This is a genomic window from Stenotrophomonas sp. YJH_SMC_138 (genome assembly GCF_059369855.1).
Genome location: NZ_JCAFTB010000003.1, coordinates 1 through 56,271, shown reverse-complemented (window position 1 = coordinate 56,271; position 56,271 = coordinate 1). Strand labels below are relative to the sequence as shown.

51 protein-coding genes, 1 rRNA gene and 1 pseudogene (1 of these 53 only partly in view) are annotated in these 56,271 nt (G+C 67.0%); 21 read left to right on the top strand and 32 right to left on the bottom strand.

Annotated features, from left to right (window positions below; genetic code table 11):
• Positions 1-1,461 carry the 3' portion of a succinyl-CoA:acetate CoA-transferase ScpC gene (gene scpC, locus AC5P7I_RS08400; RefSeq protein WP_197602883.1) on the top strand. It extends 54 nt beyond the left edge of the window, so only the last 1,461 of its 1,515 coding nucleotides appear in the window; its start codon lies off the left edge, out of view; it ends in the stop codon at positions 1,459-1,461.
• A 110-nt stretch (positions 1,462-1,571) separates the two neighbouring features.
• Here scpC and hglS read toward each other — a convergent pair whose 3' ends face one another.
• The 9 genes from hglS to AC5P7I_RS08355 all read right to left on the bottom strand — a co-directional run bounded on the left by hglS (position 1,572) and on the right by AC5P7I_RS08355 (position 12,432).
• A complete protein-coding gene (hglS, locus tag AC5P7I_RS08395) occupies positions 1,572-2,936 on the bottom strand; it encodes a 2-oxoadipate dioxygenase/decarboxylase HglS (RefSeq protein WP_197621500.1) in 1,365 nt (454 codons plus the stop codon).
• A gap of 160 nt (positions 2,937-3,096) precedes the next feature.
• The gene (locus tag AC5P7I_RS08390) at positions 3,097-3,585 is read right to left on the bottom strand and encodes a hypothetical protein (protein WP_053495789.1); all 489 of its coding nucleotides are present in this window, start codon (positions 3,583-3,585) and stop codon (positions 3,097-3,099) included.
• Between the two features lie 31 nt (positions 3,586-3,616).
• Positions 3,617-4,369, bottom strand: a complete 753-nt coding sequence (locus AC5P7I_RS08385) for an HAD family hydrolase (RefSeq protein ID WP_049397778.1) — start codon at positions 4,367-4,369, stop codon at positions 3,617-3,619.
• A 95-nt stretch (positions 4,370-4,464) separates the two neighbouring features.
• Positions 4,465-4,875 carry an EF-hand domain-containing protein gene (locus AC5P7I_RS08380; RefSeq protein WP_014035758.1) on the bottom strand — a complete coding sequence of 137 codons (411 nt, stop codon included), beginning with the start codon at positions 4,873-4,875 and terminating at the stop codon, positions 4,465-4,467.
• 232 nt (positions 4,876-5,107) lie between these two features.
• Entirely contained in the window at positions 5,108-5,479 is a 372-nt protein-coding gene (locus tag AC5P7I_RS08375) for a hypothetical protein (RefSeq protein WP_046428249.1), read from the bottom strand.
• Between the two features lie 209 nt (positions 5,480-5,688).
• Entirely contained in the window at positions 5,689-6,402 is a 714-nt protein-coding gene (locus tag AC5P7I_RS08370) for a M15 family metallopeptidase (protein ID WP_049441432.1), read from the bottom strand.
• Complete coding sequence (locus tag AC5P7I_RS08365) at positions 6,335-7,921, bottom strand: serine hydrolase (protein WP_049441430.1); 1,587 nt, start codon at positions 7,919-7,921, stop codon at positions 6,335-6,337. Before AC5P7I_RS08365 ends, AC5P7I_RS08370 begins: the two co-directional genes overlap by 68 nt.
• Positions 7,909-10,908, bottom strand: coding sequence for a TonB-dependent receptor (locus tag AC5P7I_RS08360; RefSeq protein WP_262088302.1), 3,000 nt, complete (start codon positions 10,906-10,908; stop codon positions 7,909-7,911). Before AC5P7I_RS08360 ends, AC5P7I_RS08365 begins: the two co-directional genes overlap by 13 nt.
• Positions 10,909-10,959: 51 nt before the next feature.
• Complete coding sequence (locus AC5P7I_RS08355; protein ID WP_111206363.1) at positions 10,960-12,432, bottom strand: transglutaminase-like domain-containing protein; 1,473 nt, start codon at positions 12,430-12,432, stop codon at positions 10,960-10,962.
• Positions 12,433-12,564: 132 nt separating this feature from the next.
• Between AC5P7I_RS08355 and AC5P7I_RS08350 the strand changes: the two genes are divergently transcribed.
• The 6 genes from AC5P7I_RS08350 (at position 12,565) to AC5P7I_RS08325 (ending at position 18,967) form a co-directional block, all read left to right on the top strand.
• A complete protein-coding gene (locus tag AC5P7I_RS08350; RefSeq protein ID WP_126411641.1) occupies positions 12,565-14,004 on the top strand; it encodes a C40 family peptidase in 1,440 nt (479 codons plus the stop codon).
• Positions 14,001-15,095, top strand: a complete 1,095-nt coding sequence (locus AC5P7I_RS08345; protein ID WP_014645715.1) for a dipeptide epimerase — start codon at positions 14,001-14,003, stop codon at positions 15,093-15,095. Before AC5P7I_RS08350 ends, AC5P7I_RS08345 begins: the two co-directional genes overlap by 4 nt.
• Before the next feature lie 514 nt (positions 15,096-15,609).
• Entirely contained in the window at positions 15,610-16,458 is an 849-nt protein-coding gene (locus AC5P7I_RS08340; protein ID WP_032957791.1) for a MurR/RpiR family transcriptional regulator, read from the top strand.
• A gap of 15 nt (positions 16,459-16,473) precedes the next feature.
• Positions 16,474-17,235: a L,D-transpeptidase family protein gene (locus AC5P7I_RS08335; protein WP_053495444.1), complete on the top strand. Its 762-nt coding sequence runs from the start codon at positions 16,474-16,476 to the stop codon at positions 17,233-17,235.
• A complete protein-coding gene (locus tag AC5P7I_RS08330; protein ID WP_262088303.1) occupies positions 17,232-18,533 on the top strand; it encodes an APC family permease in 1,302 nt (433 codons plus the stop codon). Before AC5P7I_RS08335 ends, AC5P7I_RS08330 begins: the two co-directional genes overlap by 4 nt.
• Positions 18,534-18,643: 110 nt before the next feature.
• Complete coding sequence (locus AC5P7I_RS08325) at positions 18,644-18,967, top strand: hypothetical protein (protein ID WP_053495439.1); 324 nt, start codon at positions 18,644-18,646, stop codon at positions 18,965-18,967.
• Between the two features lie 107 nt (positions 18,968-19,074).
• On the opposite strand, the gene yiaA is transcribed toward AC5P7I_RS08325, so the two are convergent.
• Positions 19,075-19,527 carry an inner membrane protein YiaA gene (gene yiaA / locus AC5P7I_RS08320; protein WP_014645710.1) on the bottom strand — a complete coding sequence of 151 codons (453 nt, stop codon included), beginning with the start codon at positions 19,525-19,527 and terminating at the stop codon, positions 19,075-19,077.
• A 168-nt stretch (positions 19,528-19,695) separates the two neighbouring features.
• Between yiaA and AC5P7I_RS08315 the strand changes: the two genes are divergently transcribed.
• On the top strand, positions 19,696-20,862 hold the full coding sequence (locus AC5P7I_RS08315) for a PQQ-dependent sugar dehydrogenase (protein WP_262088304.1): 1,167 nt from the start codon (positions 19,696-19,698) through the stop codon (positions 20,860-20,862).
• A 110-nt stretch (positions 20,863-20,972) separates the two neighbouring features.
• Here AC5P7I_RS08315 and AC5P7I_RS08310 read toward each other — a convergent pair whose 3' ends face one another.
• From AC5P7I_RS08310 to folB, 4 genes are all read right to left on the bottom strand, one after another.
• Positions 20,973-21,524 (bottom strand): hypothetical protein, encoded by a 552-nt coding sequence (locus AC5P7I_RS08310; RefSeq protein ID WP_197606679.1) that lies wholly within the window; start codon positions 21,522-21,524, stop codon positions 20,973-20,975.
• Positions 21,525-21,652: 128 nt separating this feature from the next.
• Positions 21,653-23,827: a glycoside hydrolase family 3 N-terminal domain-containing protein gene (locus AC5P7I_RS08305; RefSeq protein WP_014645707.1), complete on the bottom strand. Its 2,175-nt coding sequence runs from the start codon at positions 23,825-23,827 to the stop codon at positions 21,653-21,655.
• Positions 23,828-23,955: 128 nt separating this feature from the next.
• Positions 23,956-25,227: a mechanosensitive ion channel family protein gene (locus AC5P7I_RS08300; protein ID WP_262088305.1), complete on the bottom strand. Its 1,272-nt coding sequence runs from the start codon at positions 25,225-25,227 to the stop codon at positions 23,956-23,958.
• A gap of 91 nt (positions 25,228-25,318) precedes the next feature.
• The gene (gene folB, locus AC5P7I_RS08295; protein ID WP_005407807.1) at positions 25,319-25,672 is read right to left on the bottom strand and encodes a dihydroneopterin aldolase; all 354 of its coding nucleotides are present in this window, start codon (positions 25,670-25,672) and stop codon (positions 25,319-25,321) included.
• Positions 25,673-26,029: 357 nt separating this feature from the next.
• Between folB and AC5P7I_RS08290 the strand changes: the two genes are divergently transcribed.
• Entirely contained in the window at positions 26,030-26,695 is a 666-nt protein-coding gene (locus AC5P7I_RS08290; RefSeq protein ID WP_164077712.1) for a hypothetical protein, read from the top strand.
• Between the two features lie 33 nt (positions 26,696-26,728).
• Here the strand turns inward: AC5P7I_RS08290 and tsaD are convergent, their stop codons facing one another.
• Positions 26,729-27,754 (bottom strand): tRNA (adenosine(37)-N6)-threonylcarbamoyltransferase complex transferase subunit TsaD, encoded by a 1,026-nt coding sequence (tsaD, locus tag AC5P7I_RS08285; RefSeq protein WP_032957776.1) that lies wholly within the window; start codon positions 27,752-27,754, stop codon positions 26,729-26,731.
• Positions 27,755-27,920: 166 nt separating this feature from the next.
• Here tsaD and rpsU point away from each other — a divergent pair, with 166 nt between their 5' ends.
• From rpsU to AC5P7I_RS08255, 6 genes are all read left to right on the top strand, one after another.
• On the top strand, positions 27,921-28,136 hold the full coding sequence (rpsU, locus tag AC5P7I_RS08280; protein WP_002808376.1) for a 30S ribosomal protein S21: 216 nt from the start codon (positions 27,921-27,923) through the stop codon (positions 28,134-28,136).
• Positions 28,137-28,269: 133 nt separating this feature from the next.
• Entirely contained in the window at positions 28,270-28,713 is a 444-nt protein-coding gene (locus AC5P7I_RS08275) for a GatB/YqeY domain-containing protein (RefSeq protein ID WP_014645703.1), read from the top strand.
• 105 nt (positions 28,714-28,818) lie between these two features.
• Positions 28,819-29,739, top strand: coding sequence for a YihY/virulence factor BrkB family protein (locus AC5P7I_RS08270; RefSeq protein WP_032957774.1), 921 nt, complete (start codon positions 28,819-28,821; stop codon positions 29,737-29,739).
• A 61-nt stretch (positions 29,740-29,800) separates the two neighbouring features.
• A complete protein-coding gene (gene dnaG / locus AC5P7I_RS08265; RefSeq protein ID WP_032957772.1) occupies positions 29,801-31,540 on the top strand; it encodes a DNA primase in 1,740 nt (579 codons plus the stop codon).
• Between the two features lie 27 nt (positions 31,541-31,567).
• Positions 31,568-32,068 (top strand): protein tyrosine phosphatase family protein, encoded by a 501-nt coding sequence (locus AC5P7I_RS08260; RefSeq protein WP_032957770.1) that lies wholly within the window; start codon positions 31,568-31,570, stop codon positions 32,066-32,068.
• 28 nt (positions 32,069-32,096) lie between these two features.
• Complete coding sequence (locus tag AC5P7I_RS08255; protein ID WP_032957769.1) at positions 32,097-33,068, top strand: bile acid:sodium symporter family protein; 972 nt, start codon at positions 32,097-32,099, stop codon at positions 33,066-33,068.
• Positions 33,069-33,126: 58 nt separating this feature from the next.
• Here the strand turns inward: AC5P7I_RS08255 and AC5P7I_RS08250 are convergent, their stop codons facing one another.
• Complete coding sequence (locus AC5P7I_RS08250; protein WP_401735332.1) at positions 33,127-33,822, bottom strand: TraB/GumN family protein; 696 nt, start codon at positions 33,820-33,822, stop codon at positions 33,127-33,129.
• Here AC5P7I_RS08250 and AC5P7I_RS08245 point away from each other — a divergent pair.
• Positions 33,742-34,086 (top strand): annotated as a pseudogene (locus tag AC5P7I_RS08245) (hypothetical protein); the annotation flags it as partial. The gene AC5P7I_RS08250 and the pseudogene AC5P7I_RS08245 sit on opposite strands and share 81 nt — an antisense overlap.
• Here AC5P7I_RS08245 and cyoE read toward each other — a convergent pair.
• The 4 genes from cyoE to AC5P7I_RS08225 form a co-directional block, all read right to left on the bottom strand.
• Complete coding sequence (cyoE, locus tag AC5P7I_RS08240) at positions 34,073-34,966, bottom strand: heme o synthase (RefSeq protein ID WP_049408383.1); 894 nt, start codon at positions 34,964-34,966, stop codon at positions 34,073-34,075. The pseudogene AC5P7I_RS08245 and the gene cyoE overlap by 14 nt on opposite strands.
• A 4-nt stretch (positions 34,967-34,970) precedes the next feature.
• Positions 34,971-36,134 (bottom strand): COX15/CtaA family protein, encoded by a 1,164-nt coding sequence (locus AC5P7I_RS08235; protein ID WP_041863006.1) that lies wholly within the window; start codon positions 36,132-36,134, stop codon positions 34,971-34,973.
• 10 nt (positions 36,135-36,144) lie between these two features.
• Entirely contained in the window at positions 36,145-36,714 is a 570-nt protein-coding gene (locus AC5P7I_RS08230) for a redox-active disulfide-containing membrane protein (RefSeq protein WP_046428212.1), read from the bottom strand.
• A 95-nt stretch (positions 36,715-36,809) separates the two neighbouring features.
• Positions 36,810-37,526, bottom strand: coding sequence for an SURF1 family protein (locus AC5P7I_RS08225; protein ID WP_262088306.1), 717 nt, complete (start codon positions 37,524-37,526; stop codon positions 36,810-36,812).
• A gap of 57 nt (positions 37,527-37,583) precedes the next feature.
• Here AC5P7I_RS08225 and AC5P7I_RS08220 point away from each other — a divergent pair, with 57 nt between their 5' ends.
• Positions 37,584-37,802, top strand: a complete 219-nt coding sequence (locus AC5P7I_RS08220; protein WP_005412025.1) for a twin transmembrane helix small protein — start codon at positions 37,584-37,586, stop codon at positions 37,800-37,802.
• A gap of 20 nt (positions 37,803-37,822) precedes the next feature.
• On the opposite strand, the gene AC5P7I_RS08215 is transcribed toward AC5P7I_RS08220, so the two are convergent.
• From AC5P7I_RS08215 to AC5P7I_RS08190, 6 genes are read right to left on the bottom strand one after another with little or no spacing between them, the layout of a single operon-like run.
• The gene (locus AC5P7I_RS08215; protein WP_005407793.1) at positions 37,823-38,698 is read right to left on the bottom strand and encodes a cytochrome c oxidase subunit 3; all 876 of its coding nucleotides are present in this window, start codon (positions 38,696-38,698) and stop codon (positions 37,823-37,825) included.
• 13 nt (positions 38,699-38,711) lie between these two features.
• Complete coding sequence (locus AC5P7I_RS08210) at positions 38,712-39,302, bottom strand: cytochrome c oxidase assembly protein (RefSeq protein WP_014645692.1); 591 nt, start codon at positions 39,300-39,302, stop codon at positions 38,712-38,714.
• Positions 39,299-39,499: a hypothetical protein gene (locus tag AC5P7I_RS08205; protein WP_032957755.1), complete on the bottom strand. Its 201-nt coding sequence runs from the start codon at positions 39,497-39,499 to the stop codon at positions 39,299-39,301. The genes AC5P7I_RS08210 and AC5P7I_RS08205 overlap by 4 nt, the downstream gene beginning before the upstream one ends.
• An 8-nt stretch (positions 39,500-39,507) precedes the next feature.
• A complete protein-coding gene (gene ctaD, locus AC5P7I_RS08200) occupies positions 39,508-41,115 on the bottom strand; it encodes a cytochrome c oxidase subunit I (protein ID WP_004153896.1) in 1,608 nt (535 codons plus the stop codon).
• A 59-nt stretch (positions 41,116-41,174) separates the two neighbouring features.
• Positions 41,175-42,128, bottom strand: a complete 954-nt coding sequence (coxB, locus tag AC5P7I_RS08195) for a cytochrome c oxidase subunit II (RefSeq protein WP_041863004.1) — start codon at positions 42,126-42,128, stop codon at positions 41,175-41,177.
• An 11-nt stretch (positions 42,129-42,139) separates the two neighbouring features.
• Complete coding sequence (locus AC5P7I_RS08190) at positions 42,140-42,616, bottom strand: DUF2244 domain-containing protein (protein ID WP_014645689.1); 477 nt, start codon at positions 42,614-42,616, stop codon at positions 42,140-42,142.
• A 274-nt stretch (positions 42,617-42,890) separates the two neighbouring features.
• Between AC5P7I_RS08190 and putA the strand changes: the two genes are divergently transcribed.
• On the top strand, positions 42,891-46,109 hold the full coding sequence (putA, locus tag AC5P7I_RS08185) for a bifunctional proline dehydrogenase/L-glutamate gamma-semialdehyde dehydrogenase PutA (RefSeq protein ID WP_014645688.1): 3,219 nt from the start codon (positions 42,891-42,893) through the stop codon (positions 46,107-46,109).
• A 151-nt stretch (positions 46,110-46,260) separates the two neighbouring features.
• Here the strand turns inward: putA and AC5P7I_RS08180 are convergent, their stop codons facing one another.
• The 3 genes from AC5P7I_RS08180 to AC5P7I_RS08170 all read right to left on the bottom strand — a co-directional run bounded on the left by AC5P7I_RS08180 (position 46,261) and on the right by AC5P7I_RS08170 (position 49,461).
• A complete protein-coding gene (locus AC5P7I_RS08180) occupies positions 46,261-47,334 on the bottom strand; it encodes an AAA family ATPase (RefSeq protein ID WP_262088307.1) in 1,074 nt (357 codons plus the stop codon).
• On the bottom strand, positions 47,321-47,920 hold the full coding sequence (gene pnuC / locus AC5P7I_RS08175; protein ID WP_262088308.1) for a nicotinamide riboside transporter PnuC: 600 nt from the start codon (positions 47,918-47,920) through the stop codon (positions 47,321-47,323). Before pnuC ends, AC5P7I_RS08180 begins: the two co-directional genes overlap by 14 nt.
• A gap of 113 nt (positions 47,921-48,033) precedes the next feature.
• Positions 48,034-49,461, bottom strand: a complete 1,428-nt coding sequence (locus AC5P7I_RS08170; protein ID WP_014645685.1) for an outer membrane protein transport protein — start codon at positions 49,459-49,461, stop codon at positions 48,034-48,036.
• Between the two features lie 225 nt (positions 49,462-49,686).
• On the opposite strand from AC5P7I_RS08170, the gene AC5P7I_RS08165 reads away from it, so the two are divergent.
• Entirely contained in the window at positions 49,687-50,379 is a 693-nt protein-coding gene (locus AC5P7I_RS08165; RefSeq protein ID WP_005414994.1) for a rhomboid family intramembrane serine protease, read from the top strand.
• 83 nt (positions 50,380-50,462) lie between these two features.
• Here AC5P7I_RS08165 and AC5P7I_RS08160 read toward each other — a convergent pair whose 3' ends face one another.
• Both AC5P7I_RS08160 and AC5P7I_RS08155 read right to left on the bottom strand, forming a co-directional pair.
• Positions 50,463-51,875: a S41 family peptidase gene (locus AC5P7I_RS08160; protein WP_262088309.1), complete on the bottom strand. Its 1,413-nt coding sequence runs from the start codon at positions 51,873-51,875 to the stop codon at positions 50,463-50,465.
• Between the two features lie 108 nt (positions 51,876-51,983).
• Positions 51,984-53,285: a murein hydrolase activator EnvC family protein gene (locus tag AC5P7I_RS08155; RefSeq protein ID WP_049441387.1), complete on the bottom strand. Its 1,302-nt coding sequence runs from the start codon at positions 53,283-53,285 to the stop codon at positions 51,984-51,986.
• Between the two features lie 95 nt (positions 53,286-53,380).
• On the opposite strand from AC5P7I_RS08155, the gene AC5P7I_RS08150 reads away from it, so the two are divergent.
• Both AC5P7I_RS08150 and AC5P7I_RS08145 read left to right on the top strand, forming a co-directional pair.
• On the top strand, positions 53,381-54,043 hold the full coding sequence (locus tag AC5P7I_RS08150) for a DUF4097 family beta strand repeat-containing protein (RefSeq protein ID WP_197575132.1): 663 nt from the start codon (positions 53,381-53,383) through the stop codon (positions 54,041-54,043).
• 86 nt (positions 54,044-54,129) lie between these two features.
• On the top strand, positions 54,130-55,839 hold the full coding sequence (locus AC5P7I_RS08145; RefSeq protein WP_049408406.1) for a M28 family metallopeptidase: 1,710 nt from the start codon (positions 54,130-54,132) through the stop codon (positions 55,837-55,839).
• Positions 55,840-56,153: 314 nt separating this feature from the next.
• Here the strand turns inward: AC5P7I_RS08145 and rrf are convergent.
• Positions 56,154-56,268: ribosomal RNA gene (gene rrf / locus AC5P7I_RS08140) — 5S ribosomal RNA — on the bottom strand.
• Positions 56,269-56,271 lie beyond the last annotated feature (3 nt).

The window sequence follows — 56,271 nt, the reverse complement described above, 5'->3', positions numbered from 1 at the left end:
GAGGCCGCAGCCGCGCTGATCCAGCCCGGTGAAACCGTGGCCATGAGCGGCTTCACCGGCTCCGGGTATCCCAAGGCCGTTCCCGTCGAACTGGCCCGCCGCATCGAAGCGGTGCACGCCCAGGGCCAGCCCTTCCAGATCAAGCTGATGACCGGTGCCTCCACCGCGCCGGAACTCGATGGCGCGCTGGCCAAGGCCGATGGCATCGCCATGCGCATGCCGTTCCAGAGCGATCCGGATGCGCGCAACCGCATCAACGAGGGCAAGCTGGATTACATCGATATCCACCTCAGCCACGTCGCCCAGCACGTGTGGTTCGGCTTCTACGGCGAGATCGATACCGCCGTGATCGAAGTCTCGGCCATCCGCGAAGATGGCTCGCTGGTGCCCTCCACCTCGGTCGGCAATAACAAGACCTGGCTGGACCTGGCCAAGAAGGTGATCGTCGAGGTCAACGAATGGCAGCCGGCCGGCGTCGACGGCATGCACGACATCTACTACGGCACCGCGCTGCCACCGCACCGCAAGCCGATTCCGCTGGTGAACGCCAACGACCGCATCGGCGACACCGCGCTGCGCTGCGACCTGGACAAGATCGTGGCCGTGGTGCGCACCAACGGCCCGGACCGCAACAGCCCGTTCAGTCCGATCGATGCGACCAGCGAACAGATCGCCTCGCACCTGATCGAGTTCCTCAAGCACGAGGTGAAGAAGGGCCGCCTGCCGCCGAACCTGCTGCCGCTGCAGTCGGGCGTGGGCAACATCCCCAACGCCGTGCTGGCCGGCCTGGCCAGGAGCGGTTTCCGCGACCTGGCCGCGTTCACCGAAGTGATCCAGGACGGCATGCTCGACCTGCTGCGCGATGGCGTGCTGAGCTACGCCTCGTGTACCGGCTTCGCGCTGAGCCCGCAGGCCAACGAGACGTTCAAGGAGAACATCGATTTCTACCGCGAGCGCATCATCATGCGCACGCAGGAGATCTCCAACCATCCGGAACTGGTGCGCCGCCTGGGCTGCATCGGCATGAACGGCATGATCGAGGTGGACATCTACGGCAACGTCAACTCGACGCACGTGATGGGCACGCGGATCATGAACGGCATTGGCGGTTCGGGTGACTTCGCCCGCAACGGTTTCCTGTCGGCGTTCCTGAGCCCGTCCACTGCCAAGAACGGCACCATCTCGGCGATCGTGCCGATGGCCAGCCATGTCGACCACACCGAGCACGACGTGTCGGTGATCGTCACCGAACAGGGCCTGGCCGACCTGCGTGGCCTGACCCCGCGCAAGCGCGCGCAGGTGCTGATCGACAACTGCGCGCACCCGGATTTCCGCCCGCAGCTGCAGGATTACTTCGACCGTGCCAGCCGCGAAAGCTACGGCAAGCACACCCCGCACCTGTTGCCCGAAGCACTGTCGTGGCACCAGCGCTGGCTGGATACGGGCACGATGAAGGGCTGACCCCAGGTCCGGACATCGGGTAGAGCCGGCCGCTGGCCGGCTTCCCCTACAGCCGGCCAGCGGCCGGCTCTACCTCACGCGGTGCGCCCGGCCAGCGGCCGGCTCTACCTTCACGCGGTGCGCAGCGCCGCCAGCGACTCAGCCTGCAGCCGCTCGTAGATCTCGAACTCGTCATTCACCGCCACGCCCAGCGCCTGCTCGAAAGCCTCGCGGTTGGCGTGCGCGGCATACGCGCGCTGTTCTTCGCCGCCCAGGTTCGACTGGAAGATGCCCGCGGCACTGACCGGCAGGAAATCCTCGTAGACGATCGGATCGGCCGTGGCCAGGCCGGCGGCCACCAGCACTTCGGCAGGCAGATCGGCCACGCGTTCCGGCGCGGCGCGGCCGGCGTCGGTCAGCTGGTAGCGGTAGTAGCCCAATCCTTCTTGGCGCAGCGTGTCATGGTCATCCGGGAAGCTGGCGAACACCGCCTGCAGGCGCTGCCCGTAGTCGCCACCGGTACTGCCTTCGCCACCGGCATCGCGTGCCTGCGACAGCAGCTGGTCGTACAGCGCGCGGCCCTTCGGGGTCAGCGCAAGGCCGCGTTGTTCGATCTCGCCGAAGCGCGCGGTATGGGTGCCGGCATCGCCACCGTCCGCATCCGGGAAATGCACGGCCTCTTCCAGCGCCTTGAAGCTGGTCTGGCGCAGCAGGATCGGGCAGGCGCGGCGCGGCGGCCCTTCGATCACCGCCTTGGCCGCCATGCCGTGCTCGATCATTGCCGCCTGCGCCGCGTCGATGTCCAGCGTGCGCGGGGTCAGGTGATTGATGTGCGGGCCACGGAAACTGACCACGTCGGCCACCAGGCGGTGCGCATTGTGCAGCGCGTGGTAGGTCGGCAGATCGACGGTGGCATCGCCGTGCCAGCGGAAGGTTTCCAGTGCTTCGTCGACGAAGCGCTCGGCATCGGCCTGCGACAGGCCACCGTCACGCTCGGCCTGGTCGATCAGCGCCAGCGCGCCGTCGGTGAAGATGCGGCGGCGTGCCAGGATCTTCGCCGACTCGCCACGCAGGGTTTCGTCTTCGATCAACTCCAGGCGCAGCAGCGAGGTGAACACGCGGAACGGATTCTGCGCCAGCGCGGCGCCGGTCAGCGGGCGGAACGCGGTGGAGTGCACCGGCACGCCGGCTACCGACAGGTCGTAGTAGCCGACCGGGTACATGCCCATCACCCCGAACAGGCGGCGCAGCGTCGCCAGCTCCTGCGCGGTGCCGACGCGGATCGCGCCATGGCGCTCTTCGTCCAGGCGCGCACGCTCGTCGTTGCGCTGCAGCTGCGCGGCCAGTGCCGGGTCCTGGGCAAGCACCTGCGCGTTGATCCGCTCCACCAGTTCCACCAGCGTGCCGTACAGCGGCACTTCGGTGCGGTACATGCGGGACATGGCCTGCGCGAACAGGCGGCGGATCACATCAGGCGAAACGAAAGAGACGCTCATCAGTCACTCGATTACGGGAACGGGGAACAGCTCGGACCCGTATTGTCGCCGGAGCGCGCGGCGGCGGCGATACGCAGAGCAACATGGCCGGGTAGTGCCGGCCGCTGGCCGGCAACCTCCTGATGCCTGTAAGGGTGCAGTTGCCGGCCAACGGCCGGCACTACCGCTTCAACTGCCGCTTCAGGGTGGCATCCAGGGTGATCGGCCGGTCCCAGTGCTGGTAGCTGGCCACGATGGCATGCCGCACAGCGCGGTAATGCAGGTTGTCCGGCTTGGCCGGCATGCGCTTCACCACCGCTTCCCAGCCGCCCTCCGGGTCCTGGCTGAAGGCGCGCACGCTGTCGCGGCAGGTCTGGCCGCTGGCCTTGGCCCAGAAGCAGGCGAAATAGATATCCCCGGCCTGCCAGCCATGGGTGGTGAACAGCGCATTGATGTAGCCGCGGGGGACATCGGCGTAGCGCGACACTTCATCGAGGAAGGCATCGGGGTAGCGTTCGGCGTAATGGTTGATGTCCTGCAACTGGGCATCGATCCAGCGGTCACCGGTTTCCACGGTATACGCCGCCGAACGCTCGGCGGTCTGCTGGGCCGGCACGGTGGCCGGCGCCAGCAGCAGGGACAACAACAGCGCGCGCAGTCGGACGTTCATGCCACGATTCTGCCGCAGCTGCCGGGCCCTGTCAGGCCGCCGCAGCGGCCTTGGCCTCGATCGCCGCCAGTGCGGCCGGCCAGTCGTGGGCGGTATCGGCGGTGACCATCCGCGGTTCGTCGTCGGCCACGCCGTGCTGGGTCTCATGGGCCCAGGTCACCGCGTACGGGGTATGCACGCCCCAGCCACCCAGGGTCACCACCGGCTCGATGTCCGAGCGCAGCGAGTTGCCGACCATCACGAAGCGCTGCATCGGCAGGTCGAATTCGGCCAGCACGCGGGCGTAGGTTTCCGGGTCCTTCTCGGAAACGATCTCGATGCGCGGGAACAGCTCGGCCAGGTTGGCGACCTTGATCTTCGCTTCCTGGTGGAACAGATCGCCCTTGGTGATCAGCACTACCGGGTAGTGCTCGGCGATGGCCGCCACGGCTTCGCGCACACCGTCGATCAGTTCCACCGGGTGGCGCAGGGTATCGTGGCCGATATCCAGAATGCGCTGGATGTCCTTGGCCTCGATGCGCTGGCCGGTGATGTCGATGGCCGCTTCGATCATCGACAGGGTCATGCTCTTCACGCCGTAGCCGAAGGTGCCCAGGTGGCGCTGCTGAACTTCCAGCAGGTGGCGCGCGGTCTGGGTGTCGTGCACGTCGACATAGCGCGACAGCAGGTCAAGGTAATCCTGCTCGGCCTTGCGGTAGTAGTCCTCGCTCTTCCACAGCGTGTCGTCACCGTCAAAACCGACCAGGCCGATGGCGCGCGACGGCGCAGGCGTGGACGTGTTCATCGGCCAAGGATACAGGGGTGGCGATGACGAGAAAAACCCGGGCGGCCGCAGCCGCCCGGGTCCCCATGCACCGGTCTTCCCGAATCAGGTCTGGATCAGCGGCCCTGCGCCGCGCCGGCACCCGCACCGGCCTGCTGCGCGGCCACGTAGGCCTTGTACTCGTCGGCGCTCAGCTCGCCGTCCTTGTTGGTATCGGCCTGGTCGAACACCTGGGCCAGGCCGGCGTTCACCTGCGCCTCGGTCTTGCTGATGGTGCCGTTGCCATCGGTATCGATGCTGGCCCAGGTCTGGCCACCACCGTTGGCCTGCGCCGAGGCCGCTGCGGCCGCATCGGTCGCCTGGTCAGCCGCCTGCCCGGCCTGTGCTGCCGCCTGCTGGGCCTGCGCCGCTTCATTCTGCGCATGTGCGGCCTGCTGCTTGGCCGACTGGGCCATCGCCGGAATGGCCAGCACGCTGCCGGCGGCGACGATCAGGGCGATCAGGGGCTTGCGGTTGCGAATAGTCATCAGGGGTGTCTCCTGCATATTGGGTGGTGTTGCGCGGCCTGTTGTTTCCGCACGGCACCTACCCTGCCACCGCGTTTCTGAATCGATTTTGGGCCGCGACCGGCCTCCACACGCACGATTAACCACTCGCATCCACGCATGCTTTAGCGCGCTGGTTAGCGAGGAGTGAGCAGCTCATAAGATGCGCATTCAGCGCCTCTGCATTTAACCGGCAGGCAACGAAAAACCTGCGTCAGTCGACGGTTTTTTCCAATGACCGCGAACTGAACAACACCCATCCCAAGGCGACACCGGCGAGCGCGCCGGCGATTTCCAGCACGACACGGCTGCCGAGCTCGTTCGGATCGTGGATGGTGGCCAGGAACAGGCGCGCGTACAGCGGCGACTCCAGTCGCACGATGCCCATGTAGAACAGCTTCCACGCATCGATGCCAGCGGAGGCCACCACCGAGATGACGCAGGACCAGCCGATCGCATGTCCCACCGACCAGTGCAGCAGCCGGCACAGCCGCGACCACACGAAGTACACCAGCAGCCCGACCAGCAGGGCGATGGCGCCGGCTTCCAGGGTGCCGAGCAGGCCGAAGTGCAGGGGAAGGTTCATCGGGTGGGCAGGGATGAAGAGGCGGCCAGTGTAAGGGATCTGCGCCGGACCCAATCGGCAGCCACAGTGGATCCACGCCATGCGTGGATGAATCTCCATCCAAATCGAATATCTCGACGATTGAACAAGGAGCAGCCGAGCATGGGCTCGGCTCTACAACGGACCACGCGGGAAACTGTCAGAGGCGGGGCGCAGCCCTGCCGATGCCCCTACCGTACCGGGACATCGTACGCGGTGCCGGGGTCCGGTTCGGGCTGCAGGGTGTAGTGCCACCACTCCTGCGGATAGTTGACGAAGCCCCGCCGCGCCATCGCGCGCACCAGTTGCTGGCGATTGGCCTGTTGCGCATCGCTCAATCCGCTTGCCTGCGTATGCGCGCGTGGACCGAAGAAATCGAAGTCGGTGGCCATGTCCAGCGGCGTGCATGCACCGCTGCGGCAATCCAGCAGGCCCAGATCAACCGTGGCGCCACGACTATGGCCAGAGCGCTCGGCGATGTAGCCGTCGGCCAGCAACCGTGGTTTGTCCAGGTCCGGGTACTGCTGTGCCTTGCGCGAGCGCTCGCGCGGATCGTTCACCCAGGCCATGAAGGCCTGCACCGAACGCACCGGCCGGTAGCAGTCGTAGAGGCGCAGGCCGAAGCCATCGCCGCGCAGGTCCTGTTCCACCTGTGCCAGCGCCTTCGCCACCGGCGCCAGCAGATAACACGATGGCGCCTCGTAGCCGGGCACGCGCGCCCCGGTGAAGTTGTTGGCACCGGCGTAGCGGATATCCAGGTCGATGCGCGGCGACAACGTGCGGATCTCCACCAGTCCGGCGCTGGCCGCGTCGGCTGCCGGTGAAACGCGCGGTGGCTCAGCGGCGCGGGTGGTCGCCGCCAGCGCAGTCGCCAGTACGAGTGAAATGCAGGTCCTGGAAGTCATAGCTGAAGTCGATGTCCGGGTCGATGGCGCGCAGGTCCAGCGTCGGTGCCGGGGCTTCGCCCGGCTGCAGCCACGCCTGCGCCTCGTCGCCCAGCGTATCCCAGCGCAGCAGCCAGCGCCCCTGCAGCTGCAGCACCGTGGCCTGCAGCCTGGGCGACTTGTCCACGCTGAAACGCAGGCCGTCCTTGCCCGGGCAGAGCGAGGCCGCGCCCAGCCACGGATCGCGGTAGCGGCCCTGCCAGCGGGACAGGTCCGTACGGCTCGTCTCCTGCGCCGCCGCGGTGGATGGCCGCGAATGGCCGGTCGCGGCCCGCGTTGCCTGGTCAGCCTTCAGTTCGGCCAGGTAGTCCATCGCCGGGCGCGCATCGTCCGCTGCGGTGAAGCGCTTCAGCGCGGCCTGCATCAGGGCCATGCGTGCGTCCTCGCCTTCGCCGTTGATCAGCATCACCACGCCCACCCGGCGATCAGGCAGCAGCGCCAGCGACGAGTACATGCCCGACAACGTGCCGGTGTGCGCCACCTTCCACTGGCCGTCCATGTCAGACACGCGCCAGCCATAGCCGTAGCCGTAGAAATGCGCGTTGTCCCAGCGCCGCTGGCGCTCGCCCAGCGGCATCGGCATGTGCAGGGTCCACAGCGTGCGGCGCTGCTCCGTGTCCAGCCAGCCGGGCGCCAGGGTGGGATCGAGCAGCACCTGCATCCAGCGCGTCATGTCGCGCAACGAACAACGGATGCCGCCGGCCGCCATCGACGGCAGGTCCGGGCTGGTTCCACCATCGGCGTTCACCACTTCATTGCGTTCGCCACGCCAGGCATGCGGCTGCGCTACGTTGCCCACGCGTTTCACCGACCACGCCCCCACCTGGCAGCGCATCATGCCCAGTGGTTCGAACACCTGCTCGCGCATCAGCTGGTCATACGGCTTGCCACCCGCTGCCGCCGCCACTTCGCCGGCCACCACATACATCAGGTTGTCGTAGGCGTAGTGACTGCGGAAGCTGCTGACCGGCTTGAGATGCGCCAATCCGGCGATGATGTCGGCACGGGTGAACGCGTTCGGTTCCGGCCACAGCATCAGGTCCCCGGCGCCCAGGCCCAGGCCGCTGTTGTGGATCAGCAGGTCGCGCACCTGCATCTGCTGGCCCACCCACGCATCGTGCATGCGGAAGCCCGGCAGATGCCGCTGTACCGGATCATCCCAGCGCAGCCTGCCCTGCTGCACCAGCCGCGCCAGCAGTGCAGCAGTCATCGCCTTGCTGTTGGAGGCGATCTTGAACAACGTGTCCTCGTCGATGCGGCCGCCATCGCCACGCGCGCCCTCGGCGTGGCGATAGACCACCTGCCCGTTGTCGACCACCGCCATCGCCAGCCCGGGCAGGTGCTCGAGCTGGACGACGGCAGCGACATCGGCATCGAGGGAGGCGGTCGCGGTGGTCTGTGCCACCGCAACCGGGAACACCGCCAGCGCCGCCGCGCAGACACAGTTTCGAGCCTGCCGTGCGGGCTTCAGTAGGCCCATGTCACGGTCAACTGCGCATAGCGCGGTGACTGGAAGCCGGTGCCGTAGCGGTACAGCGGGTTCGGCGTGCCGATGCTGTCCTGCGGCTCGTAGTCCTGGTCCACGGTCACCACGCGCTGCTGGTTGAGCACGTTGTACACCGCCAGCTTCAGGCGCAGATCGGTGGGAATCGGCACCTTGTACGAGACGCTCACGTCCAGGTCATAGGTCCAGGGCGTGCGGCCATCGCCACCGCGTGGCGAATGCACGAACACGCGCTGGGACGGAACCGTCGCCTGGCAGTTGGACACGCACACGTAGTAGCTGTGGAAGTCGGTGTCGTCGAACGGATTGCCGGCGCCGAAGCGGGTAATCGGGCTGCCCGACTGCACGCCCAGCGTGGCCGCCACACTGAGATTTTCGGTCAATGCGTAGCTGCCGCGGAACTTGAACTGGTGGCGGCGGTCGTTGGCCAGGTAGCCGTAGCCCCCGTAGTTCACCCACGGATTGTCGAAGTTCTCGGTGCGACCGGCATCGGCGAAGTCGGTATCGGAGTTGACCGGGCCCTCTGCGTTGCCGCGACCGTATGCAAGGGTGTAGGAGGCGTTGAAGCCCCACTTGCCGTCCCAGGCGCGGTCGACCTGCAGTTCCAGCGCCTTGTAGTCACGCTTGGGCTTCACCCAGCCGCGCTGGCCGACATAATTGCCGTTGTCGTCATACAGCGCCCAACCTTCCTTCGAGGTGTCGATGCTGATCCAGCCATCGTTGCGGCCGTCGCAGTCGGTGTCACCCCACACGGTGTTGGTGCGCCCCGGGTTGCCCATGATCCACACGCCGTCGATGGCACCACACTGGCCGGTCGCGGTGATGTTCATGTCATCGATGGCGTTGTGCAGCCGGCGATAGGTCACGCTGGCACCCACCGACCAGGCCTCGTTGATCATCTGCTGGAAGCCCAGGATCGCTTCATCCTGGTAGACCGGGTCCATGTCCCGGTTCACTTCCGCGCGCAGGTCCGGCACGCTGCCGTCGCCCTGCGAGTTGTCCACTGGGCCGATCTGCGCGCCCAGGTTGGGGATGTTGTTGGCTGCGCCGGTGTAGCCGAGGAACTCGTACCAGGTGCGCTCGTCGAGGAAACCACCGGCCTGCTTGATGTTGATGACGTTGGCCACCGGCAGGAAGTATCGGCCCAGGTTGCCGAACACCTTGGTCGTGCCATCGCCGCGCACGTCCCAGGAGAAGCCCAGGCGCGGGGCCAGCATGTCGTCGATCTTGATGTAGCTGCTGCCGTCGCCGCCCTTGTTGTCGAAGGCTTCCAGGCGCAGGCCCATGTTCAGCAGCAGATTCGGCGTCACCTGCCAGTTGTCTTCCAGGTAGTAGGCCGAGTTGATCGTCTCGAAGGCCCCGTCCACTTCATAGCGACGGGTGCGCACGACCACGCCGCTGGCCGGCACCACGCCACCGTTCAGCGAGCTGCCGGGAGTGCGGTAGTAGATGTCGTAGCGGAAGCCGCCCGGGCCCGGATAGGCGCGGCTGTAATCGGAGGTGTTCTCTTCCCGATCCAGGCCGAACCGCAGCAGGTGGTTGCCCAACGTCCATTCGAAATCCGCGCGCGCGGCCTTGCGCGTGTCCAGCGCCGACTCCAGCTGCGAGCTGCTGGTGCAGCTGCGGTCGCCCTGCAGCGACGGCGGCACGCCCTGGCCGGCCGTGCGGTTGTCGAACACGCGGTTGCAGTTCTGGTCCATCAACGAGCTCTGCACACGGTTGCGCTTGTTCTCGCCGTACATCAGCTTCATGGTCAGGTCGTTGTTGACCTGCCAGCTGTAGGTACCGGACCAGTTCTTGCCACCCACCGTGTTGTAGATCTGGTTGCTGCGCTCGCCCACGGTCTGCCCCGTGGCGTAGTCGTAGGCGTAGACGTCGGTGAGGGTCTTGCTCTTGTCCGAGAAGCCGAACAGCGACAGCATCTGGTTGTCGGTGATCTGCCAATCGATCTTGCCGCCCCAGAACGGATCATCGGCCTTGCCCTGGCTCAGGCGCGTGCCGGCATCATTGGTCGAGGTGGGACGGTAGTCGCGCGCCTCGTACATGCCGAAGAAGAACAGGCGGTCCTGCACCAGCGCACCGGAAGCGAACACATTCAGCGCGCTGCGGCTGTAGTCGTCGCGGCTGGCGGTGATGTAGCGGCTGCCGCTGCCGTCGTAGCGGTCGCGTGCCTGCGACTGCCACGCGCGCGGCTCGAACACCAGTTCGGCACCGGCCTTGAAATCGTTGCTGCCCGAGCGGGTCACCGCATTGATGACGCCGCCGGTGCTGCGCCCGAACTCCACCGAGTAGCCGCCCGTCTTGACCTGGAATTCCTGGTAGAACGAGAACGGCACCGACGAGAAGCCGACCCGGTTGTAGAAGTCGGTGACGTTCAGGCCATTGATGTAGACGGTGTTCTCGGCCACCGACGAACCGCCGAAGGAAATGCCCTGCCCGCCCAGCGACCCCTTGCCCTTCACCGCGCCCGGCGCGAGCAGCGCCACCGCGGTGATGTCACGGTCCACTGGCAGGCGCGACAGCTCCTCGCGGGTGATGTTGGTGGCCGACTCGGTGGACTTCACATCCACCATCGACACCACCTGCGGCGCCCGCACTTCGACCGTGCCCAGGGTACTGACCGCACCCAGCGGCACGTTCACCGTGGTCGCGCTGCCGAGACTGACCGTCACCTGGCCGACACGGCTGGCGCCTCCACCCGGCAGGCTCACCTCCATGTCATAGGTGCCGACCGGCAGCAGCGGAATGCGGTAGCTGCCGTTGGCTTCGGCCTGTACGGAGCGCACGAAGCCCGTTGCCGGGTTGCGTACGGTCACCGTGGCACCGGTCGGTACCTGGCCGGCATCGCTGACCAGCCGGCCGACCACTGAACCATCCTGTGCGAATGCGCTGGGCGCGATCACGCCCAGACACGCCCCGAGAGCGACGCACAACGCCGCCCGCTTGATGCTGTAAGCCTTCATCCCCTGCTCTCTCCTGCAAGAATTGAATGGTGTGGAATGCGATGTGTCGCGCTAGCGTTGCCTGGCTGGCAGTACCCGCCACTGGAAGTCGTAGCTCCATTGGTCGAAGTACAGGTTGCCGCCTGCCCACTCGGCCTCGCCGCGCTGCGAGTCGACCGTTTCCGAGCGGAAGTGCTGCTTGGCCGGCACGAGGGGCTGGCCGAAATCATCGTTGAAGGCGATGCGGTAGCCATCGAGGCCACCCAGGTAGAAGTTGCGCAAGGCCGGCACATCGCTGGCCAGTGCGCCGGTGGTCACGTCCATCGGCAGCCAGCCATACGGCGCCAGGTAGACCTGTCCCCAGTCATGCAGGTTGTTGTAGCCACTGCCATCGTCGGAGAACACCATGCCCGACTGCCAGCGCGCGGGAATGCCGTTCAGGCGCAGCAGCGCGATCAGCAGCAGGGTCTGCTGCCCGCAATCGGCATGGCCGGAACGCAGCGCGTAATCGCTGATGTTGCTGAGCGTGGAATATTCGCGCGCACCGGCCCAGGGAATACGGTCGACCGCAGCAAACAGCTTGCGCACCACTTCATATGGGCGCGTCTCGCCCTGCAGTACCTGGTCGGAGAACAGCTTCAACGCAGGGGTGAAGCGCACATGCGGCAGCTGCTCGGCCAGATACGGCTTCAACGCCGTATCGGCCGGGGTCGGTTGCACCACGGCCGGGTCGATCGCGGTATGCCGGGCGAAGATCGTGACCGCGTAGCGGATCTCGAAGCGGGTCGGCTGCCCGGCCACCGCTTTGGCCTCCAGATAGGCCGTGCGTTGCAAGGTGCTGGCCGGTGCCACCCGCGCCTTGCCTGGGCTGCTGCCCAGCCACTGCACCTGCTCCTGCTGGCCGGGGATCTCGCGTGGGTACGGAATCCAGGCACGCACGGTTTCGCCGGCCGGCACGGCATCGGCCTTCACCGTGAGCGATTGGGTGAATTCGATACGCTGCGGCAGCACCGACGCCCGGCCACTCTGTTCGGCCGCGGCGACCACGCGCGTGTGGTGCGCGTTGAGCACTTCGTTGGGCCCCGGAGGCGGCATCGGTGCATCCGCACGGCGGCGTGCGCGTGCTTCGTCGCTGAGCAGGAACAGGTTCGACGGTGCGCGCTTGAAGTACCAACGCTCGCCATCGATATCGAGATGCTCGATCAGGCCAAGCTGGTCCCAGCGCGCGAATTCCTCGTCGGTCAGGTCGGGAATCCAGCGGCGCACGGCAGACTTGGCGGCGGTTTCGTCGAGGGAAAGATCCAGGCGGATGCGGCGCATGCGCTCACGCTGGAACGCGCCTTCGGCAGCATCGCTCCCTGTCGCCAGCAACGCATCGGCGTCGCTGAAGCGGCCGCCGTCGATCAGGTCGATCACCTGCGCCTGGCGCGCACGCTGCTGGCTGCTGCGCCCGTCTGCCGCCTGCGTGACCGACACCCACAGCAGCAGCGCGGCACACAGGCCGGCAGCAGCAGGCAGACGCGGTTTGCGAATGGCAGGATCCACAGCGACACTTCCCCAGCGCGGGTGGTAACGGCTGTGTAACACGGGCCGGGATGCCGGTCAATAATTTATTCTTGCTTTCGATGCCGAAAGGAATAAATATTCCACAAGGCATTCGAGGAGGGTGTGCACCGCATGAGCCTGGCTTCCCGCGAACGGCACCGGCATTGGCCGCGCCGCTTGACCCTGGCCCTGTGCCTGCTGGCCGCACCGGCCTTTGCACAGGCCGCCCCGGCGCCCGATCCCGGCGCACCGCTGCCCTATGTGATCGGCCTGCACGAGGCCTACCTGACGCCGCAGTACTGGGCGGCGCGTCTGGACAACGCCGATGCGCCGATCCTGGATCGCGCGCAGATCGAGGCGCAGAACGCACGGATGCGGGCGCAGGACAGCCACATCCAGGACATCGCGGCGTTGCCAGCCCAGCTTGATGGGGCGACGGTGCGTGCCAGCATCACCGCGCTGTCGAGCTGGCCCACGCGCACCCTCTACAGCGACAAGGGCACGCCCATCGCGCCGGCCCTGCGCAGCGCGATCGAAGCCAACCTCGGCCTTGATGCGATTCCCGCCCAGGTGGCACCGGCCTACGGGCTGGTGGTGAAGCGTGCCGCACTGCGCACCTTCCCCACCCGCGAGCGCGTCTTCAGCACCGTCGGTGACACCGACATCGACCGCTTCCAGGAATCGGCACTGTTCCCCGGCGACAAGGTCGCCGTGGTCCACCGCAGTGCCGACGGCCGCTGGCTGTTCGTGCACAGCGAGCGCTACAGCGCGTGGATCGAAGCCGACGCCATCGCCAGCGGCGACAAGGCCACGGTGCTCGGCTACGGCGCGAAGGGGCCCTACCGGATCATCACCGGTGCCACCGCGCAGACCGCCTACACCCCGGAAGAACCGCGTGTCTCGCGCCTGCAACTGGACATGGGCGTGCGCCTGCCGGTGCTGGCCGACTGGCCCGCGTCAGAACCGGTGAACGGCCAGCAGGCGCACGCATCATGGGTGGTGCAGCTGCCGGTACGCGAGGCAGATGGTCGCCTGAAACTGGTACCGGCCCTGCTGCCGCGCTCGCAGGACACCGCCGCCGACTACCTGGCCCTGACCCCGCGCCTGTTGCTGCAGCAGGCCTTCAAGTTCCTCGGCGAGCGCTACGGTTGGGGCCACGACTACGACACCCGCGACTGCAGCGGTTTCGTCTCCGAGATCTACCGCAGCTTCGGCGTGCTGCTGCCACGCAATACCAGTGCACAGGCGGTCAGCCCGGCGCTGGATCGCCTGCCGTTCACCGGCAAGGACGGCAAGGCACTGCGCGACCGTGCCGTCACCGACCTGAAGGTCGGCGATCTGGTCTACATCCCCGGCCACGTGATGATGGCCATCGGCCACGTCGACGGCCGTACGTGGGTGATCCACGATACGGCGGGCGGCAGCTGGTTCGGTGCCGACGGCACGCGCGTGCAGGCCCATCTCAATGGTGTTTCGGTCACGCCGCTGGAGCCGATGATGGCCAGCGATACCGTCCGCTACATCGACCGCATCACCAACATCCAGCGCCTGCGGGCCAAGACTCCTGAATGAAGATCACCGCCATCGAACTGGGCATGCTGCGCGTGCCGTTGAAGACACCGTTCAAGACCGCCCTGCGCACGGTGGAAACCGTGGAAGACGTGGTGGTGCTGATCCGCACCGACACCGGCAACACCGGCTATGGTGAAGCCCCGGCCACCGCCGTGATCACCGGCGATACGCACGGCTCGATCATCGAAGCGATCCGCCACTTCATCGCCCCGCGCCTGATCGGCCAGGACGTGGTCAACCTCAACCACCTGTGCACGCTGGTGCAGACCGCGATGGAGCGCAACACCAGCGCCAAGGCGGCGGTGGAGATCGCGCTGTACGACCTGTGGGCGCAGCTGCACGGCGCCCCGCTGTACCAGATGCTCGGTGGCGGCGACCCGGTGATCACCACCGACATCACCATCAGCGTGGACTACATCGACAAGATGGTGGCCGACTCGCTGTCGGCGATCGAACGCGGCTTCGAGTCGCTGAAGATCAAGGTCGGCAAGGACATCGGCCTGGACATCGAACGGGTCAAGGCGATCCATGCCGCCGTGGAAGGCCGCGCCCTGCTGCGCCTGGACGCCAACCAGGGCTGGACCGCCAAGCAGGCGGTGCATGCGATGCGTACCCTGGAAGACGCCGGCGTGGTACTTGAACTGCTGGAGCAGCCGGTGAAAGCGGCCGACATCAGCGGCCTGAAGTACGTCACCGACCGCGTCAACACGCCGGTGATGGCCGACGAAAGCGTGTTCAGCCCGAGCCAGGTGATGGACCTGATCCAGCAGCGCGCGGCCGACATCATCAACATCAAGCTGATGAAGACCGGCGGCCTGTCCAACGCGATCCGCATCGCCGACATTGCCGGCATCTACGGCGTGCCGTGCATGATCGGCTGCATGATCGAATCGAGCATCAGCGTGGCCGCCGCCGTGCACCTGGCCGTGGCCAAGAGCGATGTGATCACCAAGGTCGATCTGGACGGCCCCTCGCTGGGCCAGTTCGATCCGGTCAGCGGCGGCGTGCATTTCAACGAATCGGAGATCAGCATCAGCGACGTGCCGGGGCTGGGCATCACCGAAGTGCGCGGGCTGGAGATGCTGGGTTGATTTCTGCCTTGCGGCTGACGTTGCGTGCCACTGACGTTGGGTCGCGCGTTACTTTTCTTTTCGCGAAAAGAAAAGTAACCAAAAGAAACGCTCCGCCGGCCGCGAGCCGGTGCTACGCACCGGTTCCCTGCGCTCCTCGGCCCGTCGAGGGACGGCGCGGGAACTCGCTGCGCTCAGACACCCGCGCCTCTTCGCCCTCGCCGGACCTGCGGTGCTCGGCTCGCTACAAGGCGGACTCAACGTCCAATGCAACAGCTGCACCCAGTAGATCCACGCCACGCGTGGAAGCGCTTGTTTTTGCCCTACCCCGTAATCCCTTCGCGGCTGGCACGCGCGCGATGTGTCCAGGGTCGGGCGGGTGGGGCTTGCGGGGGTGTCCGCCGCATGAATGCGGCGGCCAAGCCTACACGGACGTACTTGCGGCGTCCCCCGCAATCCCCACCCGCCCGACCCACCCCATAATTCGCTTTATGCGGCCAACCGCAACGCCTTTGCAGACCCCCGGACACCCCGCATGCCGCCCCTGCTGAAGATCCGTACCGAGCGTGGGCAGATGTCGGCCATCGAGCGCCGCATCGCCGACTTCATCCTCGACAACGCCCACCTGCTGCGCGACTACTCCTCCCAGCAGCTGGCCAGCGCGCTCGGCATCAGCCAGTCCAGCGTGGTGAAGTTCAGCCAGAAGCTTGGCTTCAAGGGCTACCCGGATCTGAAGTACTCCATCGGCCAGGACGTGGCCCGCGCCGGTGCCGATCCGCAGCAGGCGCCCGACGAACCCGACAGCGGCGATGACTACCTGCGCCTGGGCGAGGCCCTGCGCCGCAGCAAGGCGCAGGCCGAGGAGGAAACACGCCAGGCCAATCCACGCGGGGAGATCGAGCGCATCGTGCAGCTGCTCGACGGTGCGCCCAAACTGTTCGTCTACGGCCTGGGTGACGACGGCCTGTTCGCCCGCGAGTTCGCCATGCGGCTGTCGCTGCTCGGACTGCTGGTGGTGCCGCATACCGATCCGATCCTGATGCTGGCCAACCTCTCGGCCGCACGCCCCGGCGATGCGCTGCTGATGTTCTCCGAGTTCGGCAACCTGCCCCAGCTTTCACAGTTGTCGCGGCAGTTCCAGGACATGGGTGGCAAGGTGATTTCCATCACCCGCCACACCGCCAACCCGCTGCGCGCGCATGCGGATGCGGCACTGGCGGTCTGCGCGCACGACCGCACGCCACAGGTCGCGCAGCTGCTGTACCGTAGCGCCATGCACGCCCTGCTCGATTTCCTGTTCGTGCTGCTCTGCCACACCAATCCGGATCGCCAGCAGCAGCTTGCGGTGAACCTGGAGCGGATCGACCACCTGCTGGATTCCTGACCGGAGCGCATGTTGATGAGATCGCTGGTCCGCCTTGCCACCACTGCACTGCTGCTCGCCGCGGCGGTGTCCGTTCACGCGGCGCCGCTGGATGGCGCGCGCCAGCTGATCGTGGTCACCAGCGATGGCTGGGACAGCACCCAGGGGCAACTGCAGGCCTATGTGCGCGACGGCCAGGGCTGGCACCCGCATGGCCAGGCGTTCCCGGTGGCGCTTGGCCGCACCGGCAGCGCCTGGGGCCTGGGCCTGCATCCGGCGCAGGCCGATGGCCCGCAGAAGCAGGAAGGCGATGGCCGCAGCCCGGCCGGCATATTCGCGCTCGGCAGTGCGTTCGGCTATGCCGTCACCCGCCGCGGCACTGCCATGCCCTACCAGCCGATGCTGGACAGCAGCTACTGCATGGACGTACCCGGTTCGCCGTTCTACAACCGCATCGTCGATGAAAAGAAGGTCGGCAATGCAGCGGTCAAGGGCTCCACCGAGCCGATGCGGCTGGACCTGCACAACAAGGGCGACGTGCGCTACCGGGAAGGCTTCGTCATCGCCCACAACCCGGACAACCAGCCCGGCAAGGGGAGCTGCATCTTCGCCCATCTGTGGCGCCAGCCCGGCGAGGCCACCGCCGGCTGCACGGCCATGCCGCAGGAACGCATGCAGGCACTGCTGGACTGGCTGCGGCCGCAGGACGCGCCGCGTTTCGTCCTGCTGCCGCGCGCGGAGTACAAGCGCCTGCAGGCGCAGTGGCAACTGCCCGCGCTGGCCGGAGACGTCCGTTGAGCACGCAGGACGAACCGCAGCTGCAACGCGCGGTCAGCCGCTGGCAGATCGTCGGCCTGTCGATCAACGATGTGATCGGCAGCGGCATCTACCTGCTGCCGGCCGCCACCGTCGCCCTGCTCGGCCCCTTCAGCCTGTGGGGCGTGGTCGCCGCCGGCATCGTCGTGGCCTTGCTGGTGCTGTGCTATGCGCAGGCCGCCAGCTACTTCGATGAACCCGGCGGCAGCTACCTGTATGCACGCGAGGCGTTCGGGCGCTTCGCCGGTTTCGAGATCGGCTGGATGATCTGGCTGACCCGCATCAGCTCGGCCGCTGCGCTCAGCAACGCGCTGGCCGACGCGGTTGCGCGTTTCTGGCCGTGGGCCGATGCCGGCCTGGGCCGCATCGCGGTGATCGTGGTATCGCTGGGCTTCCTCACCGGCATCAACATCATCGGCGTGCGCTCGGCCGCGCGCACCGGCGTGGTACTGGTGATCGGCAAGATGCTGCCGCTGCTGCTGTTCGTGGCCATCGGTGCGTTCCACATCGACCCACAGCTGGCCTTCTCCGGCCAACGCCCGGACCCGCATGACCTGCAGCGCATGGGCGAAGCCGCCTTGCTGCTGCTTTACGCCTACGCGGGCTTCGAGAACATCCCGGCCGCCGCCGGCGAGTACCGCAATCCGCGCCGCGATATTCCGTTCGCCCTGATCACCATGATCATCACCGTCACCGTCATCTACGGCGCGGTGCAGGTGGTGGCGCAGGGAACGCTGGCCGGCCTGTCCAGTTCGGCCACCCCGCTGGCCGATGCCGCCGCCGGTTTCGGTGGCGAAGCACTGGCGCTGATCCTGACCGTCGGTGCCACCATCTCCATCCTCGGCACCAACAGCAACACGATGATGATGGGCCCACGCTTCCTGTTCGCACTGGCCCGCGATGGCTACGGCCCGAAGATCCTGGCCCAGGTGCATCCACGCTTCCACACCCCGGCCGCGTCGATCCTGTGCCAGGGCCTGATCGCGCTCGGCCTGGCCCTGTCCGGTTCGTTCGTGCAGCTGGCCCTGCTGTCGATGACGACGCGCCTGTTCGCCTACATCGGCACTGCCGCAGCAGTCCTGGTACTGGCCAAGCGCTACGCCGACCGCCCGGGCGCCTTGAAGCTGCCCGGCGGGCCGTTGATTCCGGTGCTGGCGCTGCTGCTGTGCCTGGCGCTGTTCGCCAGTGCCAGCTGGCAGAACATCGCTGCTGCGCTGGTGGCGTTCGCCATCGGCGCGGTGATCTACAAGCTGCCGCGAAAGGATACCGATGCCGGATGACCGATAGCGCCGGGCCATGCCCGGCGGATTGATCTGGTGATCACGCTGCCGGACCGGGCCGTTAACCGCCACACAGGCACGATCGGGCTTCGTCCACAACGGAGCCTTCCATGACCGAGTACCAGATCCCCGGCCGCGTACCGGACGACAGCACGCCGCGCGACGCGGTCAGCAACTACTGGCGCGAGCGCTACACGGCCGAGCCGTACTACGACGACCAGCTGTTCTTCGAGGACTACGAGCCGGCCTACCGCATCGGCCACGGCGCGCGTGCACAGGACATGATCCGCGCCTATGAACAGGTCGAGGCCGAGCTCGAATCACGCTGGGCCAACGAACGCGGCCGCAGCCGCCTGGACTGGGCGCAGGCACGCAATGCGGTGCGTCGTGGCTGGGAGGAGGCACAGCTGGCGGATCCGCGGCTGGCACGATAGCGCCAGGCTTCTGTAGAGCCGAGCCTACGCTCGGCTCTCGCACCTCGTCTGTAACGTCGAGCCACGCTCGACTGAGCCGAGCATGGCCCGGCTCTACACCGGATCGATCACTCCTGTTCCGGCAGCGGCGGCACGATGGCGCTGCGCTTGCTCTCGCCCCCACCGGCGGCGATCAGGTCGCGGGTGTTCTTCTGCACCGCCACCGCGCCGAACAGCGACAGCGCATACGCCATGCCATAGAAGCCCTTCTCACTCGGCGCCAGCGTGGCATTCCACAGGCCGACCAGCAGCAGCATCAGCGCCGACAGCAGCGCGAACCAGCACAGCGCGTAGTACAGGCCACTCACCGGAATGCCTTCGACGCGGTCGCGCACGCTCTTCTGCAGCGACACCGCCGCGAACAGGCCGAACAGCAGCAGGGTCAGGTAGTAGCCCTTCTCGTTGAGCGCCATCGTGGCGTTGAACAGGCCGATCAGGTACGCCGCCGCCCCCAGCAGCAGGGCCACCCAGGAGGCGGCGATGAAGGCGGTGGACGGCTTGTGGGGCATGGCAGTGTTCATTGCAGGTCCTTGGCAGGCAGGCGGGCACGCTTTGCCCGGGCGTGCCCACCCTAGACGATCCCGCAGCGCTCGCACAGGGGGCGCAGGACCTTCGGGCCACGACGCTCACGGTGCCGGTGGTATACAAGGGACAGCCCGGCCATCCGCATCCCCGCACTGGAGATACCCATGACCCGCACGCCCCTGCTGCTCGCCCTCGGCCTTGTGCCGATCCTTGCCACCTCCGCCTGCAATGCTGCCGATCCGGCCGCCAACGGTGCGCAGACCGCCACAGCGGCCTCTGCCGCCACCGACCAGCGCCCGTTCAACGCCACCGAAGTCAGCCGCTTCGACCAGCCCTGGGCGATGACCTTCCTGCCCGACGGCAGCCTGCTGGTCACCGAAAAGCGCGGCAAGCTCCAGCACCTGGACCCGGCCAGCGGCCAGAAGCACGATATCACCGGCGTTCCGAAGGTCGCCTATGCTGGCCAGGGTGGTTTCGGCGACATCATCCTGCACCCGGATTTCGCCCGGAATCATGTCGTTTACGTCAGCTATGCCGAGGAAGGCACGCTGGATACCCGCGGTGCCGCCGTAGCCCGGGCCACGCTGGCACTGGATGCCAACGGCGGTGGCCAGCTGAAGGACCTGAAGGTGATCTGGCGGCAGAGCCCCAAGGTCAGCGGTGAGGGTCACTACGGGCATCGCCTCGCCTTCGGCCCGGACGGCAAGCTGTGGATCAGCTCCAGCGAGCGCCAGAAGTTCGATCCGGCCCAGGACATGGGCAGCAACCTCGGCAAGATCATCCGCCTCAACGACGATGGCAGCCTGCCCGCCGACAATCCGTTCGCGTCGCAGGGCGGGGTGGCCGCACAGGTGTGGTCGCTGGGCCACCGCAACATCCTCGGCATGGCCTTCGATGCCAACGGCAAGCTGTGGGCGCACGAGATGGGCCCGGCCGGCGGCGACGAACTGAACCTGATCGTGCGTGGCGCCAACTACGGCTACCCGATCGTTTCCAACGGTGACCATTACGACGGCCGGCCGATTCCCGACCACGATACGCGCCCGGAATTCGCCGCGCCGAAGGTGACCTGGACGCCGGTGATCTCGCCGGCCGGCTTCGTGATCTACAGCGGCAGCCTGTTCCCGCAGTGGAAGGGCAGCGGCTTCATCGGTGGCCTGTCGTCCACCTCGCTGGTGCGCGTGGCCTTCGATGGCGACAGCGCGCGCGAAGCCGAGCGTTTCAACATGGGCGAGCGCATCCGCGAAGTGGAACAGGGCCCGGACGGCGCGCTGTGGCTGCTGGAAGACGGCAGCAAGGCGCGCCTGCTGAAGCTCACGCCGAAGACCTGAGGTAGTGCCGGCCGCCGGCCGGCACCCTGGATCCTTCCGGCATCCTGCGGTTGCCGGCCAGCGGCCGGCACTACCCTTGCCAAACGGCCCCGCACGCGGGGCGTCTGCATTCATTGGATGGTGATGACCTTCACCTCGGTCTTCGTGCAGGCCTGGTCCAGGCACTGGCCGCTCAACCACACCTGGCCGCTGCCGATCATCACGCCCTGCTGGTTGACGAACACCTTGCCGAAGTCCTGCGCGGACACCGCCTTGACCACCTCCGGCGTGATGATCTTCTCGTAGTTGCGCTGGAACTCTCCGGGGCCGGAGATCTTCTTTCCGCCGCTGATGTTCAAGGGGAATCGCACTTCCTCGACCACCGCAGCGCGATCACCGCCGACCACGGCGGCCTTGAACGCATTGAAGACCTTTTCGAACTGCGCGGCATCGCCGAGCAGCGACTCGATGCGCGCACGCGCATCCTCGGCGGACACCTCGGCTGCCGGTGCGGCAGGTGCAGCGGCGGCTTCGGCAGCCGGCGCCGCCGGTTCAGCCGCAGGTGTCGAAGCAGCACTGGCCTCCATCGGCGGCGGCGCATCCGCTGCAGGCTCGGCCGGCGGCGCCGGCTGCGAACAGGCCGCCAGCAGCAGGGCGGGAATCAGGTAGGCCATCCGGCGCATGCGCGCACTCCATCGAACAGGAGGCCCGATGGTAGCGCCGCCACAGTGAGGACCACAAAAAAGGGGACGGAGGGGATTAAGTCGTTTTGGCACAAACGACTTAATCCCCTCCGTCCCCTTTTTTTCGATCAGGCCTTCAGCAGCTCGAACTGCACCGCTTCGCCGGCGGCCGACGAGGCACAGACCCACAGGTCGAACTGGCCCGGCTCGGCACGCAGCACGCCGTCGCGGCCGGTGAAGGCCAGTTGCTCGCGGGTCAAGGTGAACACCACTTCGGCTGACTCGCCCGGCTGCAGCGCCACCTTGCGGAAGTCCTTCAGTTCACGCACCGGACGCACGCGGCTGGCCACGCGATCATGGATGTACAGCTGCACCACTTCCTCGCCCGCCACGCGGCCGGTGTTGGTCAGCACGGTGGTGATGGTCAGGGTGTCGTCCCAGCCGAGCTGTGCCGTGCTCAGCTGCGGCACGCCGTAGGCGAAGGTGGTGTAGCCGATGCCATGGCCGAACGGGTACAGCGGTTCATTGGGAATCTCGCGCCAGCGCGCCTTGAACTCCGACATGGTCGGCAGTTCCGGACGGCCGGTGCGCGGGTGGTTGTAGAAGTACGGCTGCTGGCCGGACACCTGCGGGAAGCTGACCGGCAGGCGGCCGGACGGGCTGTAGTCGCCGAACAGTACATCGGCCACGGCATGGCCGGTCTGCGTGCCCAGGTACCAGGTCACCGCCACGGCCTGCGCATTGCGCACTGCGCCCTGCAATGCCAGCGCGCGGCCATTGCGCAGCAGCACCACCAGCGGCTTGCCGGTCATCGCCACGGCCTCGGCCAGCGCCTGCTGTGCCGGCGGCAGGGTAATCTCCACGCGCGACTGTGCTTCGCCGCTGTAGCGCTGCGGTTCGCCCAGCGCCAGCACCACCACGTCGGCACGCAGTGCGGCCGCCACAGCGGCTTCCGTGCCGCCCGGAATCGCGGCTTCCAGTTCGCAGCCCGGCACGATTTCCAGCAGCGCTTCGTCGCCGATGGCGGCACGCACGCCGGTTTCCAGGTCCACGTAACGCTGCTTGTCGCCGAACAGCGTCCAGCAGCCTTCGATGTTCTCGCGGTCCTGCACGAACGGGCCGATCAGCGCGATCTTCTGCCCGGTCTTCTGCAGCGGCAGCACGTTGTCACGGTTGTTCAGCAGCACGATCGAACGCCGCGCGGCATCGCGCGACAGTTCGTCATGCGCGGCAATGTGCGAGGTATCCGCTTCGCGCGCCGGGTCCAGCGAACGGTACGGGTCGTCGAACAGGCCGATGGTCTCCTTCAGCCACAGGATGCGGCGCACGCCCTCATCCAGCACCGCCATCGGCACCTCGCCGCTCTCGACCAGGCCGGGCAGGTGCTCGGCATAGAAGCCGCTCTGCATGCTCAGGTCCAGGCCGGCGGTGAACGCCTTGGCCGTGGCATCGCGGTCATCGGCGGCGTAGCCGTGCGCGACCAGCTCCATGTCGGCGGTGTAGTCGGAGATCACCACGCCCGGGAACTTCCATTCGCCGCGCAGGATGTCGGTCAGCAGTTCGGCATTGGCACTGGCCGGCACGCCATTGATGTCATTGAACGAGGACATCACGGTGATCGCGCCGGCCTCGAAGGCGGCCTTGAACGGCGGCAGGTGCACGTCGCGCAGGGTCTGCGGCGAGATGTCCACCATGTTGTATTCCATGCCGGCCATCACCGCGCCGTAGGCGGCGAAGTGCTTGGGCGTGGCCAGCAGCGAATCGGCCGCACGCAGGTCGCTGCCCTGGAAGCCACGCACGCGGGCGGCGGCGAACGCACAGCCCAGCACCACATCCTCGCCGGCACCTTCGGCGCCACGGCCCCAGCGCTGGTCGCGGGCGATGTCCACGGCCGGCGCATAGGTCCAGTGCAGGCCCGCGGCGGTGGCTTCGATCGCAGTGGCGCGCGCGGTGCGCTCGGCCAGGTCCGGCTCGAAGCTGGCGGCCTCGCCCAGCGGAATCGGGAACACGGTGCGCATGCCGTGGATGACGTCGGCCGCCAGGATCACCGGGATGCCCAGGCGGCTCTCCTCGGTGGCGACCTGCTGGATGCGGCGGCCCAGTTCGGCGCCCACACCATTGAACAGCGAGCCGACCTTGCCCTCGCGCACCTGCTGCAGCACCTGGTCGGCATTGCGCACGTTGGCTTCCGGGTTCACGTCCGGGGCGAACGGGCGGACCATGTCCGCGAAGACACCCAGCTGGCCGACCTTTTCCTCGACGGTCATCTGGGCAATGAGGGATTCGATGCGATCGGAGGCCACCGGCAGTCCTTGATGAAAACGTTTACAAGCCCGGCATTCTAGCGATCCCGAGCCGTTTGGCGAGAGGTTTCTTCATTCAGTTTCAGCCACCAGCGGGGTCCGTATGGCCCCGCCGGGGGCACCGCAGCTTACTCCGAGCCGGCCAACTGGCGCTGCCCGGCCATCAACATGGCGTCACTGGAGGCCTGGAATACCCGCAGGCCGAAGGCCGGCAGGATCGCCAGCAGGTGGTCGAAGATGTCCGACTGCACCGCCTCATACTCGGCCCAGGCAGTGCTGCGGGTGAAGCAGTAGAGCTCCAGCGGCAGGCCCTCGGTGGTCGGCTGCAGCTGCCGTACCAGCAGGGTCATGTCGGTATGGATACCCGGATGGCTGCGCAGGTAGCGCTCCACATAGGCCCGGAACGTACCCAGGTTGGTCACGCGGCGGCTGTTGACCTCGGCCACGCCCTGCTCGCGCAGGCGCCCGTTCCACTGCCCCAGTTCCTGTTCCTTGTCGCGCAGGTAGTCGCGCAGCAGCGCGAACTCGCCGAGGAAGGCCAGGTCACCCTCGTCCAGGAAGCCGACGCTGTGCTGGTCCAGGTACAGCGCGCGCTTGATCCGGCGCCCGCCGGCCTCCTGCATGCCGCGCCAGTTCTTGAACGACTCGGTCACCAGCTTCTTGGTCGGGATGGTGGTGATGGTCTTGTCGAAGTTCTGCACGGTGACGGTGTGCAGCGCGATGTCGATGACGTCACCGTCGGCATTCTGGCTGGGCATCTCGATCCAGTCGCCGATGCGCACGCGGCCATCGCCACTGATCTGCACGCTGGCCACCAGCGACAGGATGGTGTCCTGGAAGATCAGCATCAGCACCGCCGTGGCCGCGCCCAGGCCGGTGACCAGGTAGCGCAGATCGACCCCCGCCAGGGTTGCGACGATCGACAGGCCGGCGATCACGAAGAGGACGATCTTGGCGACCTGCAGGTACCCCTTGATCGGCTTGTTGCGGGCCTCGGGGCGGCGCTCGTAGAGATCATTGGCCGCATCCAGCGCATGCGAGAGGGCCAGCACCACGGTCAGGATCGCCCACGCCTGGCAGGCGCCGATGATGAAGCTGACCAGCCCCGGCGGCAGGTCCGGCACGATGCGGATACCCGAGGCGATCACCTGGCTGGGGACCACGTTCGACAGCCGCGAGATCACCCGCATCAGGTGGCTGCCGCGGCCAGTGTCAGCGCCCGGAAGGCGGCTCAGCAGCCGCCGCAGCCCGCGCAGCAGGATGCGCTTGGTCACCCAGTTGGCCAGGCCAGCGGCGATCAGCAGCGCCGAGATCATCAACGCCAGGTAGGCGCCGGGATAGGGTTCCAGTGTGTTCTGCAGCCGTTCCAGCCACTGTACCGCCACCACCGCGTCCACCATCAGTTGTCTCCTGTCTGTTTCGTTGTTGCCAAGGTTGCCGGCCAGCGGCCGGCACTACCGGGGTTGTCGGCCAACGGCCGGCACGACCGGGTCAGTCCCGCGTGCGTTCGATGATCACGCCCACCGCGCGCGCGCCGCGCACTGCGCCCGGCTTGCTCAACTTCAGGCGCAGCCACTTCACGTCGAATTCGTCCAGCACGATCTGCGCGCAGCGCTCGGCCAGGGTCTCGACCAGGCCGAACTCCGACTCGCGCACGAACTGTTCCAGGCGCTTGCTCACCGCCTTGTAGTTCAGGGTGTGGGCGATGTCATCGGTGGCTGCGGGGCGACGGTTGTCGAAACCCATTTCCAGGTCGAACACCAGGTCCTGGCGGATCCGTCGTTCCCAATCGTAGATACCGATCAGGGCGTCGATCGTCAGCCCTTCGATGAAAACCTTGTCCATTGCGCTTACCGGCACGAATACAGGCGGCCATGGTAACGGCACGGCGGTGAGCCTGCCCGGAACGGGCGGTGGGCCACCGGCGTGGGGTGGCCCGGAAAAAACAAAGGGCCCTGCTAGCGGGGCCCTTTGGTACTACCGTTTGTCCCCGGGGGGAGCTGAAATCCAGCCGCGAGTCCCGGTGGCGCAGGCACGCAGATTAGGCAAGGACCAGATCGCCGGTCAAGGCCAAATCCGACAGGACAGGTCAGGTATTCGTCCAAGGCAAAACGCAGAAAATCAGCCGCGCGGACAAGGACGTTCCCTGATGGTCGCCGCCGCCCACTCTCGCGAACATCGATTCCTCCTTCACCACCGCACATGACGATGGCTCCATACGATGTACTGCGGCGCGCGTTGTCAGCGGAGCGTCTGTCTACTTACGAGAGAATCGCATCGACCTGCAGCCCCGACGTCACAGCCGAATCCCTGTACCTGTGGAACATGCGGATGTGCAGTGCACTGATGATGCCGGTCCATCTGTGCGAAGTGGTCACCCGCAACGCCGCTGCAGCTGTGCTCGCCAGGCAGCATGGCCCGCGTTGGCCTTGGAATAATGCCTTCCGACGGAGGCTGCCAACCTCATCCAGTACTTCTCCACGCACGGTACTGGAACAACTTGCCAGCCGCGTATCCGATACACCTGGGATCGTCGCCAACCTGCCGATGGTGTTCTGGCAGCAGCTCTTTACCTGTCGCTTCGACTCCACACTTTGGATACCCGCACTCAGCAGGGTTCTGCAGCATGCTCCCTCTGCTCATCCCAGTGCCGTCAGGAAAGCCATCCATGCGGATATCGGACGCATCCGCCACCTGCGCAACCGCATCGCCCACCACGAGCCGGTCCTGGAACGTGACATCGGCGCCGACCTGGCCGCGATCGGGCGGCTGATCCATGCCCGCTGCCCACACACGCTGGGCTGGCTGCAGCGCCATGAGCGGGCGACAACCGTGCTGGCGGCGTCGCCGTTGGCAGTGCATCGGTGATGCGTCCGCCGGGCATGGCCCGGCGCCACCGGCTCAGACCGCCGGCAGGGTCGCCATGTCCCAGCGCGGTGTCACATCCACCTTCGGCGGGCTGTGCTGGCCGGCCTGCAGGCGCAGCGCGCCGGCGAAGGCGATCATCGCCCCGTTGTCGGTGCACAGTGCCGGCCGCGGGAAGCAGGCACGGCCGCCGAGGCGCTCGGCCATCTGCTGCAGGCGGGCGCGCAGGCGCGTGTTGGCGCCGACGCCGCCGGCCACCACGATCACGTTGGTCCCGGCCGCTTCCAGTGCGCGCTCGCACTTGATCGACAGGGTCTCGACCACCGCGTCCTCAAAGCCCCGGGCGATGTCGGCGCGGGTCTGCTCGCTCTGGTCACTGTCGCGCCAGGCCATCAGGACCTGGGTCTTCAGGCCGGAGAAGCTGAAATCCAGCCCAGGGCGGTCGGTCATCGGCCGCGCGAAGCGGTACGCGCCCGGCGTGCCCTGCTCGGCCAGCCTGGCCAGCTGCGGGCCGCCCGGGTACGGCAGGCCCATCAGCTTGGCGGTCTTGTCGAAGGCTTCGCCGGCCGCGTCGTCCAGGGTCTCGCCCAGCAGGCGGTACTGGCCGATCGCGTCCACCGCCACCAGCTGGGTGTGGCCACCGGACACCAGCAGCGCCACGAACGGCGCTTCCGGCGGGTCGTCTTCCATCAGCGGGGCCAGCAGGTGGCCTTCCATATGGTGTACGCCCACGGCCGGCACCTCCAGCGCCCAGGCCAGCGAACGCGCCACGCCAGCGCCCACCAGCAGCGCGCCGACCAGGCCGGGACCGGCGGTGTAGGCCACGCCATCGATATCGCCCACGCCCAGGCCGGCGTCGGCCAGGGTCTGGCGTACCAGTGGCAGCAGCTTGCGGACATGGTCGCGGCTGGCCAGCTCGGGCACCACACCACCGTATTCGGCGTGCAGGGCGATCTGGCTGTAGACCGCATGGGCGCGCAGGGCCGCGCTGCCGGCCAGGTCGGTGTCATACACCGCCACGCCGGTCTCATCACAGGAAGATTCGATGCCAAGGACTCGCATGCCTGCTATTATGACGCCCCTGCCGCCCCCTCGGGGGACGTGCAGATCTCACTGCTTTCGAACCCCCGGCCCGTATTCAGGGTTGGGCGCTTGCAGTTTGTCGTTTCGCCGCTATAATGTGCGGCTCGCCGGGCGTGACCCGGTTCTACTGTGTCCCGGAGATTCCATGCCCAGCGTCAAAGTCCGCGAGAACGAGCCCTTCGAGTTTGCTCTTCGCCGCTTCAAGCGCACTTGCGAAAAGGCCGGTGTGCTGGCCGAAACCCGCAAGCGCGAGTTCTACGAAAAGCCGACCCAGGAGCGCAAGCGCAAGGCCGCCGCTGCTGTGAAGCGTCAGCTGCGCCGCTCGTCGCGCGACGTCACCAAGCGTCAGCGCCTGTACTGATCGGACGCATCTTCATTGCGGCGGGCCTGCCTGTCGCGATGGAGCCGAAGCCGGCACGCGCGAGCGTCGCCGGCTTTTTGCGTTTCCGGGTTCGGGCAGCCGCCCCGCCCCACCTACCACCACGAGGTTCCTCATGAGCATGAAGCAGCAGCTCACCGAAGACATGAAGGCCGCCATGAAGGCGGGCGAGAAGCACAAGCTGGGCGTGATCCGCCTGATCAACGCTGCCATCAAGCAGCGCGAAGTGGACGAGCGCATCGAGCTGGACGACACCGCCGTGATCGCCGTGCTCGACAAGATGGTCAAGCAGCGCAAGGACTCGGTCAGCCAGTACGAAGCCGCCAACCGCGAAGACCTGGCCGAGATCGAGCGCGCCGAGATCGTGGTCATCGAAGCCTACCTGCCGGCCAAGATGGGCGAGGCCGAGATCGTGGCCGCCATCCAGGCCGCCATCGCCGAGACCGGTGCCGCCGGCCCGGCCGACATGGGCAAGCTGATGGGCGCGCTGAAGCCCAAGCTCGCCGGCCAGGCCGACATGGGCCTGGTCTCCAAGCTGGTCAAGCAGCTGCTGGCGTAATCCAGCACCTGGGGTCGGATCCCTTCCGCAGCGCGGAAGGGCTCTGACCCCATTGATGCACCCGCTTCACCGCACCTTCGTCGGTCGCCTGCTACAACCGCACACATGGTTGAACCCGAGCCCAACGTTCCCGTGTCCCTGCACAAGTACCTCAAGCGCCTGCAGGACAGCTTTCCGATGGCGGTGGCCAAGCGCTTCATCGACGTCGACGTGCTGACCCAGGCAGCTTCCGTCTCCTTCTACGCCCTGCTGTCGATGGCACCGTTGCTGGTGCTGCTGCTGTGGCTGACCGCCTCGCTGTACCCACCGGCCCAGCAGGCGCTGATCGACCAGATCAGCTCGGTGGCCGGCAGCAGCGCGGCTACTGTGGCCGAAACCGTTCTGAAGAACGCCGACAACCAGCCGGATGTCGGCTCGCTGGCGGGTGTGTGGAGCACGCTGCTGCTGTTCGTCGGCGCCACCGCCGTGTTCGCCCAACTGCAGAACGCACTGAACCTGATCTTCCGCACCAGCGGCGAGCGTCTGGAAGGCCTCAAGGCCTGGCTGCGCAAGCGCGTGTTCTCGTTCGGCGTGGTGCTGGCCCTGGGCTTCCTGCTGATCCTGTCGATGACGGCCACCACGGTGCTGCAGGTGGCCTTCGCCCAGCTGCCCTCGATCCTGCCCGCGCTGGGGTACGTCACGAGCCTGCTGCTTTACGCAGTCGGCTTCGCCTTCATGTACCACTACCTGCCCGACCGCCGCGTGGCCTGGCGGCAGGCCTTCATCGGCGGCGTCATCACCTCGGCACTGTTCGCACTGGGCCGCTACGGCATCGGCGTCTACATCGCCACCGTGGCCCCCGGCAGTGCCTACGGCTCGATGGGTGCGCTGGTGATCTCGCTGGTCTGGATCTACTACGCCACCGTCGTGTTCTTCGTTGGCGCACTGATGACGGCGGTGATCGATGAGCGCCTGCGCGCGCGTCATCACCTGGCCGCAGCCGGCATTGATCCGGCAACCGCCAGCCAGGTGCCCGACAGGGGGTAAACTAGGCCGACCGCCCCCGGTTCCGTCGCGTGGTCCTGCACCGCGCCCTGCCCTGTTGCCCATGGCCCGTATCCCCGACGCTTTCATCGACGACCTGCTCGCCCGCACCGACATCGTCGAGGTGGTGGGCAGCCGCGTGCCGTTGAAGCGCCAGGGCAAGGAGTACGCCGCCCGCTGCCCGTTCCATGACGAGCGCTCGGCGTCGTTCACGGTCTCGCCCACCAAGCAGTTCTATCACTGCTTCGGCTGTGGCGCGCACGGCACCGCGATCAGCTTCCTGATGAACTACGACCGCCTCGAGTTCCTCGACGCGGTGGATGAACTGGCCAAGCGCGCCGGCATGGAAGTGCCGCGCAACGAGAATCCGCGCAGCCCGCAGCAGCAGGACGACAGCCGCGAGCTGTACTCGGCGCTGGACGCGGCGACCAAGTTCTTCCAGAAGAACCTGGAGGGCAGCGAGAAGGCCCGCAGCTACCTGGATGGCCGTGGCGTGGACGAAGAGAACCGCGCGCGCTTCCAGATCGGCTACGCGCCGGATGGTTACAGCGGCCTGCGCGACGCGCTGGGCAAGGACGAGCGGCGCATGAAGCTGCTCGACCGCGCCGGCCTGTTCTCCAAGAACGACCGCGGCCACGTCTACGACAAGTTCCGCGACCGGGTGATGTTCCCGATCTTCGACCGCCGTGGCCGGGTGATCGCCTTCGGCGGCCGCGTGTTCGAGAAGGACGACGGCCCCAAGTACCTCAACTCGCCCGAGACCGCGCTGTTCCACAAGGGCCGCGAACTGTACGGCCTGTGGCAGGTGCGCCAGGCCAACCAGAAGATCGAGCGGCTGATCGTGGTCGAGGGCTACATGGACGTGGTCTCGCTGTTCCAGTTCGGCGTCACCCAGGCGGTGGCAACGCTGGGTACCGCGACCACGCCGGACCATGCCGAGCTGCTGTTCCGCAACGCACCGGACGTGTTCTTCTGCTTCGACGGCGACGCCGCCGGCCGCCGCGCCGGCTGGAAGGCGCTGGAGTCGGTGCTGCCGCGCATGAAGGATGGCCGCCAGGCCTTCTTCCTGTTCCTGCCCGATGGCGAAGACCCGGACACCATCGTGCGCAAGGAAGGCGCCGAAGCGTTCAACGAGCGCCTGAAGCAGGCTACGCCGCTGTCGCAGTTCTTCTTCGACGAACTGACCCGCGAGATCAACCTGGGCACGCTCGATGGCAAGGCACGCCTGGCCGAACGCGCCAAGCCGATGCTGGCGCAGATTCCCGACGGCGCCTTTGGCGACCTGATGAAGCAGCAGCTGGCGCAGCTGACCGGCCTGGGCGGTACTGCCCAAGCCACGCGCGCGCCGATGCCGCAACGCCAGCCGCAGCGGACGATCCAGCCCGTGGCCAAGCGCAGCCTGGTGCGCGGCGCGATCGCCGTACTGCTGCAGCAGCCGTCGCTGGCGCTGACGCTGGGCGGCAAGCACCACTTCCAGGGCCTGCGCCTGCCCGGCGTGGAACTGCTGCTGGAGCTGCTGGGGCTGGTCGAACAGCGCCCGGACATCAGTACCGGCGCCCTGCTGGAACACTTCGATGGGCGCGAGGAACAGGCCTCGCTGCATACCCTGGCCGCACAGACGCTGCCCGGCACCGAGGCCAGCTGGACCCAGGAACTGCACGACGCAGTGGCACAGCTGGAGAAACAGCTGCTGGTGCAACGTCTGGAGGAGTTGTTGGCAAAGCAGCGCCAGCAGGGCCTGGACGATACTGACAAGTACGAACTGCGCGAGCTGCTGAAGGCGCGCGCCGGACTGCGCCTGTAGCGGCAGAACGTTTTCACGGAGAAGACCATGCTGCTGCGCCTGACCTGCCTGCTGTTGTTGTCGCTCTGCCTGTCACTGACGGCCCTGGCCGAAGACGCGCCCCTCAACGAAGTCCGCCCCGGCCTGTATGCCGGCGGCCAGCCCAGCGCCGCACAGCTGCAGGCCTTGGCTGCACAGGGCGTGCGCACTGTGATCGACCTGCGCCAGCCCGGCGAGGACCGGGGCTTCGATGAAACCCGCGTCGCCGAATCATTGGGCCTGCGCTACGTGCGCATTCCGGTGGCCGGCGCCGATGGCCTGGATACGGCCAACGTGCGTGCCGTGCACCTGGCCCTGCAGCAGAGCCAGGGGCCGGTGCTGCTGCACTGTGCGTCCGGCAACCGCGCCGGCGCCGTGCTCGGCCTGGTCAATGCACGGTACGAACATGCCAGCCCCGAACAGGCCCTTCAGCTGGGCCAGCGTGCTGGCCTGAAGTCGCTGGAAGCCGCCACCCGCCAACGCCTGGCAACGCCGGTCACCTCGCCCTGAACCCTCCGCACCAAGGACACTGCCCACCATGACCCGCTGGTGGTCGCGCCTGCGACCGGACAACTTCACCCTCGCCCTGCTGTGCACCGTCGGCCTGGCCTCGCTGCTGCCGATGAAGGGCGCCGCCGCCATCGTCCTCGACGATGTCACCACCGTCGCCATCGCTGCACTGTTCTTCCTGCATGGCGCGCGCCTGCCGCGCGAGTCGATCATCGGCGGCATGCTGCACTGGCGGCTGCACCTGACCATCCTGGCCTGCACCTTCATCCTGTTCCCGCTGCTGGGGCTGATGTTCAAGCCACTGTCGGGCTGGCTGCTGACCCCGGAGCTGTACCTCGGCGTGCTGTTCCTGTGCACCCTGCCCTCCACCGTGCAGTCGTCCATCGCGTTCACTTCGATGGCGCATGGCAACGTGCCCGCAGCGGTGTGCAGCGCCTCGCTGTCGAGCATCCTCGGCGTGTTCCTGACCCCGCTGCTGCTGACCGCGCTGGCCGGCACCTCGGGCGGCATCCATGATCCGCTGCATGCGATCGGCGGCATCATGCTGCAGCTGCTGGTGCCGTTCGTGGCCGGCCACCTGCTGCGGCCGTGGATTGCCGGCTGGGTGGAACGCCAGCGCGCGCTGCTGCGCTACACCGACCAGGCCACCATCCTGCTGGTGGTGTACTCGGCGTTCGGCGAAGCGGTGACCGAAGGCCTGTGGAGCAAGACCCCGCTGCTGTCGCTGCTGGCTGTGGCCATCGTGGCCGCTGTGCTGCTGGGCATCGCCATGCCGCTGATCACCTTCATCGCCCGTCGCCTGCGCTTCAACCGCGAGGACGAGATCGCCATCGTGTTCTGCGGCTCGAAGAAGAGCCTGGCCACCGGCGTGCCGATCGCCAAGGTGCTGTTCGCCGGCGGCAGCCTGGGCGCCATCGTGCTGCCGGTGATGATCTACCACCAGATCCAGCTGATCGTCTGCGGTGTGATCGCGCAGCGGTATGCGCGGCGCAAGCCCTGACCCGGAACTCCATCCACGCGTGGCGTGGATCTACAGCAGATCCACGCCATGCGTGGATTCACGGCTCCACCAGCGTGCCCACGCTCAGCTGCGGCATCCACACCCACAGGTCGTACTCGCGGCCGGCGTGGGTGTTGACCTCCGGCGCACGCGCGGGCCGTTCGAGCAGCGCCAGCGCCTTGCAGCGGTCCATGCATCCCCAGAAGTGGCCGCGCAACGCTTCCAGCCGCACGCTGTAGATATCTAGGTCGCGCAGTACCGATGCCATCGGCTGGGTCTGCATTTCCGGCGGAGCATCGGCGGGGCGCTGCAGCATGGCGTGGACATTGCCGGTCAGCACAACCATCCGTGCACCATCGGGCAGGCGCTGGTACAGGCGCCGTAGTTCGGCGGCCATGCGGTCATCGCGGGCCTGGCTGCCGCCGTCACTGTGATTGACGTCGTAGCCAACCACCTCGATCGCGCGGCCCTGCGCCTTCAGCGCGCGCAGGCCTTCGATCATCGCCAGCATGTCGCGGCTGCGGCGACCATCGTGCTGGTCGTCGCGTACGGTCCAGAACGCGCGGCCGTGCAGGTGCTGGCGCGCCGCGGCCCCGCCATCGGATTCCAGATAGTCGCGCAGCACAGGATTCTCGGCACGTGGCAGTTCCAGCGCCAGCAGGACCGGCGCGCCATTGCGGCTGTAGTCGTCCACCAGCTGCCGCACCAGCAGTGGCGTCTCGCGTGTGCCGTGGAATTCGCCCAGCACCAGCATGCGATGGCCAGCGGCGTATTGGCGGATCTGCGCGGTAGTGTCGTCGGCATGCGCGGTCACGGCCATGCCCAGCGCCAGCATCAGCGCGGTGGTCCAACGGAAGAACGAATGCATCCCTGCTGCTTCCTTTCCCTGGGGTCAGGAACAGCAATGGCGACGCCGAGACGGCGGTTCAAGGTGATCCACGTCATGCGAGGATGTCCGCGCGATCAGGTGGGGTCAGAGCCCCTTCGGGGATCCGACCCCGAGGTCACAGCCAGGGCAGGATCCAGTGGTCCACCAGCAGGAAGGCAAACAGCGCCATCAGGTAGACGATGGAGTAATAGAACATCTTCATCGAGAACAGCTCGTCCGGCGGGTTCAGCATGCGCCAGGCGTACCAGAGGAACACGGCGTTGAGCACGATCGCGCCGCCCAGGTAGAACGCACCGCTCATGCCCACCAGGTACGGCAGCAGGCAGACCAGCGCCAGCACCACCGAATACACCATGATCTGCTTGCGGGTATGCACCACGCCGTGGGTCACCGGCAGCATCGGGATCTCCGCCTTCGCGTAGTCCTCGCGGCGGAAGATCGCCAGCGCCCAGAAGTGCGGCGGGGTCCAGATGAAGATGATCAGCACCAGCAGCGACGAGTACGCCCAGTCCGACGAACCCTGCATGCCGGTCACTGCGGCCCAGCCCAGCATCGGCGGCATCGCGCCGGCCAGGCCACCGATGACGATGTTCTGCGAGGTCGCACGCTTGAGGTACACGGTGTAGATCACCGCGTAGCCGATCAGCGAGGCGAAGGTCAGCACTGCGGTGATCAGGTTCACCCACAGCACCAGGAGGGTCATCGACAGCACGATCAGCACGCCGGCAAACACCAGCACCTGCCACGGCTTGACCTTGCCCACCACCAGCGGGCGCCACGAGGTGCGCGCCATCTGCGCATCGATGTGCGCGTCCAGCAGCTGGTTGATGGCGGCCGCGGCCGAGGCCGCCAGCCAGATGCCGAGGAAGCCGAGCAGGCCGGCGCGCACCTGCTCCCAGCTCGGCACGCCGGGGATGGCCAGGACCATGCCGACCAGGGCGGTGAAGACGATCAGGGCGACGACCTTGGGCTTGGTCAGGTCCCAGTACTGGCGGTAATTGGAAAACATGGAATCAGTCCGGGGCACGCAGGCGGGCCAGCAGGCTGACCAGTACGAACAACAGGGCAACGGCCACGCCGTTGTGGGCCACGGCCACTTCCAGCGGCAGCGCCAGCTTCACGTTGAGGATGCCGAGCGTGACCTGCAGCACCAGCAGCGCGATCAGCGCGCTGGCCCAGCCACGCATGCTCGGCAACCGGAACAGGCGCACGCCAAGCCACAGCAGGTAGACGGCCACCACCACCGCGAACAGGCGGTGCGCCATCTGGATGGCGATGCGCGAAGCGCCATCCAGCACACCGCCTTCGTAATCCACGCCGATGCCGCGCCACAGGGTGAAGCCTTCGACGAAGTTGTGCTGCGGCCACCACTGGTTGGCGCAGCGCGGGAAGTTGTCCAGCGAGGCGCTGCCACCGCCGCAGGCGAGTGCGGCGTAGTTGGCGCTGACCCAACCACCCAGCGCGATCTGGGTAACCAGCACCGCCACGCCGATGCGCATCAGCCACTTCAGCTTCGGCGCTTCAGCCAGGGTGATCGGCATGTGCGTCGCGCGCCAGGCCATCCACACCAGCAGGCCGAACATCAGCATGCCGCCCAGCAGATGGCCCATCACCACGATGGGTTTGAGCAGCAGGGTCACCGTCCACATGCCCAGCAGGGCCTGGAAGATCACCACCGCCAAGGTCAGCAGCGCCGCACGTGCGAGATCGATGTTGCTCCAGCGCAGCGCGGCGATCAGCAGGATCGCCTCGCCGGTCAAGGCCAGGGCACTGGCGGTGCCGTGCCAGCCCATCATGTACAGCGGTATGCCGGCGGCCACCAGCACGCAGGCGGTCACCACCGCCGTGCTTCCGAATCGTCGCTTGCGCGTGGCCAGCAGCGCCAGGGTCAGGATCTCGATGCCCAGCGCGCCGGCCAGGAAGCGATGCACCTGTTCTCGCCAGGCCTTGTGGGTCTCCAGCGGGCGGATCTCCGCCGCCGGGTGGCCGATGGTCTCTTCCACGTGCTGCGGCCAAGTGGCCTGGCCATAGCAGGTCGGCCAGTCCGGGCAGCTCAGGCCGGCATCGGACAGGCGCACGAAGGCGCCGAACATGATCGTGCTCGCGGTCATGATCATGGCGAACCACGCCAGGCGGTGGAAATTGCGGTGCAGCGCCGGACGCGCGGAAAGGCTCATCAAACGGGACTCACTTCAGTTTCAGCAACGTGGCCATGTCCTTGCGCAGGCCACCGAGGTCGGAACCCGGGGCATGGCGCATGATCACGAAGCCGTTCGGATCGATCACGTAGACCGGCAGTCCCGCCGGATCGTCGACGCCCGGCAACGCCGCGCGCAGGGCTGGCGACGGAGCCAGCGGCCGCAGCGCGGGCAGCGAGGCGATCGACGCCGGTGGCGTACCCAGCCACAGGATCTCGACATTATCGGCGTTATGGCCGAACAGCTGCCACACCTTGCCCAGTCCCTGCGACAAAGTGACGCACTGCGCGTCGCAGGCACCGGCCGGCGCCACCAGCAGGCGCCAGGTACGGGCCTCGGGGTTCCAGGGGTAGGACTGGCCGCTGGCCAGGGTCGGCGCCTGCTGGCGCAGGTCCACCGGCGGCTTCAGCAGCTGGCCGGCATTGCGGTGCCCGGTCGGCTGCCAGCCGGAGAAGCGCAGCACGGCGGCCAGTGCCATCGCCCCGAAGAACACGGCAAACAGCAGCACCAGGGTCCGGCGGCCGGAACCGCGCGCCTGCGGGGACGTAGCAGTGTTCATGCGGGGCATTTTCTCATGGTTGGGTAGGGGATGCCGGTAGTGCCGGCCGCTGGCCGGCATCCAGGATTGCGGGGGTTGCCGGCCAGCGGCCGGCACTACCGGGTAATCACGCGCCTCCGCCGCCGCTCCAGCACCACGGCCACCACCAGCACGGTCAGGGCCAGCCCGAACCACTGCACGGCGTAGCCCAGGTGGCGCTGAGGCGGCAGCGTGTTCGGCAGCAGGTCCAGATCGCGCTCGTCGCCAAAGGGCAGCGCCGGGTCCAGCCTCAGCACGCGGTCGGGTAGCGCCTGCAGCCCCAGCGCGCGCGCCAGCCCGTCGTCCGGCAACCGGCTGGCCAGCCAGCGCCCGGCCTCACCGGTAGCAGAGAACGCCGGGCCCAGTAGCAGTCCCGCCGATGGTGGCGGCGCGAGCAGCCCGCGCACGGCCACCGGCGAAGGCGGCGACGGCACCTCCGGAAGCGTGCGATCCGGCGGCAGCGCACGCCAACCGAGGTCGACCAGCAGCACGCTGCCGTCGTCACTGCGGAAGGGGCGATAGATCTTCACGCCGGCGCGGCCATGCCGGATCTGGTTGTCCAGCAGCACCACGCCGGGCAGGAAGCGGCCATGGTCGGCCACGCCATGCAACGCGCCCGGTGCGGCCAGCGCCTGGGCCAGCGACAGCGTCTGAGCCACGGCTGGACCCTGTGCATCCAACATTGCCTGTTTCGCATGCATGCGCTGCAGCTGCCACAGCCCCAATGCGGTGAATCCGGCCATCGCCAGCACGGCCAGCAACCATCCGAACACGCGCGTGTGCTGGCGCATCATGACAAGTCCGCGCAAACGCGGTCAGATAGGCACATCCACCCTGCCCTCGAGCCGCGCATGAGTGATTCGCTGAAGACCCTGCTGGTAATCGCGTTTCTGATCGTCATCGTCTGGAATCTGGGCGCCGGCCTGTACTACCTGCTGGTCGACCGCGGCCAGACCAAGCGCACGGTCAATGCACTGACGCGCCGCATCGCGGTGTCGGTAGCGTTGATCCTGCTGGTGATCGTGAGCATCTACATGGGCTGGATCAAACCACACGGCATCGGCGGCTGAGACCACCGATGCGCGCCTGATCAAAGCACGTAGACGAACAGGAACAGCATCAGCCACACCACGTCGACGAAGTGCCAGTACCACGCGGCGGCTTCGAAACCGAAATGGTTGTCGCGGGTGAAGTGTCCCTTGGCCGAACGCAGCCACATCACGATCAGCATGATCGTGCCCAGCAGCACGTGCGCGCCGTGGAAGCCGGTCAGCATGAAGAACGTCGACCCGTAGATGCCGGAGCCGAGCGTCAGGTTCAGTTCCTTGTAGGCATGGATGTACTCCTCTGCCTGCAGGGTCAGGAAGCCCAGGCCGAGCACCACGGTCAGGCCCAGCCAGATCAGCAGCTGGCGGCGGTTGCCGGCCTTCAGTGCGTGGTGGGCGATGGTCAGGGTCACGCCGGAGGTCAACAGGATCAGCGTATTGATCAGTGGCAGGCCCCAGGCCGGGATGGTCTGGAACGCGCCACCGATCGCCGCCGGGCCATTGGTCGGCCATCCGGCGGAATAGCCCTGCCAGAGCAGCTCGTTGGTCATGACCCCACGGCCTTCGCCACTGAGCCACGACAGGCCCAGGTTGCGGGTGTAGAACAGCGCGCCGAAGAACGCGCCGAAGAACATCACCTCGGAGAAGATGAACCAGATCATCCCCATCCGGAATGATCCGTCGACCTGGTGGTTGTAGTTGCCGGCCTGCGATTCGCGCACCACGTCGCTGAACCACCAGAACAGGGTCAGCACCAGCATCGCGATGCCGATGTAGAACGTCCAGCGTCCCCAGCTGGCATCGTTGAGCCAGCTGGCCACGCCCACCATGGTCACCATCATGGCGATGGAACCCACGAACGGCCATTTGCTCTGGGCCGGGACGAAGTACACGTTGGCGTCGGTCGGTGTCTGGGCCATGTCGGTATCCGGGTCAGGGTGCGGCGTGCGCGCCGTCCGAGGTGGCGGCCGGGGCCAGCCGATCGGACAGCGCGTCGTTGCGGTAGAAGGTGTAGGACAAGGTGATCGTCCTGATCTCCGGCGGCAGGTCCGGATCGACGATGAAGCGCACCGGCATGTCGCGCTTCTCGCCGGCCTGCAGCGTCTGCGCGGTGAAACAGAAGCACTCGGTCTTGCTGAAGAAGCCCGACGCACGCGCCGGTGCCACCGAAGGCACCGCGCTGCCGACCACGGCAGCTGCGCTGTCGTTGCGGGCAAAGTACAGCGCCTCGTTGAGCTCGCCGGGCACCACGTCCATGGTCAGCTGCTCGGGATGGAACGACCACGGCAGTCGCGAATTGACGCCGCCATCGAACTCCACCCGCACGGTGCGCTTGCCGGCCGCGGCACCTGCGCTGGCTTCGCCACCGGGACCGCGTTCCAGGCGCACGCCGAACACCTTCTCGCAGGCGATGCGGTACAGCGGCACCAGCGAGAACGTCAGCAGGAACACCGCCACCGCCACGCCGATCAGGCGCGGCAGCCCGGCACTGCGTGACGGTGTGCTGGCCGGTGCCTCGCTCATCGGCCGATCACCCCGCTGAGGATGAAGCCGACGTAGACCAGCACAGCGATGGCGCCGACCCACACCGCCGTGCGCTTCGCACGCTGGCGCTGCTGCTCGATGCTTCCGCCCTGGTAGAGCCGACCGCTGGTCGGCTGCTTCTCATCCGCCGAGCATGGCTCGGCTCTACAGGTCTGCAGCGGGCTCTCGTTATGCATGCCCCACCTCAATGCGTGATGTCGTCATGCGCCAGATCCCCCGGGCGGATGGTCGGCGGGGTGGTGAAGGTGTGCGCCGGTGCCGGCGACGGCAGCGTCCATTCCAGGCCGCGTGCACCCTCCCAGGAACGCGCTTCGGCCTTCTCGCCGTTGCGCAGCGAGGACAGCAGGATCGCGGCCATCATGAACGGGGTGACGAACATGCCGAACGCACCGATCGAGCTGATCAGGTTCCAGTCGGCAAACGCCACGCTGTAATCGGGAATGCGGCGCGGCATGCCGGCCAGGCCGAGGAAGTGCTGCGGGAAGAACAGCAGGTTGACGAACACGATCGACCACCAGAAGTGCACCTTGGCCCACTTCTCGCTGTACATGCGCCCGGTCCACTTCGGCCACCAGTAGTACACCGCGGCGATCAGCGCGAACACCGCACCGGTCACCAGCACGTAGTGGAAGTGCGCGACCACGAAGTAGGTGTCGTGGTACTGGAAGTCGGCGGCCACGATGGCCAGCATCAGGCCGGAGAAGCCACCGATGGTGAACAGGATGACGAAGGCCACCGACCACAGCATCGGTGCCTCGAACGTCAGCGAGCCACGCCACATGGTGCTGACCCAGTTGAACACCTTCACGCCGGTCGGGATCGAGATCAGCATGGTGGCGAACATGAAATAGATCTCGCCGCCCAGCGGCATGCCCACGGTGAACATGTGGTGGGCCCAGACGATGAACGACAGGAACGCGATCGCCGCGGTGGCGTACACCATCGCCTGGTAGCCGAACAGCGGCTTGCGGCTGAAGGTCGGGATGATCTCGCTGACCACGCCGAAGGCGGGCAGGATCATGATGTAGACCTCGGGGTGCCCGAAGAACCAGAAGATGTGCTGGTACATCACCGGGTCACCGCCACCGGCGGCGTTGAAGAAGCTGGTGCCGAAGAACTTGTCGGTCAGCAGCATGGTCACCGCACCGGCCAGCACCGGCATCACCGCGATCAGCAGGAACGCGGTGATCAGCCAGGCCCAGCAGAAGATCGGCATTTTCAGCAGGTCGATGCCCGGCGCACGCATGTTCAGCACGGTGGCGATGATGTTGATCGCACCCATGATCGAACTGATGCCGGCCACGTGGATCGCGAACACGCTGAAGGCCACGTTGTAGCCGCCCTGCAGCGACAGCGGCGGATACAGCGTCCAGCCACCAGCCGGCGCACCACCGGGCAGGAACAGGGTCAGCAGCAGCAGGCTGAAGGCCACCGGCAGCAACCAGAACGACCAGTTGTTCATGCGCGGCAGCGCCATGTCCGGCGCGCCGATCTGCAGCGGGATCATCCAGTTGGCGAGGCCGACGAAGGCCGGCATCACGCCACCGAAGATCATCACCAGCGCATGCACGGTGGTCATCTGGTTGAAGAACTCGGGCTTGACGAACTGCAGGCCGGGCTGTGCCAGCTCGGCGCGGATCACCACGCTCATCGCCGCGCCGATGATGAACATGATGAAGCTGAAACCCAGGTACAGCGTGCCGATGTCCTTGTGGTTGGTCGAGAAGAACCAACGCTCGAAGAAACTCTGCTGGTGATGGTGATCGTCGTGCCCAACTGCCGAGTGCGCCATTGCAAAACACCTCTCAGAATCGGTTGTCACCACGGCCGCGGGCGGCCGCGGGCTTTACATCACGCGCCGCTGGCTGCAGTGGCAGGTGCGCTGGCCGCTTCTGCAGCAGCAGGCGCAGCCGGCGCCTCGCCCGCCGGTGCAGCCGGTTCGGCAGGTGCCGCAGGCGTGGCCGGCGCGGCAGCCGGCGCCGGCTTGCGCTGCGCCAGCCACTGTTTGAATTCCTCCTTGGACACCGCCTCGACCACGATCGGCATGAAGCCGTGGTCCTTTCCGCACAGCTCGGCGCACTGGCCGCGGTACACGCCAGGCTGCTCGATGCTGGTCCAGGCTTCGTTGATGAAGCCGGGAATGGCATCCTGCTTCCAGCCCAGCGCCGGCACCCACCAGGCGTGGATCACGTCGTCGGAGGTGATGACGAAGCGCACCTTGGTGTCGACCGGCAGCACCAGCCGGTTGTCGACATCCAGCAGGTAGTGCGGATGGCTTTCACGGGTCGGCACGATGCCACTTTGCCGCACGCGGTCGGACTCGCGGTCCAGGCGGCTGGTGAAGGTGACGTTCTCGCCGAGGTATTCGTACTTCCACATCCACTGGTAGCCGGTGACCTTGACCGTCATCTCGGCATCGCGGGTGTCGTACATCTTGATCAGGTTGGCCGTGGCCGGCCACGCCATCACGATCAGGATGATCACCGGGATCACCGTCCAGATGATCTCGGCCTTGGTGTTGTGGCTGAAGGTGGCGGCGACTGCCCCCTTGGATTTGCGGAACTTGAAGATGGCGTAGGCCATCGCGCCGAACACGATGACGCCGATCACCGTGCAGATGATCAACGAGAGATTGTTCGATTCCCAGGCCAGGCGCGAGGTCTGGGTCACCCCCTTGCCCATGTTCAGCTGCCACGGCTTGGGATCGGCCGCCTGGGCCCAGGCCAACGCCGGCATCAGTCCCCCGGCCACCATGGCGGTGACCGCTGCAACGCACTTCGTGCCCCACCTGCTGCTTTGCTTCATTGCCTAGACCCTTAGCGTCGTCGGTTGCCGCCATCGCTGGCGGCGAGCAAGCTTTCAAGTGTCTCTGCGAGCGTCTGACGTTCGGCCGGCGCGAGGAAACTCCCCACCTCCACCTGCCGGCCGCTGGATGCCAGCCGGACCCTCTCATCGCCGGTGAGCAGGCGCACCCAGTGGGGGTGGGCCCGGAACACCGGCGATCCACCGGGTACGGGGATGACCTCCACGTACGCCGGCACTACCCGGATCTCCTCCTGCCGTTCACCGCTGCGCCACAAGGCACGCAGTGCCGCCGCCAGCACCAGGCTGTACAGCAGCGCGAACAGGGGGGCGAATGCATTGCCGGCCAACCACCCGAGGGCGGACACCAGCCACATCGCACCCGACAACACGGTGAACAACAGGACGAACTGCCGGGCATCGAGCGCCCGTGGGGGACGCAGCCGCAGCTGCGTACCTGACCCATCCGGAGCTGGAAGCACCTCGATCATGTCGCAACCGCGTTCCTGCCGCGGGAAACGTCTCGATGGTAGCCCCGCCCTCTCGCCGGTAGCAAGGGTGCATTCACACTTTTTCCCATGCTGCAACACAGCATGGGGTCGGCGGCGCGAATGCCGAATTCAGCACAAATATTGCCGGGCTTGCTGAACACGCTGAATACACCACCGTTAGGGGCTATCAGCCCTTCACGAAGGTGGCTGTGGGGCACTTCCGCAACCCGCAAAAATGATTAAAATCGCCAAGTTTTCCATTGGCCGGACCGGCATGAACGCACCTTCCTCCTCCCCTGCCGCCAGCGACGCCCAGCGTCCCGGCGTGCTGCTGTCGCCGGAACTGCCGGCGCCCCCCAACCCGTTCCGCCAGGCCATCACCGATGCCTGGTTGAAGGACGAGGCCAGCCACGTCCGCGAGCTGCTGGCGCAGGCCCGGCTGCCGGCCGACGAGCAGGCCAGGGTGCAGGCGCTGGCCGCCGACCTGGTCGGCCGCGTGCGCGTGCGTGCCAAGGACCAGGGCGCGATCGAAGCCTTCATGCGCCAGTACGACCTGGGCAGCGAAGAAGGCGTGCTGCTGATGTGCGTGGCCGAAGCGCTGCTGCGCATTCCGGACCAGGACACCGCCGACAAGCTGATCCGCGACAAGCTGGCCGATGCCGACTGGGAAAAGCACCTGGGCGGCAGCGACTCGGTGCTGGTCAACGCCTCCACCTGGGGCCTGATGCTGACCGGCAAGCTGGTACAGATGAACGACGCCACCCGCGCCGATGCGCCCAGCGCGTTCAAGCGCCTGGTCGGCCGCGTCGGTGAGCCGGTGGTGCGCCTGGCCGTGCGCCAGGCGATGAAGATCATGGGCCACCAGTTCGTCATGGGCCGCACCATCAGCGAGGCGCTGTCGCGCTCGCACAAGGGCGACAACGCGAACTACCGCTACTCCTTCGACATGCTGGGCGAAGGCGCGCTGACCATGAAGGACGCGCTGCGCTACCTGGAAGACTACCGTCGCGCGATCCACGCCATTGGCGGTGATCACAAGGCCCGCGGCGGCCGCCCGGATGGCGACGTCAACAACGCACCGGGCATCTCGATCAAGCTGTCGGCGCTGTACCCGCGCTACGAGCACGCCAAGCGCGAGCGCGTGCTGAAGGACCTGGTGCCGGGCGTGCTGGAGCTGGCGCAGCTGGCCAAGAGCTACGGCATCGGCTGCACCGTCGACGCCGAAGAGTCCGACCGCCTGGAACTGTCGCTGGACATCATCGAGCAGGTGTTCTCCGACGCCTCGCTGGCCGGCTGGGACGGCTTCGGCGTGGTCGTGCAGGCCTACCAGAAGCGCACACCGTACACGATCGACCACCTGGCCGACATGGCGCGCCGCGCCGGTCGCCGCCTGCAGGTGCGCCTGGTCAAGGGCGCCTATTGGGATGCCGAGATCAAGCGCGCGCAGATCGAAGGCTATCCGGGCTACCCGGTGTTCACCCGCAAGCAGAACACCGACGTGTCCTACCTGGCATGCGCCAAGCGCCTGTTCACCCATGCCGACGCGATCTACCCGATGTTCGCCACGCACAACGCGCACACCATCGCTGCGGTGCGCAGCATCGCCAACGGTGGCGTGTACGAGCACCAGAAGCTGCACGGCATGGGCGATGACCTGTACGCCGAAGTGGTGCCGGCCGATCGCCTGGGCCTGCCCTGCCGCGTGTACGCCCCGGTCGGTTCGCATGAAGACCTGCTGCCGTACCTGGTGCGCCGCCTGCTGGAAAACGGCGCCAACTCCAGCTTCGTCAACCGCATCACCGATGAGCGCGTGCCGATCGCCGACCTGATCCGCGATCCGGTCGAGATGGTCGCCTCGTTCGCTTCGATTCCGCATCCCAAGATCCCGCTGCCGGTAGACCTGCTGCGCAGCCAGAACCACGACAGGAAGAACTCCATGGGCGCCAACCTCGCCAACGACAACGAACTGCGCGCCCTCGCCGAGCAGCTCAACGCGGCCGTGAAGCCGTGGCAGGCCGCCCCGCTGGTGCCGGGTGCGAACCCGGCCGGCGCCTCGCTGCCGGTGACCAACCCGGCCGACACCCGCGAAGTGGTCGGCCAGTGGCTGGCCGCCGATGCCGCCACCGTGCAGAAGGCGCTGGCGAATGCCGTAGCCGCGCAGCCGGCCTGGAACCGCACCCCGGCCGCCAGCCGCGCCGCCATCCTCGAGCACGCCGCCGACCAGCTGGAAGCGCGCATGCCGGAGTTCATGGCGCTGTGCGTGAAGGAAGCCGGCAAGAGCCTGCCCGACAGCATCGCCGAAGTGCGCGAAGCCGTGGACTTCCTGCGCTACTACGCCAAGCAGGCGCGCGAGCAGTTCAGCCACGCCGAGAAGCTGCCCAGCCCGACCGGTGAGTCCAACGAGCTGCAGCTGCACGGCCGCGGCGTGTTCGTCTGCATCAGCCCGTGGAACTTCCCGCTGGCGATCTTCCTGGGCCAGGTCGCTGCTGCACTGGCCGCCGGCAACAGCGTCATCGCCAAGCCGGCCGAACAGACCAACCTGATCGGCTACTACGCGGTGAAGCTGCTGCACGAAGCTGGCGTGCCGGCCGAGGTGGTGCAGTACCTGCCGGGCGACGGCGCCACCGTCGGTGCCGCACTGACCGCCGACCCGCGCGTGGCCGGCGTGGCCTTCACCGGCTCCACCGACACCGCACGTGCGATCAACCGCGCCATGGCCGCGCGTGACGCCGCCATCGGTGTGCTGATCGCCGAGACCGGCGGCCAGAATGCCTTCATCGCCGACTCCTCGGCGCTGCCGGAACAGCTGGTCAAGGACGCGATCGGTTCGGCCTTCACCTCCGCCGGCCAGCGTTGCTCGGCCGCGCGCGTGCTGTTCGTGCAGGACGACATCGCCGACAAGGTGATGACCATGCTGGCCGGCGCGATGAAGGAACTGAAGGTCGGCAACCCGGGCCTGCTGTCCACCGACGTCGGCCCGGTGATCGACGCCGACGCGCTGAAGATCCTGCAGGACCACGCCGAGCGCATGGACCGCGAAGCGCGCCTGATCGCGGCCGCCGAGCTGTCCGCCGAAGCGGCCAATGGCACCTTCTTCGCACCGCGCGCGTATGAACTGAAGGACCTGGGCCAGCTGCACAAGGAAATCTTCGGGCCGGTCCTGCACGTGATCCGCTGGAAGGGCGACCAGCTCGACGCGGTGATCGACCAGATCAATGCCACCGGCTACGGCCTGACCCTGGGCGTGCATTCGCGCATCGACGAGACCGTTGATCGCATCAGCAACGGCGTCCACGTCGGCAACGTCTACGTCAACCGCAACCAGATCGGCGCGGTGGTCGGCGTGCAGCCGTTCGGCGGCCAGGGCCTGTCCGGCACCGGCCCGAAGGCCGGCGGCCCGCACTACCTGCTGCGCTTCGCTACCGAAAAGACGGTGACGGTGAACACCACAGCCGCCGGCGGCAACGCCTCGCTGCTGACCCTGGGCGACTGATCGCCTGCTTGATGCAGTAAACAAAAAACCCCGCGAACGCGGGGTTTTTTGTGCTTTGCTTCCTGTAGAGGCGGGCCCACGCTCGGCTTTCCTGGCTGTAGAGCCGAGCCCATGCTCGGCTTTTCTGGCGCAGCCGAGCGTGGGCTCGGCTCTACAGAGGCTGGGCCACACTGAACCGATTGTCCGCCCGCTTCGCCAGCTCGCCCTGCACGCGTGCGATGCGCGTCTCCAGATCGCCTTCCAGCAGCACATGCTCGACACCCTCTGCCTGCAGCTGCTCCAGGTACCACGCATGCTGCTGCGTCCGGAAGGCTTCGCCCACGCGCGTGCCATCCTGGTCAAACGGAATATCCGGCGCGCACAGGAACAGCAGGTCGTAGCGTCGTCGTGCCGCTTGCCGCAGCGGCTGCGGCGCCGTGCCAAACATCCAGCCGCTGTAGCCCAGCGTCACCAGCGGCGTGGTATCGCAGAACAGCCAGCGATGCGCACGCCGCACAGCTTCGTCTTCGTGCTGTGGCTGTGTCATTGCGATGCGCAGCAGATCGCCCGGCGTCAGCTCTCCGCCTCGCTGCTCCCACAGCGTGCGGCCATACTCCGGCACCCAGACAGTCTGCAGACGCTCGGCCAGCACGCGGGCCAGCGTGGTCTTGCCGCTGGACTCGCCACCGATGAAGGCCACGCGCTGTACATGGTCGGCATACACCTGCGGTGCGAGCCCATGGCGATGCGCATGCGGATCGCTGCGCAGCTCGGTGCCGCAGGCCTGCCCGACGTCCAATGCGCGTTCGAGCCGCTCATGGCGTACCGGCGCACCGAAGTGCGTGGCCAGCGCCTGCGCGAAGCCGTCACCGTAGTCCTCACCGGTGTACACCGCCTGCACCGGCCCACCGAACAGGTTCAGGCACAGCCAGGCGGTAAAGTCACGCTGCACCTGTTCGTCATCACTGTCCTGCGGCAGCGCTCGCACCGGCAAGCCATGCTGCGTGCACAATGCGGCCAGTCGCGCGTCGTCAAGCACCGCTACCGTGGCCTGCGGGAAACGCGCACGCAACCAGCGCTCGCGGCGCGCAGCGCTGTAGCCGGCAAAGCCCGGCTGCGACCAGCCGATCACCAGCAGCTGCTGGCAGCGCGTGGCGGCGAAGTCGATCAGTCGTTCATGGCCGAGATGCAGCGGGCAGAACTTGCCCACCACCAGGCCGCGTGCAACGCGCTCAGGCAGCGGCATCGGCCGCCCGGGCCTCGTCCCGCATCAGGTGCCGCCAATGGCGCAAGGCGACCAGCGCGTTGATCCAGAAGCCCACATACAGGATCGAGGTCAGGTGCAGGCCACGGCTGTAGTAGAGCGGCACCGCAACGGTGTTCACCAGCAGCCATACCCACCACGATTCCAGCTTGCGTCGCATCATCAGGACCTGCGCGATCACACTCAACACCAGCACCGCCGAATCGATGTACGGCGCATAGGCATTGGTCAGGCGGGTCAGCATCCAGCCGTAGCCGAACGTGGCCACTACCGCCAGCGGCGCCAGCCAGGCCCAGGCGCGCGGCCGCAATGAAGTGATCGGCAACGGCGCGCCATGGTCACCACGCAGCCACTGCCACCAGCCCAGCACGCTGATGGCGATGAAGAAGAACTGCAGCACCATGTCCGCATACAGATGCGATCGTTCGAACACGGCAGCAAACAAGGCGCAGCCGACGATGCCCAGCCACCAGGTGTGCACGTTGTTGCGGCCGGCCAGCAGGATCGAGCCGGCGACGGCGATGTTGGCAGCCAGCTCCAGCTGGAAGTTCGGATCGGACAGGTTCATGTCGCTATTGTCGTGGATCCGTGCGCTGCGTGGACGCCCCGGCCCGTCCCCACAAAAAGAAAGGCCCCGCTTGCGCGGGGCCTCCTTCGTACTGCTCCAGGCAATCGCCCGAATCAGAACTTGTACTGCATCGACGCCGCCAGCACGTCGCCGCTGACCTTGTACTTGCCGGTCACGGTGTTGCCGGTGGCCGAGGTCGAGGTGATGTTCGGATCCTTGGTGAACAGGTGGGTGTAGCCCACGCTGTATTCCATCTTGTCCGAAGCGGCGTAGGTCATGCCCAGCGACAGCCACTTGCGGGTGGTGTCCGGCACGAGCACGTCGCGGTGGGCATCGGTGGTCGGGGTCTGGTCATAGGCCAGGCCGCCGCGCAGGGTCAGCTTGTCGTTCACGCGGAAATCGGTACCGATCGACGCGAAGGTGGTGTCACGGTAGTGGAACGGCAGCACGCTGTCCGGCTGGTTGGAGTCGTAATCGACGACGACCTGGTCGAACTTGCTCCACGCGGTGCGCGTGACTTCAGCCATGATCTGCCACTGGTCGTTCACACGGTGGGTGAAGCCCACGGTGGCGCTGGCCGGCAGGGTGATGGTCGCGCGACCGTTGCTGTCGATGAAGGTACCCGGGGCAGCAGTGGCCAGGAAGGCCGCCGCATTCTGCGGGATGGTGAAATCGGCCTTGCCGTCGGTGATCTTGTGCTCGACCTTCGAGCGGTAGCTGAACGCGATGTTGGTGCCTTCCACCGGGGTGACGGTCATGCCCAGGGTGTAACCGACCGACACTTCATCGCCCTTGATGCGCAGGTAGCCATCGGCGGTGCCCGGCGAGAAGCCGAGCTGGGCGGCCTGGCGTGCAGCCGCCTGCGACGCCGCCGCAGCCTGGGCCGCGGTGCCGCCGGCAGCCAGCACACGCGCCGCAGCGGTGCGCTGGGCAGTGGCGTTGATCGCGGTGCCGGTGTCGACAGCGCTGGTCAGGTCGACGTTCAGGCGCTCGGCGAACACCGACGCACCGAACGACAGGTACGGGTTGACGTCATAGGAGAACGCCACGCCCAGGTCGATGGCCTGCAGCTCGGTCTTGACGCCGTTGTAGCGGCCGACCCAGTCGCGGTCGTATTCGGTCTTGAAGCCGAACGGCACGGTCAGCGAAGCACCGAAGTGCATGTTGTCGTTCTCGCCGAACGGCACGTGGAAGTACGCGGCCGGAACCGGGGCGATCATGCCGGCGTCGCCGCCGTTGCCACCGGAAATCGGCGCGCCGTTGGCGTACTTGCCCTGGCCGCGGAACTTGGCGCCGAAGCTGATGGCGCTGACGTCGCCCTGGACCAGGGTGCCGTCGAGCAGGCGCATGGACGCCGGGTTGGTAGCGATGACCGAGGCGTCACCTTCGGTCGAGGTGGAGCCGGCGAACGCGCGGCCCAGGCCCTTGGCGCTGTTTTCCTTCAGCTGGAAGGCGGCAGCATTGGCATCGGCGGCGGCCAGCGCACCGGCAACGCCGACGGCCAGCAGGGTCAGTCGGGCAATGGTGGAAGCGGTTTGCATCGTAGTTCTCTCTCCGGTAAGCGGTGATGGTGCTCTGAGTGCGCCTGCGCCCGCCGGGTCCTGGGACCCATCGGAGCGCGCCGGATTCCCCTCCCGACATACGACGCCGTATGCGAGTATTACCCAGAGCTGTTAATGAAACAATAACAGCGCAGGCGGTTTTTTCGTCTCAAAAGCTGAACAGGACCGTCCCCACCGAACGTGGCCGCACGCTAGGCTATTGGCATGTTCGTCTCCCTCCCGTCGCGCAAGAAGGCGGCCCTGCGCTGGGCCACGCCCGTGCTGTTCGCGTCATTGTGGCTGGCATTCCTGTGGTCGATCTCGCGCCCGGACGATGCCCGCGGCAGTCTCTGGCTGGACTGGGGCGCCCTGTCCACCGGCCTGACCCGTCCGCTGGACTGGTGGGCGACCCTGCAGGACGGCAGCGTGCTGCGCCTGTTCACTGCGCTGTTCCTGCACGCCGACTGGTCGCACCTGCTGGGCAACCTGGTGTTCCTGCTGATCTTCGGCCTCCCCGCCGAGCGGGTGTTGGGACCCTGGCGGTTGCTGCTGCTGTTCCTGGTAGGCGGCGCGGTGTCCAACCTGGTGGCGATCTACACCATGGGCAGCCCGGACCAGATCATCATCGGCGCCAGCGGCGCGGTGTCGGCGCTGATCGGCGCCTATCTGGCCCTGTTCCCCGGTGCCCGGCTGGGCGTGGTGATCCCGCTGGGCCTGTTCCTGGAGTTCGTGCGCGCCCCGGCCTACCTGCTGATCGGCGTCTGGGCCGCGCTGCAGGTGGTGTTCGCCCATATCGGCCCCAGCTTCGGCATGGTGGCCTGGTGGGCGCACATCGGCGGCTTCGTGTTCGGCGTGGTGTATGGCGTGTACGTGCGCGCCGCGATCGCGCGCCGCCTGCGCAAGCGGCACGGATTCTGACCCTTGGTAGTGCCGGCCGCTGGCCGGCTCCACGCTCACCCGCTCGTTCGTAGATCAGTCGAGCATGGCTCGACTCTACAAAATCAAGGCTTGGCCGGGACGGGTTCGGGCTTTGCTTCCGGCTTCGCCGCAGCGGCCTTCGCGGCCTTGGCCGCATCCGCCTTGGCGGCCTCGGCCTTCAACCGTGCGGCCACCGAGCCTGGGTTCTTCAGCTCGGCCAGCGCGTCGTTGATCGGGCCATCGCCCGGCAGCACCGCACCGGCGTGGTAGCCCTCGGTGCCTTCGTCATCGCCGCGCAGATGGCCCGGCAGGGTGGCTTCGCTGTAGTCGCTCAGGCTGGCCGGCAGTGCATCCTCGGCCGGCGTGGCGGCCGGTTTCAGCTCGACGTCCGGCACGATGCCGGTGGCCTGGATCGATTTGCCGCTGGGCGTGTAATAGCGCGCGGTGGTCAGCTTCACCGAATCACCGTTGTCCAGCGGCAGAACGGTCTGCACCGAGCCCTTGCCGAAGGTACGGCTGCCAACCACGCGCGCACGCTTGTTGTCGCGCAGCGCGCCGGCCAGGACTTCCGATGCACTGGCCGAACCGGCATCGGCCAGCACGACCACCGGTGCGCCCTTCAGCAGGTCGCCCGGGGTCGCGTCGAATCGTGCATCGCTGATGCTGATGCGGCCACGGGTGCTGACGATGTTGCCCTTGTCGAGCAGATCATCGGCCACCTGCACGGCAGCGGTCAGCAGGCCACCCGGGTTGCTGCGCAGGTCCAGCACCAGGCCCTTGAGCTGGCCACCGGACTGCTTCTGCAGCTGCTGCACGTGCTTCTGGAAGTCCGAACCGGTATCGGCCTGGAAGGTGCTCAGGCGGATGTAGCCATAGCCGGGTTCCAGCAGGCGGCTGCGCACGCTGGTCACGCGGATGGTCTGGCGGGTGAGGCTCACGTCGAACGGCTTGGGCTTGCCTTCGCGCACGATGGTCAGCACCACCTTGCTGCCGGCCGGGCCGCGCAGCGGCTCGCTGGCATCGATCGCACTGATCGGCTTGCCGTCGATGGCGATGATCAGGTCACCAGCGAGGATGCCGGCCTTGGCCGCCGGGGTGTCGTCGATCGGCGCGATCACCTTCATGCTGGCGTTGTCCGGCTGCTGCTGCAGCTCCACGCCGATGCCCTCGTAGGCACCATTGGCCTGCTCGTCGAAGGCCTGCGCGTCTTCCTTGTTGAAGTAGGTGCTGTGCGGATCGAGGTCGAGCAGCAGGCCACGCACGGCCGACTGCATCAGCTTCTTGTCATCGACCGGATCGACATAGGCGGCGCGCACCGCGTTGTACACGGCCACGAAACGGCGGATGTCCTCCAGCGGCACCTTCGAGGTCACCGCCTCCTCGCTGTTCGCTGCCTGCCCGCTGGTTTCCTGGCTCGGGGCGGGCGCGGTCTGCTGCGCCCAGGACAGCGCTGGCAACAGGGCCAGCAAGAGGGTGGCGGTACGGGCTGCGCGCATGGATCACTCCTGTCGACGTTGGCATCGTGCCCAAGGCACATGCACCGATTATGCGCGAAGCACAGCTAAATTCCCGTTGAATCCAACCCGCATCCGGCAGGCCTGGATTCAGCGCCGCTGCAGCCAGCTGTCCGGGTTGACCGGCTGCCCGCCGCGGCGCAGCTCAAAGTACAGCGCGGTGACGCCCTGGCCACCGGAATTGCCGACCTTGGCCACCGCATCACCGCGGCTGACCCGTGCGCCAGCATCCTTCAGCAGGGTGTCGTTGTGGGCATACAGGCTCATGTAGCCATTGCCGTGGTCGACGATCAGGATCATGCCGTAGCCGGTCATCCAGTCGGAGAACACCACGGTGCCGTCGGCCACGGCCGTGACGGTGCTGCCGGCCGGCGCGCCGATCAGCACGCCGCTGCTGGTACGGCCATCGGGCAGCTTGCCGCCATAGCGGGCCAGCAGGTTGCCGGACAACGGCCAACCCAGGCCGCCGACCTTCGGTGCCGGTGCCGACGCCACCGCAGGTGGAACCTTGGTTGCCGGCGGCGGTGGCCGGCCCTGTGCGGCCGCCTGGCGTGCGGCCCGCTCGGCAGCGGCCTTTTCGGCAGCAGCTCGACGTGCCGCCGCGCGACGCTCGGCTTCGGCCCGGGCGGCAGCGGCACGCAGATTGGCCAGCAGCGTTTCCAGCGCCTTGGCATCCTGGCCCAGTGCCTGTTCCTTCTCGCGCCGGTCCTTGAAGCGTTCGTCGAGCGAGGCCACGGTCTGCGCGCGGTCACGGCGGTCGGCCGCCAGCGCCGCTGCCTGCTGCTTCTGGTCCTGCTGCGCCCCCTGCAGCTTCTGCTTGCGCTCGGCGATCTGCGCCTGCAGCGCTTCCAGTTCCTTCAGGTCGGCGGTGAGCGTGGTGATGCGCTGCGCTCGTTCGCGCTGCAGGTAACGATGGTAGGCCAGGGCGCGATTGGCATCGGCCACCGTGTCCTGCGACAGCAGCAGCTTCAGCGGTGCGTGATTGCCAAGCTGATACGCCGCGCGCAGCAGGCCGGCCAGTTCGCGGTGCTGCTGGGCCAGGTTGGTTTGCAGGCTGCTGCGGCGCTGCTCGGCCTGGGCCAGGGCCTGGGCCTGCTCGCGCAGCGCCGCTTCGGTCTGCGCAAGCGCGCGGCCGGTGCGTGCCACCTTCTCGTCGGCCTCGCGCAGCTGTTGCGATGCTTGGCCACGCTGCCCTTCGATCTGCCGTCGCTCCTGCGCCACGCCCTTCAGCTCGGTACGCAGCTTCTGCAGCTTGCGCTCGGTCTCGCGGGTGGTCTGCGCAGCACCCGGCAGGGGCAGAGCCAGCGCCACAGCCAGCCCCAGCAGCAGCCAGCGCCCGCCGCGTAGGGCGGCGATGTGATGTCGGCGTGATGGGAAGGCGTTGTCGCGCAAGGGCTTTCCAGTGACTTCAGGCAGTTGCGGGGGGTACCGGGGAATGGTGACATCTCCGCACGCGGCCTGCCAGCCGCACATCCATCGAGGTTCCCATGAAAACTCTATCCATTCCGCTGCTGTTGGGCGTACTGCTGGTCACCGGGCCGGTCTGCGCCCAGGAGAACATCAGCAAGGTCAACGGCAGCATCAGCGCCGACCCCGGCCAACGCTACGGCAAGCTGGACACTGTCAACGGCGGCATCCGCGTCGGCGAAGGCGTCGAGACCGGAAGCATCGACACCGTCAACGGCGGGGTGAAGGTTGCCGACCGCGCACGCACCGGCAAGATCGAAACGGTCAACGGCGGTGTCCGCCTGGGTCGCGAAGTGATCGCCAGCGGTGGCGTCAGCACCGTCAACGGCAGCATCTTCACTGATCGCGGCAGCCAGATCGAAGGCGGCGTCGAGACCGTGAACGGCGGCATCGGGCTGGTCGAGAGCCGCGTCGGCAAAGACGTCGAGACCGTCAACGGTGACATCACCGTCGGCATCGGTTCGCAGGTCAACGGCGGCGTGCATGTGCGCAAGCCGAACTTCAGTGTCTCGCTCACCGCCAGCCGCAAGCCGCGCGTGATCATCGGCCCCAACGCGGTCGTCAGTGGGCCGCTGCAGTTCGAGCGCGAGGTGGTGCTGTACGTGCATCGCACCGCACGCATCGGCCCGGTCACCGGGGCCGAGCCGATCCCGTTCGATACCGAAACCGCGCCGGCCGACTGAACCCGTCGCACCCGCCGCTTCGGTGATACTCGCGTTTACCGGTCGCGCATGAGATGCGACCGCCCTTTGTTCTCCAGGAATCGACGATGCCCCGCAAACTCCTCCTGTGCCTGGCCGCCGCGGCCGCGCTCAGTGCCTGCAAAGGCGAATCCACGCCGGCTGCCACGCCGCCCACCGATACCGCTGCCGCGAAGCCGGCCGCCCATCAGTTCTCACCGGAGATCAACGCCGGCGACTTCGCCGAGATGGTCAAGACCCTGGCTTCGGATGAGTTCGAAGGCCGCGCCCCGGGCAGCAAGGGCGAAGAACTGACGGTCAACTACATCCGCGACCAGATGCAGCGCATCGGCCTGCAGCCCGGCAACGGCGACAGCTGGTTCCAGGATGTGCCGATGACCGAGACCACGGCCGATGAATCGACCGTGCTGAAGATCACCCAGGGCGGCAAGACCACCGAACTGAAGTTCGGCACCGACATGGTGGTCGGCACCCGTACCGGCCAGGCCGAGGTGAAGGTCGATGCCAGCGACCTGGTGTTCGTCGGCTATGGCGTCGATGCGCCGGAGCAGAAGTGGAACGACTACGCCGGTCAGGACTGGAAGGGCAAGACGGTCGTGATGTTCGTCAACGACCCGGGCTTCCACGTCGACGACGCGAAGCTGTTCGACGGCAAGCGCATGACCTACTACGGCCGCTGGACCTACAAGTTCGAGGAGGCCGCCCGCAAGGGCGCCGCCGCCGCGCTGATCGTGCACGACACCGCCGGCGCGTCCTACGGCTGGGACGTGGTGAAGAATTCCTGGGCTGGCCCGCAGTACGACCTGCCCGCCAAGGATGACCCGGAAGCGCGCATCCCGGTACAGGGGTGGCTGAGCGCCGACGCGGCCAAGGCGCTGTTCGCCGGTGCCGGCCTGGACCTCGCCCAGGCCTACAAGGACGCCAGCAAGCGCGGTTTCAAGCCAGTGCCGCTGAAGGCCACCGCTGCGGTCGACCTGAAGAGCCAGATCGCACAGAAGCAGTCGCGCAACGTGGTCGGCGTGCTGCCGGGCAGCAAGCGCGCTGACGAGGCCGTCCTGTACATGGCGCACTGGGACCACCTGGGCAAGCATGAGGGTGAGACCGGCGACAACATCTACAACGGCGCGGTCGACAACGCCACCGGCGTGGCTGGCATTCTCGAAGTGGCCGAAGCCATGGCCCACCAGGAGCCGAAGCCGGAGCGTTCGGTGGTGTTCCTGGCGGTGACCCTGGAAGAGTCCGGCCTGCTGGGTTCCAAGTACTACGTCGCCCACCCGACCTTCCCGCTGGACAAGATCGCCGGTGTGATCAACATCGATGCGATGTCGGTGGCCGGCCGTGCCAAGGACGTGACCGTCACCGGCTTCGGCAGCTCGGAGCTGGAGGACATCCTCAAGCCGCTGGCCGCCGCCCAGGACCGCACCCTGCACGGTGAGACCTCGGTACAGAGCGGCTTCTACTTCCGCTCCGATCACTTCAACTTCGCAAAAGCGGGTGTGCCGGCCCTGTACGCCGATGGCGGCGAAGACCTGCGCGAGGGTGGCGTGGAAGCGGGCCGCAAGGCGGCGGCGGACTACGGCGCCAACCGTTACCACGGCCCGAAGGACGAGTTCGACGCCGCCACCTGGAAGCTGGACGGCACCGTCGAAGACCTGCAGCTGATGTACGGCGTGGGCAAGGAACTGGCCGGTGGCGATCGTTGGCCGAACTGGTATGCAGGCAATCCGTTCAAGGCAGCCCGCGACGCGATGATGAAGGACAAGGTCCCGGCCAAGTAAAGTCGGGCCATGCTCGACTGAGCACTGTTGAGAGCAGAGCGGCGCCCCACGGGGCGCCGCTTTTCTTTTGCGTACCGTCGGCGGCTCATCCACGGTTGGTGTGGATCTGCCGGTAGTGCAGGCCGCTGGCCGGCAATCGATTGGTAGCGGCCAACCCTGGTTGGCGCCATGCTCCTCGCGGAGCACTTACGCATGGCGTGGATCTACCGGGCAATGCAACGCCATCGGATTGCCGGCCAGCGGCCGGCACTACCGGGGTTTCCTGCGCACAAAGAAAAACCCCGCTGCATGAGCAGCGGGGTTTTGGGTGTAAACCCTGGCGATGACCTACTCTCGCATGGCTTGAGCCACACTACCATCGGCGCAGCTGCGTTTCACTTCCGAGTTCGGGATGGGATCGGGTGGTTCCACAGCGCTAATTTCACCAGGGAG

Excerpts from the sequence above, each read along its gene's own strand:
- hglS (WP_197621500.1), bottom strand. The coding sequence starts at position 2,936 with ATGAGCGTCTCTTTCGTTTCGCCTGATGTGATCCGCCGCCTGTTCGCG.
- AC5P7I_RS08390 (WP_053495789.1), bottom strand. The coding sequence starts at position 3,585 with ATGAACGTCCGACTGCGCGCGCTGTTGTTGTCCCTGCTGCTGGCGCCG.
- AC5P7I_RS08385 (WP_049397778.1), bottom strand. The coding sequence starts at position 4,369 with ATGAACACGTCCACGCCTGCGCCGTCGCGCGCCATCGGCCTGGTCGGT.
- AC5P7I_RS08380 (WP_014035758.1), bottom strand. The coding sequence starts at position 4,875 with ATGACTATTCGCAACCGCAAGCCCCTGATCGCCCTGATCGTCGCCGCC.
- AC5P7I_RS08375 (WP_046428249.1), bottom strand. The coding sequence starts at position 5,479 with ATGAACCTTCCCCTGCACTTCGGCCTGCTCGGCACCCTGGAAGCCGGC.
- AC5P7I_RS08370 (WP_049441432.1), bottom strand. The coding sequence starts at position 6,402 with ATGACTTCCAGGACCTGCATTTCACTCGTACTGGCGACTGCGCTGGCG.
- AC5P7I_RS08365 (WP_049441430.1), bottom strand. The coding sequence starts at position 7,921 with ATGGGCCTACTGAAGCCCGCACGGCAGGCTCGAAACTGTGTCTGCGCG.
- AC5P7I_RS08360 (WP_262088302.1), bottom strand. The coding sequence starts at position 10,908 with ATGAAGGCTTACAGCATCAAGCGGGCGGCGTTGTGCGTCGCTCTCGGG.
- AC5P7I_RS08350 (WP_126411641.1), top strand. The coding sequence starts at position 12,565 with ATGAGCCTGGCTTCCCGCGAACGGCACCGGCATTGGCCGCGCCGCTTG.
- AC5P7I_RS08345 (WP_014645715.1), top strand. The coding sequence starts at position 14,001 with ATGAAGATCACCGCCATCGAACTGGGCATGCTGCGCGTGCCGTTGAAG.
- AC5P7I_RS08340 (WP_032957791.1), top strand. The coding sequence starts at position 15,610 with ATGCCGCCCCTGCTGAAGATCCGTACCGAGCGTGGGCAGATGTCGGCC.
- AC5P7I_RS08335 (WP_053495444.1), top strand. The coding sequence starts at position 16,474 with ATGAGATCGCTGGTCCGCCTTGCCACCACTGCACTGCTGCTCGCCGCG.
- AC5P7I_RS08325 (WP_053495439.1), top strand. The coding sequence starts at position 18,644 with ATGACCGAGTACCAGATCCCCGGCCGCGTACCGGACGACAGCACGCCG.
- yiaA (WP_014645710.1), bottom strand. The coding sequence starts at position 19,527 with ATGAACACTGCCATGCCCCACAAGCCGTCCACCGCCTTCATCGCCGCC.
- AC5P7I_RS08315 (WP_262088304.1), top strand. The coding sequence starts at position 19,696 with ATGACCCGCACGCCCCTGCTGCTCGCCCTCGGCCTTGTGCCGATCCTT.
- AC5P7I_RS08310 (WP_197606679.1), bottom strand. The coding sequence starts at position 21,524 with ATGCGCCGGATGGCCTACCTGATTCCCGCCCTGCTGCTGGCGGCCTGT.
- AC5P7I_RS08300 (WP_262088305.1), bottom strand. The coding sequence starts at position 25,227 with ATGGTGGACGCGGTGGTGGCGGTACAGTGGCTGGAACGGCTGCAGAAC.
- folB (WP_005407807.1), bottom strand. The coding sequence starts at position 25,672 with ATGGACAAGGTTTTCATCGAAGGGCTGACGATCGACGCCCTGATCGGT.
- AC5P7I_RS08290 (WP_164077712.1), top strand. The coding sequence starts at position 26,030 with ATGACGATGGCTCCATACGATGTACTGCGGCGCGCGTTGTCAGCGGAG.
- tsaD (WP_032957776.1), bottom strand. The coding sequence starts at position 27,754 with ATGCGAGTCCTTGGCATCGAATCTTCCTGTGATGAGACCGGCGTGGCG.
- rpsU (WP_002808376.1), top strand. The coding sequence starts at position 27,921 with ATGCCCAGCGTCAAAGTCCGCGAGAACGAGCCCTTCGAGTTTGCTCTT.
- AC5P7I_RS08275 (WP_014645703.1), top strand. The coding sequence starts at position 28,270 with ATGAGCATGAAGCAGCAGCTCACCGAAGACATGAAGGCCGCCATGAAG.
- AC5P7I_RS08270 (WP_032957774.1), top strand. The coding sequence starts at position 28,819 with ATGGTTGAACCCGAGCCCAACGTTCCCGTGTCCCTGCACAAGTACCTC.
- dnaG (WP_032957772.1), top strand. The coding sequence starts at position 29,801 with ATGGCCCGTATCCCCGACGCTTTCATCGACGACCTGCTCGCCCGCACC.
- AC5P7I_RS08260 (WP_032957770.1), top strand. The coding sequence starts at position 31,568 with ATGCTGCTGCGCCTGACCTGCCTGCTGTTGTTGTCGCTCTGCCTGTCA.
- AC5P7I_RS08255 (WP_032957769.1), top strand. The coding sequence starts at position 32,097 with ATGACCCGCTGGTGGTCGCGCCTGCGACCGGACAACTTCACCCTCGCC.
- AC5P7I_RS08250 (WP_401735332.1), bottom strand. The coding sequence starts at position 33,822 with ATGCTGGTGCTGGGCGAATTCCACGGCACACGCGAGACGCCACTGCTG.
- cyoE (WP_049408383.1), bottom strand. The coding sequence starts at position 34,966 with ATGTTTTCCAATTACCGCCAGTACTGGGACCTGACCAAGCCCAAGGTC.
- AC5P7I_RS08235 (WP_041863006.1), bottom strand. The coding sequence starts at position 36,134 with ATGAGCCTTTCCGCGCGTCCGGCGCTGCACCGCAATTTCCACCGCCTG.
- AC5P7I_RS08230 (WP_046428212.1), bottom strand. The coding sequence starts at position 36,714 with ATGAACACTGCTACGTCCCCGCAGGCGCGCGGTTCCGGCCGCCGGACC.
- AC5P7I_RS08225 (WP_262088306.1), bottom strand. The coding sequence starts at position 37,526 with ATGATGCGCCAGCACACGCGCGTGTTCGGATGGTTGCTGGCCGTGCTG.
- AC5P7I_RS08220 (WP_005412025.1), top strand. The coding sequence starts at position 37,584 with ATGAGTGATTCGCTGAAGACCCTGCTGGTAATCGCGTTTCTGATCGTC.
- AC5P7I_RS08215 (WP_005407793.1), bottom strand. The coding sequence starts at position 38,698 with ATGGCCCAGACACCGACCGACGCCAACGTGTACTTCGTCCCGGCCCAG.
- AC5P7I_RS08210 (WP_014645692.1), bottom strand. The coding sequence starts at position 39,302 with ATGAGCGAGGCACCGGCCAGCACACCGTCACGCAGTGCCGGGCTGCCG.
- AC5P7I_RS08205 (WP_032957755.1), bottom strand. The coding sequence starts at position 39,499 with ATGCATAACGAGAGCCCGCTGCAGACCTGTAGAGCCGAGCCATGCTCG.
- ctaD (WP_004153896.1), bottom strand. The coding sequence starts at position 41,115 with ATGGCGCACTCGGCAGTTGGGCACGACGATCACCATCACCAGCAGAGT.
- coxB (WP_041863004.1), bottom strand. The coding sequence starts at position 42,128 with ATGAAGCAAAGCAGCAGGTGGGGCACGAAGTGCGTTGCAGCGGTCACC.
- AC5P7I_RS08190 (WP_014645689.1), bottom strand. The coding sequence starts at position 42,616 with ATGATCGAGGTGCTTCCAGCTCCGGATGGGTCAGGTACGCAGCTGCGG.
- putA (WP_014645688.1), top strand. The coding sequence starts at position 42,891 with ATGAACGCACCTTCCTCCTCCCCTGCCGCCAGCGACGCCCAGCGTCCC.
- AC5P7I_RS08180 (WP_262088307.1), bottom strand. The coding sequence starts at position 47,334 with ATGCCGCTGCCTGAGCGCGTTGCACGCGGCCTGGTGGTGGGCAAGTTC.
- pnuC (WP_262088308.1), bottom strand. The coding sequence starts at position 47,920 with ATGAACCTGTCCGATCCGAACTTCCAGCTGGAGCTGGCTGCCAACATC.
- AC5P7I_RS08170 (WP_014645685.1), bottom strand. The coding sequence starts at position 49,461 with ATGCAAACCGCTTCCACCATTGCCCGACTGACCCTGCTGGCCGTCGGC.
- AC5P7I_RS08165 (WP_005414994.1), top strand. The coding sequence starts at position 49,687 with ATGTTCGTCTCCCTCCCGTCGCGCAAGAAGGCGGCCCTGCGCTGGGCC.
- AC5P7I_RS08160 (WP_262088309.1), bottom strand. The coding sequence starts at position 51,875 with ATGCGCGCAGCCCGTACCGCCACCCTCTTGCTGGCCCTGTTGCCAGCG.
- AC5P7I_RS08150 (WP_197575132.1), top strand. The coding sequence starts at position 53,381 with ATGAAAACTCTATCCATTCCGCTGCTGTTGGGCGTACTGCTGGTCACC.
- AC5P7I_RS08145 (WP_049408406.1), top strand. The coding sequence starts at position 54,130 with ATGCCCCGCAAACTCCTCCTGTGCCTGGCCGCCGCGGCCGCGCTCAGT.